The 54175-nt window shown below is 68.9% G+C and carries 54 protein-coding genes (2 of these 54 only partly in view); 17 read left to right on the top strand and 37 right to left on the bottom strand.

The annotated features are described in order from the left end of the window. The 6 genes in view from sctB to btc22 are tightly spaced (at most 19 nt apart) and all read right to left on the bottom strand, a layout consistent with a single transcriptional unit that may run on beyond the window. Positions 1 to 540: the 5' portion of a type III secretion system translocon subunit SctB gene (gene sctB / locus HUK68_RS16520; RefSeq protein WP_175505182.1), read on the bottom strand. It extends 504 nt beyond the left edge of the window; 540 of the gene's 1044 nt are visible here — the first part of the coding sequence; it begins with the start codon at positions 538 to 540; its stop codon lies beyond the left edge, outside the window. A 19-nt stretch (positions 541 to 559) separates the two neighbouring features. Then, entirely contained in the window at positions 560 to 1804 is a 1245-nt protein-coding gene (sctE, locus tag HUK68_RS16515) for a type III secretion system translocon subunit SseC family protein (RefSeq protein ID WP_175505181.1), read from the bottom strand. After that, positions 1801 to 2307, bottom strand: a complete 507-nt coding sequence (locus HUK68_RS16510) for a SycD/LcrH family type III secretion system chaperone (RefSeq protein WP_175505180.1) — start codon at positions 2305 to 2307, stop codon at positions 1801 to 1803. The genes sctE and HUK68_RS16510 overlap by 4 nt, the downstream gene beginning before the upstream one ends. A gap of 15 nt (positions 2308 to 2322) precedes the next feature. Beyond that, the gene (locus HUK68_RS16505; protein ID WP_175502334.1) at positions 2323 to 3015 is read right to left on the bottom strand and encodes a hypothetical protein; all 693 of its coding nucleotides are present in this window, start codon (positions 3013 to 3015) and stop codon (positions 2323 to 2325) included. Between the two features lie 17 nt (positions 3016 to 3032). Further along, on the bottom strand, positions 3033 to 3743 hold the full coding sequence (locus HUK68_RS23435; RefSeq protein ID WP_208458672.1) for a hypothetical protein: 711 nt from the start codon (positions 3741 to 3743) through the stop codon (positions 3033 to 3035). Positions 3744 to 3762: 19 nt separating this feature from the next. Then, the gene (btc22, locus tag HUK68_RS16495; RefSeq protein ID WP_491523265.1) at positions 3763 to 4062 is read right to left on the bottom strand and encodes a Btc22 family type III secretion system chaperone; all 300 of its coding nucleotides are present in this window, start codon (positions 4060 to 4062) and stop codon (positions 3763 to 3765) included. Positions 4063 to 4257: 195 nt separating this feature from the next. Here btc22 and sctW point away from each other — a divergent pair, with 195 nt between their 5' ends. The 5 genes from sctW to sctV all read left to right on the top strand — a co-directional run bounded on the left by sctW (position 4258) and on the right by sctV (position 8762). Further along, a complete protein-coding gene (gene sctW, locus HUK68_RS16490; RefSeq protein ID WP_175505178.1) occupies positions 4258 to 5361 on the top strand; it encodes a type III secretion system gatekeeper subunit SctW in 1104 nt (367 codons plus the stop codon). Position 5362: 1 nt separating this feature from the next. Further along, a complete protein-coding gene (locus tag HUK68_RS16485; RefSeq protein WP_175505177.1) occupies positions 5363 to 5737 on the top strand; it encodes a type III secretion system chaperone family protein in 375 nt (124 codons plus the stop codon). 104 nt (positions 5738 to 5841) lie between these two features. Further along, entirely contained in the window at positions 5842 to 6243 is a 402-nt protein-coding gene (sctX, locus tag HUK68_RS16480) for a type III secretion apparatus assembly protein SctX (RefSeq protein ID WP_175505176.1), read from the top strand. Positions 6244 to 6245: 2 nt separating this feature from the next. After that, positions 6246 to 6644, top strand: a complete 399-nt coding sequence (gene sctY / locus HUK68_RS16475) for a type III secretion apparatus assembly chaperone SctY (RefSeq protein ID WP_175505175.1) — start codon at positions 6246 to 6248, stop codon at positions 6642 to 6644. A 12-nt stretch (positions 6645 to 6656) separates the two neighbouring features. Then, positions 6657 to 8762 (top strand): type III secretion system export apparatus subunit SctV, encoded by a 2106-nt coding sequence (gene sctV / locus HUK68_RS16470; protein ID WP_175505174.1) that lies wholly within the window; start codon positions 6657 to 6659, stop codon positions 8760 to 8762. Positions 8763 to 8794: 32 nt separating this feature from the next. On the opposite strand, the gene HUK68_RS16465 is transcribed toward sctV, so the two are convergent. Beyond that, the gene (locus HUK68_RS16465) at positions 8795 to 9127 is read right to left on the bottom strand and encodes an STAS domain-containing protein (protein ID WP_175505173.1); all 333 of its coding nucleotides are present in this window, start codon (positions 9125 to 9127) and stop codon (positions 8795 to 8797) included. A gap of 140 nt (positions 9128 to 9267) precedes the next feature. Here HUK68_RS16465 and sctD point away from each other — a divergent pair, with 140 nt between their 5' ends. The 3 genes from sctD to HUK68_RS16450 are packed head-to-tail and all read left to right on the top strand — an operon-like array spanning position 9268 to position 11252. After that, positions 9268 to 10701, top strand: coding sequence for a type III secretion system inner membrane ring subunit SctD (sctD, locus tag HUK68_RS16460; protein WP_175505172.1), 1434 nt, complete (start codon positions 9268 to 9270; stop codon positions 10699 to 10701). After that, positions 10698 to 10967, top strand: coding sequence for a hypothetical protein (locus HUK68_RS16455; RefSeq protein ID WP_175505171.1), 270 nt, complete (start codon positions 10698 to 10700; stop codon positions 10965 to 10967). The genes sctD and HUK68_RS16455 overlap by 4 nt, the downstream gene beginning before the upstream one ends. A 45-nt stretch (positions 10968 to 11012) precedes the next feature. Continuing rightward, on the top strand, positions 11013 to 11252 hold the full coding sequence (locus HUK68_RS16450) for an EscF/YscF/HrpA family type III secretion system needle major subunit (RefSeq protein ID WP_175505170.1): 240 nt from the start codon (positions 11013 to 11015) through the stop codon (positions 11250 to 11252). A gap of 49 nt (positions 11253 to 11301) precedes the next feature. Here HUK68_RS16450 and HUK68_RS16445 read toward each other — a convergent pair whose 3' ends face one another. After that, on the bottom strand, positions 11302 to 12405 hold the full coding sequence (locus tag HUK68_RS16445) for an ABC transporter substrate-binding protein (protein WP_175505169.1): 1104 nt from the start codon (positions 12403 to 12405) through the stop codon (positions 11302 to 11304). Beyond that, a complete protein-coding gene (locus HUK68_RS16440) occupies positions 12402 to 14924 on the bottom strand; it encodes an MFS transporter (RefSeq protein WP_175505168.1) in 2523 nt (840 codons plus the stop codon). Before HUK68_RS16440 ends, HUK68_RS16445 begins: the two co-directional genes overlap by 4 nt. Before the next feature lie 80 nt (positions 14925 to 15004). Between HUK68_RS16440 and HUK68_RS16435 the strand changes: the two genes are divergently transcribed. Further along, a complete protein-coding gene (locus tag HUK68_RS16435) occupies positions 15005 to 15754 on the top strand; it encodes a GNAT family N-acetyltransferase (protein WP_175505167.1) in 750 nt (249 codons plus the stop codon). On the opposite strand, the gene HUK68_RS16430 is transcribed toward HUK68_RS16435, so the two are convergent. Genes HUK68_RS16430 through HUK68_RS16420 form a run of 3 tightly spaced genes read right to left on the bottom strand, consistent with a single transcriptional unit; the run spans position 15733 to position 20466 of the window. Beyond that, positions 15733 to 17793: a PP2C family protein-serine/threonine phosphatase gene (locus HUK68_RS16430; protein ID WP_175505166.1), complete on the bottom strand. Its 2061-nt coding sequence runs from the start codon at positions 17791 to 17793 to the stop codon at positions 15733 to 15735. The genes HUK68_RS16435 and HUK68_RS16430 overlap by 22 nt on opposite strands. After that, complete coding sequence (locus HUK68_RS16425; RefSeq protein WP_175505165.1) at positions 17783 to 19726, bottom strand: hypothetical protein; 1944 nt, start codon at positions 19724 to 19726, stop codon at positions 17783 to 17785. Before HUK68_RS16425 ends, HUK68_RS16430 begins: the two co-directional genes overlap by 11 nt. Further along, positions 19723 to 20466 carry a hypothetical protein gene (locus HUK68_RS16420; RefSeq protein WP_175505164.1) on the bottom strand — a complete coding sequence of 248 codons (744 nt, stop codon included), beginning with the start codon at positions 20464 to 20466 and terminating at the stop codon, positions 19723 to 19725. Before HUK68_RS16420 ends, HUK68_RS16425 begins: the two co-directional genes overlap by 4 nt. Positions 20467 to 20551: 85 nt before the next feature. Here HUK68_RS16420 and HUK68_RS16415 point away from each other — a divergent pair, with 85 nt between their 5' ends. Then, on the top strand, positions 20552 to 20989 hold the full coding sequence (locus tag HUK68_RS16415; protein ID WP_175505163.1) for an ATP-binding protein: 438 nt from the start codon (positions 20552 to 20554) through the stop codon (positions 20987 to 20989). Positions 20990 to 21044: 55 nt separating this feature from the next. Here HUK68_RS16415 and HUK68_RS16410 read toward each other — a convergent pair whose 3' ends face one another. Both HUK68_RS16410 and HUK68_RS16405 read right to left on the bottom strand, forming a co-directional pair. Further along, positions 21045 to 21923: a hypothetical protein gene (locus HUK68_RS16410; RefSeq protein ID WP_208458671.1), complete on the bottom strand. Its 879-nt coding sequence runs from the start codon at positions 21921 to 21923 to the stop codon at positions 21045 to 21047. A gap of 146 nt (positions 21924 to 22069) precedes the next feature. Continuing rightward, positions 22070 to 22219: a hypothetical protein gene (locus tag HUK68_RS16405; RefSeq protein WP_175502333.1), complete on the bottom strand. Its 150-nt coding sequence runs from the start codon at positions 22217 to 22219 to the stop codon at positions 22070 to 22072. Between the two features lie 305 nt (positions 22220 to 22524). On the opposite strand from HUK68_RS16405, the gene HUK68_RS16400 reads away from it, so the two are divergent. From HUK68_RS16400 to HUK68_RS16390, 3 genes are read left to right on the top strand one after another with little or no spacing between them, the layout of a single operon-like run. Continuing rightward, complete coding sequence (locus HUK68_RS16400; protein WP_175505162.1) at positions 22525 to 23127, top strand: DUF2760 domain-containing protein; 603 nt, start codon at positions 22525 to 22527, stop codon at positions 23125 to 23127. Then, a complete protein-coding gene (locus tag HUK68_RS16395; RefSeq protein ID WP_175505161.1) occupies positions 23124 to 24965 on the top strand; it encodes an Hsp70 family protein in 1842 nt (613 codons plus the stop codon). The genes HUK68_RS16400 and HUK68_RS16395 overlap by 4 nt, the downstream gene beginning before the upstream one ends. An 8-nt stretch (positions 24966 to 24973) precedes the next feature. Next, positions 24974 to 27739 carry an Hsp70 family protein gene (locus HUK68_RS16390; protein ID WP_175505160.1) on the top strand — a complete coding sequence of 922 codons (2766 nt, stop codon included), beginning with the start codon at positions 24974 to 24976 and terminating at the stop codon, positions 27737 to 27739. A gap of 191 nt (positions 27740 to 27930) precedes the next feature. On the opposite strand, the gene HUK68_RS16385 is transcribed toward HUK68_RS16390, so the two are convergent. From HUK68_RS16385 to HUK68_RS16370, 4 genes are all read right to left on the bottom strand, one after another. Continuing rightward, positions 27931 to 28218, bottom strand: coding sequence for a hypothetical protein (locus HUK68_RS16385; RefSeq protein WP_175505159.1), 288 nt, complete (start codon positions 28216 to 28218; stop codon positions 27931 to 27933). A gap of 85 nt (positions 28219 to 28303) precedes the next feature. Continuing rightward, positions 28304 to 28783, bottom strand: a complete 480-nt coding sequence (locus HUK68_RS16380; RefSeq protein WP_175505158.1) for a CreA family protein — start codon at positions 28781 to 28783, stop codon at positions 28304 to 28306. Between the two features lie 5 nt (positions 28784 to 28788). Beyond that, positions 28789 to 31374, bottom strand: coding sequence for a cyanophycin synthetase (gene cphA, locus HUK68_RS16375; RefSeq protein WP_175505157.1), 2586 nt, complete (start codon positions 31372 to 31374; stop codon positions 28789 to 28791). Between the two features lie 24 nt (positions 31375 to 31398). After that, positions 31399 to 33588: a cyanophycin synthetase gene (locus tag HUK68_RS16370; RefSeq protein WP_175505156.1), complete on the bottom strand. Its 2190-nt coding sequence runs from the start codon at positions 33586 to 33588 to the stop codon at positions 31399 to 31401. 204 nt (positions 33589 to 33792) lie between these two features. On the opposite strand from HUK68_RS16370, the gene HUK68_RS16365 reads away from it, so the two are divergent. From HUK68_RS16365 to HUK68_RS16355, 3 genes are all read left to right on the top strand, one after another. Then, positions 33793 to 36090 (top strand): cyanophycin metabolism-associated ABC transporter, encoded by a 2298-nt coding sequence (locus HUK68_RS16365; protein WP_175505155.1) that lies wholly within the window; start codon positions 33793 to 33795, stop codon positions 36088 to 36090. Positions 36091 to 36094: 4 nt separating this feature from the next. Then, positions 36095 to 36586, top strand: coding sequence for a cyanophycin metabolism-associated DUF1854 family protein (locus HUK68_RS16360; protein WP_175505154.1), 492 nt, complete (start codon positions 36095 to 36097; stop codon positions 36584 to 36586). A gap of 170 nt (positions 36587 to 36756) precedes the next feature. Next, positions 36757 to 37188, top strand: a complete 432-nt coding sequence (locus tag HUK68_RS16355) for a hypothetical protein (RefSeq protein WP_175505153.1) — start codon at positions 36757 to 36759, stop codon at positions 37186 to 37188. A 120-nt stretch (positions 37189 to 37308) separates the two neighbouring features. On the opposite strand, the gene HUK68_RS16350 is transcribed toward HUK68_RS16355, so the two are convergent. The 18 genes from HUK68_RS16350 to gspG form a co-directional block, all read right to left on the bottom strand. Further along, a complete protein-coding gene (locus HUK68_RS16350) occupies positions 37309 to 37722 on the bottom strand; it encodes an EF-hand domain-containing protein (protein ID WP_390887755.1) in 414 nt (137 codons plus the stop codon). A gap of 40 nt (positions 37723 to 37762) precedes the next feature. Beyond that, the gene (locus tag HUK68_RS16345; RefSeq protein ID WP_175505151.1) at positions 37763 to 38710 is read right to left on the bottom strand and encodes a 5'-nucleotidase; all 948 of its coding nucleotides are present in this window, start codon (positions 38708 to 38710) and stop codon (positions 37763 to 37765) included. Positions 38711 to 38728: 18 nt separating this feature from the next. After that, the gene (gene gspF / locus HUK68_RS16340) at positions 38729 to 39955 is read right to left on the bottom strand and encodes a type II secretion system inner membrane protein GspF (RefSeq protein ID WP_175505150.1); all 1227 of its coding nucleotides are present in this window, start codon (positions 39953 to 39955) and stop codon (positions 38729 to 38731) included. 76 nt (positions 39956 to 40031) lie between these two features. Next, positions 40032 to 41036 carry an LLM class flavin-dependent oxidoreductase gene (locus tag HUK68_RS16335; RefSeq protein ID WP_175505149.1) on the bottom strand — a complete coding sequence of 335 codons (1005 nt, stop codon included), beginning with the start codon at positions 41034 to 41036 and terminating at the stop codon, positions 40032 to 40034. A gap of 11 nt (positions 41037 to 41047) precedes the next feature. Continuing rightward, entirely contained in the window at positions 41048 to 41335 is a 288-nt protein-coding gene (locus HUK68_RS16330) for a hypothetical protein (RefSeq protein WP_175505148.1), read from the bottom strand. Between the two features lie 51 nt (positions 41336 to 41386). After that, a complete protein-coding gene (locus tag HUK68_RS16325; RefSeq protein WP_175505147.1) occupies positions 41387 to 42475 on the bottom strand; it encodes a hypothetical protein in 1089 nt (362 codons plus the stop codon). Positions 42476 to 42550: 75 nt separating this feature from the next. Next, positions 42551 to 42952, bottom strand: a complete 402-nt coding sequence (locus HUK68_RS16320) for a hypothetical protein (RefSeq protein WP_175505146.1) — start codon at positions 42950 to 42952, stop codon at positions 42551 to 42553. 231 nt (positions 42953 to 43183) lie between these two features. Beyond that, the gene (locus HUK68_RS16315) at positions 43184 to 43921 is read right to left on the bottom strand and encodes a hypothetical protein (protein WP_175505145.1); all 738 of its coding nucleotides are present in this window, start codon (positions 43919 to 43921) and stop codon (positions 43184 to 43186) included. Positions 43922 to 44119: 198 nt separating this feature from the next. Then, complete coding sequence (locus HUK68_RS16310; protein WP_175505144.1) at positions 44120 to 45481, bottom strand: GspE/PulE family protein; 1362 nt, start codon at positions 45479 to 45481, stop codon at positions 44120 to 44122. Positions 45482 to 45490: 9 nt separating this feature from the next. Then, a complete protein-coding gene (gspD, locus tag HUK68_RS16305) occupies positions 45491 to 47770 on the bottom strand; it encodes a type II secretion system secretin GspD (RefSeq protein WP_175505143.1) in 2280 nt (759 codons plus the stop codon). Positions 47771 to 47775: 5 nt separating this feature from the next. Continuing rightward, positions 47776 to 48591 (bottom strand): type II secretion system protein N, encoded by an 816-nt coding sequence (gene gspN / locus HUK68_RS16300; RefSeq protein ID WP_175505142.1) that lies wholly within the window; start codon positions 48589 to 48591, stop codon positions 47776 to 47778. Continuing rightward, positions 48588 to 49169, bottom strand: a complete 582-nt coding sequence (locus HUK68_RS16295) for a type II secretion system protein M (protein ID WP_175505141.1) — start codon at positions 49167 to 49169, stop codon at positions 48588 to 48590. The genes gspN and HUK68_RS16295 overlap by 4 nt, the downstream gene beginning before the upstream one ends. Beyond that, entirely contained in the window at positions 49166 to 50398 is a 1233-nt protein-coding gene (gene gspL / locus HUK68_RS16290; protein WP_175505140.1) for a type II secretion system protein GspL, read from the bottom strand. Before gspL ends, HUK68_RS16295 begins: the two co-directional genes overlap by 4 nt. After that, positions 50395 to 51411, bottom strand: a complete 1017-nt coding sequence (gene gspK, locus HUK68_RS16285) for a type II secretion system minor pseudopilin GspK (protein WP_175505139.1) — start codon at positions 51409 to 51411, stop codon at positions 50395 to 50397. Before gspK ends, gspL begins: the two co-directional genes overlap by 4 nt. After that, positions 51408 to 52199, bottom strand: coding sequence for a PulJ/GspJ family protein (locus HUK68_RS16280; RefSeq protein ID WP_279614305.1), 792 nt, complete (start codon positions 52197 to 52199; stop codon positions 51408 to 51410). Before HUK68_RS16280 ends, gspK begins: the two co-directional genes overlap by 4 nt. An 89-nt stretch (positions 52200 to 52288) precedes the next feature. Beyond that, the gene (gspI, locus tag HUK68_RS16275) at positions 52289 to 52657 is read right to left on the bottom strand and encodes a type II secretion system minor pseudopilin GspI (protein ID WP_175505137.1); all 369 of its coding nucleotides are present in this window, start codon (positions 52655 to 52657) and stop codon (positions 52289 to 52291) included. Then, positions 52654 to 53079, bottom strand: a complete 426-nt coding sequence (locus tag HUK68_RS16270; protein ID WP_175505136.1) for a prepilin-type N-terminal cleavage/methylation domain-containing protein — start codon at positions 53077 to 53079, stop codon at positions 52654 to 52656. Before HUK68_RS16270 ends, gspI begins: the two co-directional genes overlap by 4 nt. 56 nt (positions 53080 to 53135) lie before the next feature. Continuing rightward, positions 53136 to 53597, bottom strand: a complete 462-nt coding sequence (gene gspG, locus HUK68_RS16265; protein WP_175505135.1) for a type II secretion system major pseudopilin GspG — start codon at positions 53595 to 53597, stop codon at positions 53136 to 53138. A 66-nt stretch (positions 53598 to 53663) separates the two neighbouring features. Here gspG and HUK68_RS16260 point away from each other — a divergent pair, with 66 nt between their 5' ends. Continuing rightward, positions 53664 to 54077, top strand: a complete 414-nt coding sequence (locus tag HUK68_RS16260) for a type II secretion system protein N (RefSeq protein ID WP_434082445.1) — start codon at positions 53664 to 53666, stop codon at positions 54075 to 54077. Here HUK68_RS16260 and HUK68_RS16255 read toward each other — a convergent pair. Next, positions 54067 to 54175, bottom strand: the 3' portion of a protein-coding gene (locus HUK68_RS16255) for a histidine phosphatase family protein (RefSeq protein ID WP_175505133.1). 437 nt of this gene lie beyond the right edge of the window; only the last 109 of its 546 coding nucleotides appear in the window; its start codon lies off the right edge, out of view; its stop codon occupies positions 54067 to 54069. The two genes, HUK68_RS16260 and HUK68_RS16255, sit on opposite strands and share 11 nt — an antisense overlap.

Raw genomic sequence — 54175 nt, 5'->3', positions numbered from 1 at the left:
CGCGGCTTGGCTTTGCGGATTCATGGCCTGCGCCGATTTCTGCGCGGCGCGTATGCTGCCAACGGCCTGCGCACCCGCCGCGAGCATCTGCACCGAGCCCTGGACTATGCCTGCGGCGAGGCGGAAGGTGGCAGCTTCCTGCATGTCGTCGGCCGCACTCAGAAACTCGCCGACCTGGGCATCGAGTTCACCGGCGCGTATCTCTCGGTTGACATTGCGCATCTCCTGCGCCGACTTCTGTATCAGGCCCATGATGGCGTAGATGTCGACCGACTGATGGGCCTCGGCAGCCGCCAGATCGCTGCGCAACTGCCCCTGTGCGGCCACTGAGGCCGCACCGACCGTAGCCCGCTGCATGCCGGTGGTCTTGAAGGCGTCAACCGACGCCAGCGTGCGCGCTGCCTCGGCCTGGGAATGGGCCACGTTTGCCAGGCTCGTGCCAGCTTGCGCCGTCTTCTTGCCGCGGGCCGCCAGCGCGGCTTCCTCAGCCAATCCGGGCTGGTAGGCCGCCTGGCGAATGGACGAGTCGATGTTGGACATGGGTTGGGCTTTCGGTTGTTCAGGCTGTGACGCGGACAAGGTTGGCGGCAATCTGCAGGCGGCTTGCTCCCGCGGCCGCGACCATCTGGGAGACCACGTTGAATGCGTCCTGGATTTCCTGGACGACTTTCTTGATCAGCTCCTGGTCTTCTTCCATCTGCGCCTGCAGCTTGACCAGCAGCGCGGAAAACAGCTTTCTGTCGACCTGTGCCGATGCAGCGGCGTGTTCGTCGACGGCTATGCCGATGCCCACGCCGGCGGCCGCCATCGAACTCAGGCTCGATGTCGCGCCGGCCACGTGCTGGGCGACCTGGGCCAATTGGGGAATGCTCTTGGTGATGTCGGCAATGGATTTGCCCGCGCCCGCGCCGCCCGTGGCCAGGCTGGTGACGACCGACAACGCGACGCAGGCCAGCGTCGATAAGACCAGGCCGACGATGGCCGCCTTGTTCTGGTCGGTGATGGTCAACTGGGCGACGGAGGAGACCATGCCGCCCAGCAGTTGCGGATCGGCCAGCATCGCGCCGGTCATAAAGCCCAGCGCACCGGCCATGACGCGGCTCGCGGCCTCGAGCTTTTCCTCGGGCACGCCCACGGCCTTGAGGAATACCGAGCAGGCCTTGGTCATGAGGGTGCTGATCTCCAGCGGCGGCCCGCCTGCGGCCTGGCTGATCGACGAGGCCAGGCTCATGGTGGAGCCGACCAGGCCGACGATGGCCAGCGCCAGCAGCGGCGCGGTCGCGCCGGCGGTGAACGGCGTGGCAACGGCCAGCGCCACCGTGGCAATGGCCGTGGCGAGAAAGGAGGCAAGCTTGCCGATCCAGCTGAAAATGCCGCCCAGCTTGCCCTTGGCGGCCGCGCTTTCGCCTTTCTTGATCCACGTGTCGATCTTCTCCTGCGACTTCTTGTGGTTCTCCTCCATCTTCAGCCGCGTCACGCCCAGCCCCTCCTTGGCGGTGCGCAACTGGGCGTCCTGGGTCTCGCCCTGCAGCACCAGCAGTGCCGCCGACAGGTCTTCGGCCGAGAAATTGATGGCGATATTGCCGATGCTGGGCGCGCCATTGGCATTGGAGATCAGCGCCGCCGACGCTGCTGCTGCTGCTGCTGCTGCGCCGCCCTGGCCGGCCTTGGCCTGGTTGCCAAGCAATTCGGCGCTGTCGAGGGCGTGTACACCGGCGGCCAAGGGCTCTGCCGTGCCGGGGAGGGGCGACAGCGACGCTGCTCCCGGCGTGAAAGGCGAGCCGACGCTGGCAATCTGGTTCATTGCGGTCCCTCCTTCGCCTGCGATCGGGAGCTGTCGCTGACCGCATCAGCGAGCAATGCCAGCAGCGCTTCGCAGCGCTGGCGCAGCACGTGCCAATGCGGTTTGTCGCACTGCGCCAGCACCAGATCCAGGGCTTGGCGCGCTTCCTCGTGCATCTCCAGCGCCAAGAAGCATTCCGCGGTATGGAAGGTCGGCAACGGGTCTTCGAGGTCCATGACCGAGGCGACCGAGTGGTACTGGATGGCTTCGCGGTAGCGCTTGAGCATCTGCAGCGTGGATGCGTAGGCGCTCAGGTAGCGTCGCTCCATGGTGTTGTGCGCCACCAGAAAACCAAAGCACTTGGCCGCATCGAGGTAGCGCTCCTGGCTGTAGTGGTTGTGGCCCAGCGCGTACATAGCTTCGTATTCGGTGTCGCCGTAGCCCATGATGTCGCCCAGCCCGGTGCCATGGCTCAGCAGTTCCAGCGCCTGCTCGGAAAGGGACGGTGTCGAAGCGGTGGTCATGGCGCAGGGTTCCTTTCAGCGCATGTTGCCGATGATGCCGGAGCGGTTGTCTTGCATCTTCTTCATGAAGTTGGTCATCACGTCGAAGGCTTCGTTGCGCTTGTTGGACAGGCTTTGCAGGCGCAGCATGTCCATCTGCTGGGCGTTGCTCAAAGAGTCGATGCCGGTCTTGAGGTTTTCCATGTCGACCTTCAGGGTGGCGATATTCGCGGACCGGTCTTGGATGGCTTTGATCTGCGTCATCCAGTCCTTGATGGTGGCGCCGGTCGCGTCCATCGTTCCGTTCGCATCGATGTCCTTCGGTTCGACGAGATTGGAAAGTCCCAGGTCCTTGATGCGCGTCAGCAGTTCATTCGATGCAGCGCCGCCATCCTGGCCCCAGCCCTGGCCCAGTCCGATCCATTTGTCGTCCCCGCCGCTGAAATTGCTTACCGACTCCAGTTGCTGCATGAGCAGCTTGAGGTCGCTGGGGCTGGCCTCGCCGCCTGCATTGCTGGCCTCGAGCGCCGCCAGTTCGATGCGCTTGGCGGTGAGCTGTTCATTGGCCTGGCTGATGGCGTCGTTCTTGGCCGTCACCGTTTCCAGCTGGCCGCGCAGCTGGTTTTCCAGCAGCGAAGCGCGCTGGCTTTGTACCGCCAGCAGCGTGGTCTCGATGTCCATGCCTTGCACGGACATGCCTGCGACGCTGCTTGATCCCTGGATTTGCATGGAAAGTTCCTCGCGACTCAGCGCATGTTGCCGATGATGGAGGAGCGGCTGTCCTGCATCTTCTTGACGAAGTTGGTCATGGTGTCAAACGCCTCGTTGCGCTTGTTGGACAGGCTTTGCAGGCGCAGCATGTCCATCTGCTGGCTGTTGCTCTGCGTGTCGATCATCGATTTGAGGTTTTCAATGGCCTTCTCCAGCTCGCCTTTGTTATTGACGTCGAAGCTGATGCCAGCGGCGCTGGCGGCGTTCGCGAGCTTCTCGAGCCCCTGGCCGGTGACGGTCCGGTCGTCGGGGACGGTCAGCTTGGCAGCGAGCAGCTGTTTTCTCTCCAAGCCTTCTTTTCCGAAGGTGTCTTGCACCGCGAAATCTTTCGCGTTGTAGATCTCGAGTTCTTCCTTGCTGAAGCTGTCCTTGATGGACTTGGCCTCGGCTTTCCAGCTATCTGTCTTTTCGATGGCCTTGCTTTCGCTGTCGATCAGTTCCGAGAACTTTTTCGTCGAGCCATCCTTTTCGGAGAACCGTGCCGAAAGTTCGCGCGCGGCGCCCAGGGCTTCATTGAGCTTGCCGATCTGCGCGTTGCGCTCCTGCACTTCCTTCAACTGCCCCTCGAGCTGTGCCTCGAGCAGATTGGCGCGTTGGCTCTGCACGGACATCAGCGCGGTTTCCAGATCCAGTCCTTCCAGCTGGGCCGCGCTCGACACGAAGGAGACGGCACTGACGTCGCTCATGGGAGAGTCCTCCTGTGGTTCAGATCATGGAGCGCGGCCGGCGCGGGCCGCCACTGCTCCTGGCCGGCGTGGCAAACGAGGCGCGGGCACGTTCCTCGCCGACTTCCTGGTCGACGGCGGCCATGTCGGCTTCAAAGGCTGCGCGTGCTTCAGCGCTGGCCTGCGGCGTCAGCTGGTCCTGCAAAGTAGTGCGCACCTTCTGCGGATCCAGCCCCTGGTTGCGGATTTGCTGATCGCCTGATTCCAGGTCTCGTTGGACCTTTTCGATCAAAGCCTGGGCCTTGGCCATGAGGCTCTCGGTGGAATCTTGGGTGGCCATGCCAACGCTCCTGAAAAATCAACGGGTGAACGCAATGGCGCTTGCTGCGCCCTGTCTTGTCCCGTTGAGTAACTGCGTCTGAAGCCAAGTTCCCGGTAAATATGCCGCGGTGTCTTGCGCGCGCGGAACGAAGTGCGGCCCGGGGTTACAGACAAGACACGGCACGCGCTTGCCGGCCCTTCACTCGCCACTGACATGACCAGAGTCGAATCCTTCAATACCTCGTCGTTTGACGGCACCGGATTGCAAAGCCGTGCCGGCGGCAACAGCCAGGCCGCGGTCGGGCAGTTTGCGGGCCAGCAGGTGCAGGTCGACGAAGTCGACTCGATGCTGTCCGACGCCGCCGAGGAAATCAGCATGCACCACGCCGAGAAGGCGGAAAGCAAGCATTCCTCGGAGCGCAAGAAAGAGGCCGTACGGTCGCTGGAGATCATGGGCGCCGAGGCCATCATGGCCTATATGGACGCGGCCCAGGCCAGCGAGGACCCGGAGCAGCTGGTGCACCTGGCCAAGCGCATGCTGTCGGGCATGGGCGATCCGGCGCAGCATGCGCGCGAAGCGTTCAGCGGGCCGACCGAACAGTTCATGGCCTTGCAATACGCGCTGCAGCAGGGCGAGCGCGAGGGTGTGGCCGGAGACATTCTCGAAGCCCTGCGCGAGTCGCTGCAGGACCTGGAGATGTCGCACGGCCCGGCCATTCGCGCCGACATCAACACCGTGGGCACCGCCAGGCAGGCCGGCAGCCAGCGCATCGACATCGCCCATTTCCAGGCCGCCTACCGCGATGTGGTGCTGGGCGAATCGACGCTGGCGGCGACGCTGAAGATGGCGCTCGAACGCTTTGGCGACAAGGATTTCGGCGCCGGGCTGCAGCGCCTGACGCAGGCCCTGGGCCAGGACCTGTCGTCCGCGCGCCCGTCGTGCGAGCCGGCGCGCCTGCAAAGCCTGGTGCAGGACCTGTTCCATCTCAATGTGACCGTCACGGTGCTCGATGGCTGCAAGGAATTGCAGGCCCAGCTGGCGCAAAAGCATGGCGTCTCGAGCATGTCGCCGCTGGTACTGATGCGCGGACTGGTCGATGTCAGCGCCGAGAAGTGGGTGTCGGCGCAGCGCTTCACAAGCCTGAGCACGACCTGCGGCGCCGGCACGCCCGCGCCGCAGATCCACTTCCTGACCCGTGTCAAGGCGCTGCTGCGCGAGATGCCGGTGCAGGTGTTCATCGACGCCGACCAGCGCCAGGCGGTGTTTGCCGCCGCGCAGGAAGCGCTGGATCAGGCCATCGATCTTGAGGAGTATTGATATGCGACAGCTGGAGCAGGTGCTTGCGGAATTCGGCCGGGATATCGGCCTGCAGGGGCTGGAGCCCGGTGCCAGCGGAGATGTGCAGCTGCGGCTCGCATCAGGCGCGCTGCTGGGGGCCTCGATGCAGGGCGAGGAGGTGGTGCTGCATTACGCCGAGCCGGTGCAGTTCGACACGGCGCGTCTGGTCTTCAAGGGCATGCAGCGTGTGGCGCAGTCGGAGACGGCTGCCGATCCGGTGCAGATCGGCTGGCGCCAGACGGCCCAGGGTGAGTGGCTGGTGGCCGGCACGCGCCTGCCGCTGGAGCGGCTCAATGCGCGCGAAGTGCACCGCCTCGGCGGCCATCTGCAGACCTGGCTGGCGCAGTTGCGCTAGGCCCGCAACGCCGCCGCCATCAGGAACCTGTACCGGCATTTTGTTACCCATGCAGAGCATGGAGCGTCTGCCACAGTCTCCTACGCCACACAAAGGACATGCCCATGGCAGATATTCGCCTCCCCAGCCTGGTTCTTGATCGGGGCATAGAGACCATCACCTATGCGCGCCAGGAAAATGCCGCACCCATGCCGGAACGCAGCGAAGCGCCGCCGCCAGATACCGGCGTGCGCGCTCACCTCGACCAGCTGCTGCAAAAGCCGTCGATGGACAGCCGCCTGGACCAGGCCCTGCGCCCGCCGATCGCCAACCGCGACCTGCTGCTGCCGGGGCGTTTTCGCGAGGCCCTGGGCAATGCGCTGGTGCAGTTGCGCGCCGCGGCCGGCAGCGCTGGCGATGGCTCGGAGCAGTCGCGGGTATTGAACCGTGCCGTACGACTGCTGAACGAGGAGTCCAGCCTGCGCGAGCTGGAGCATATGTACCGAAGCGCGCTGTACCAGGGGTGATGATGGCAGCCAACGCACACGCCCCCGGGCCGGTATCCGAGGCCGGTCAAAACCTCGAGTTCATCGACCTGCTGGCCTACATTTACCTGCAGCATGGCCTGCCCGACAAGGCCGCCGTGCTGCTGTCGGCACGCGGCCTGTTGGCGCCCGACCATCCGCGCGCGCTGCTGACGCTGGCGCTGGCCTGGGTGCGCTCGGCCAAGCCGCGCAAGGCCCTCGAGGTGCTCGAGCGGCTGGCGATTCTCGGCGCCATGGACGCGCAGTTCCATCTGGTGCGGGCCCAGGCCCTGCAGGCGCTCGACCGCGCGGACGAGGCGGCAAGCGCCATGCGCGCCTATATCGGCCTGTTGCCGGTGGCTGTTGCCGCGGCAACAGCCGGCCCTTCTTCCGCGCGGTACTGATCGGTTTTCCCCATGTCGCAGTCCGTTGCCTTTGCCCGTTTGCAGCGCGTGGTCCAGCTGGCCACCAGCCGCAATGACCTGATCCTGGCGTTCTTCCTGGTGGCGGTCATCTTCATGATGATCCTGCCGCTGCCGACCTGGCTTGTCGACGCGCTGATCGGCATCAACATGACGATCTCGGCCATCTTGCTGATGGTCGCGATGTACCTGCCATCGCCGCTGGCGTTCTCGTCGTTTCCCTCGGTGCTGCTGGTGACCACGCTGTTCCGCCTGGGCATCTCCATCGCCACGACCCGGCTGATCCTGCTGCAAGGCGATGCGGGCCACATCATCGATACCTTCGGCAACTTCGTGGTGGGCGGCAACCTGGTGGTCGGCCTGGTGGTGTTCCTGATCCTGACCATCGTGCAGTTCGTGGTGATCACCAAGGGCGCCGAGCGCGTGGCCGAAGTGGCGGCGCGGTTCTCGCTCGATGCGATGCCGGGCAAGCAGATGGCGATCGACGGCGACATGCGCGCCGGCACCATCGACATGGAGGAGGCCAAGCGCCGGCGCGGCGTCGTCGAGAAGGAGAGCCAGCTGTATGGCGCGATGGACGGCGCGATGAAGTTCGTCAAGGGCGATGCGATTGCCGGGCTGATCATCGTGGCCGTGAACCTGCTGGGCGGGATCGTGATCGGCACCATGCAGCGCGGCATGACCGCCGCCGATGCCGCCAAGACCTACTCGGTGCTGACCATCGGCGACGGCCTGATCGCGCAGATTCCGGCGCTGTTCATCGCCATCTGCGCGGGCATGATCGTCACGCGCGTGCAGACCGGCGACGGCCCGTCGAACGTCGGCAAGGACATCGGCGCGCAGGTGCTGGCGCAGCCGCGCGCGTTGCTGATCGCGGCCGGCGTGGCGCTGGCCATGGGGCTGATCCCGGGCATGCCGCTGACGGTGTTCCTGGTGCTGGCGGTGATCATCGGCGGCATAGGCTTCGTCATCATCCGCGGCACGCGCCGCGTGGTGAACGAGAAAACCGGGGAAGTGACCGAGGTGCCGGCAATGCAGCCGGCCGGGGAGAAGCCCAAGCCCAAGGCCGACGGCAGCGAGGAGTTCGCCCCGACGGTGCCGCTGATGATGGATGTGGCCTCGGCGCTGCAGTCGAGCTTCGATGCCGAGGTGCTCAATGAGGAGCTGCTGAAGATCCGGCGCGCGCTGTATTTCGACCTGGGCGTGCCTTTCCCCGGCATCCAGCTGCGCTTCAATGACGCGTTGCCGGCGGAGAGCTACAACATCATGCTGTCGGAGGTGCCGGTGTCGCAGGGCCGGCTGCGCCCGGGCTATCTGCTGGCGCGCGAGACCCGGGCAAATCTCGATGCCATGCAGGTCAAGTACGAAAGCGACCGCAAGTTCCTGCCGCATATCGAGACCCTGTGGGTCGACGGCGCGCTGCGCGAGACGCTGGGCCGGGCCGGCATAAGCGTCATGGACACCAGCCAGGTGCTGACCTACCACCTGGCCTTCGTGCTGAAGAAATATTCGGCCGACTTCATCGGCATCCAGGAAACGCGCTTCCTGCTCAGCGCGATGGAAGGGCGGTTTCCCGATCTGGTCAAGGAATCGACGCGCGTGCTGCCGATCCAGAAGATCGCGGAAATCCTCCAGCGCCTGGTCTCGGAGGACATCTCGGTGCGCAACCTGCGCGCCATCCTCGAGTCGCTGATTGAGTGGGGCCAGAAGGAAAAGGATTCGGTGCTGCTGACCGAGTATGTGCGCTCCACGCTCAAGCGCCATATCAGCAACAAGTACTCCAGCGGCAACAACCTGTTGCCTGCCTACCTGCTGGCGCCAAGCGTCGAGGACACGGTGCGCGGCGCGATCCGGCAGACGTCGGCGGGCAGCTATCTGGCGCTCGATCCCGCGGTGAGCAAGGCGCTCGTGGAGAACATCAAGAAGACCGTCGGCGATATCGGTGCGAGCCAGCAGAAGCCGGTGCTGCTGACCTCGATGGACATCCGCCGCTACCTGCGCAAGATGATCGAGCAGGACCTGTACGAATTGCCGGTGCTGTCGTACCAGGAGCTCACGCAGGAGATCAACATCCAGCCGCTGGCAAGGGTGGACCTGTGAGTACGCGGCACGCGCTGCGAGCCCCCGCGGGTTCAGACCCGGGCGATGGCTTCGTCCAGGGTGCCGGTCACGGCAAACAGCGACAGGAAGCCGCTCATGTCGAAGACTTCGCGCACCATGTCCTGCAGCCCAGCCAGTGCCAGGCGACCCTGGCTGGCACGCAGCACCTTGCCGGCCAGCAGCACCACGCGCAGTCCGGCGGAACTGATGTATTCAAGCTGGGAAAAGTCCAGCACCAGGCGCTTGCAGCCGGCATTGAGCTGCTCGGTCAGCAGGCTTTCGAGTTCGGGCGAGCTGCTGCTGTCGAGGCGTCCGCGCGGACGAACGATGAGGATGTCGCCGCGGCGTTCTTGATCGAGATTCATGTACCGGACCCTTTGCAAAATGGTGGAAATGACGGGACAGGAAACGCTGTTCCATGGTGTGAGTCGCATTCCGGCGCCGGCAGGTTCCGCATTCTGCGTGCGCGGCGTTCGATGCGCGCGACACGGCCTGGGGAACGCGCATGACCGACGTGCCTGACAACGCAGCCACAGCCGCCCCCGCAGTGGTGCAATTGCGGATTCTTTCGGGCTGCCACCTGGGCGCGACCCTGGCCGTCGCACCTGCGCAGCAGCTGTCTGTGGGCAGCGACGGCGACTGCGATGTGCTGCTGCGCGACTGCGGCCTGGCGCCGGGCGATGCCGTGCTGATCGAATGGGAGGCGCAGCGCTGGTCGATGCAGGCTGCAGACGGCGCGGCCGCGCCGCTCGGCCGGCCGCTGGGCACGGTGGCGCTGCTGGGCGGCATCAGCATCACGCTCTGCGCCGCGCATGCGCCATGGCAGGCGGCACTGGCGCCGCCGCAGGAGGGCGCTGCGGCGGACACGGCCCAGCAAGCGCCGGTGGAGCGCGGCGAAGATCTGCTGGAGCCGATGTTGCCCGAAGCGGCTCCTGCGCCAGCGGCGCTGGCGCCGGCGCAGGGCGAAACGCGCATCTCGGGCGTGGACTATGGATTGCGGCGCATGGGCCGGAGCACGGCGGCCGTGCTGGCAGTGCTGGTGCTGGGCGTGGCATGGGTTGCATGGAGCCTGGCCCCGGCCTCGGCGCAAAGCGATCCCGGGGACATGGCTCCAGCCCCCGTGGCGCTGTCGCCGCAGGCGCAGGAGCAGGCCGTGAAGGCGGCCAGCCTGGCCATCGCGCTGGTCGACCCGGCATTGCGCCTGCGCGTCGAGCCCCGGCCCGAAGGCGGGGTCATGGTCAGCGGCTGGGTCGACAATGTGGAGCAGTTCGACCGTTTGGCGCAGGGCCTGTCGGGCCTGCGTCCGTTGCCGCGCCTGGCGGTGCGCACGGCCGGCGAAGTACTGGATTCGCTGGCCGATGCGGGATCGGCGCAGGGCGCGAAACTGCAGTTTGCGCTGCAGGGGGCGGGCAAGGTGCAGGTCCGGGGCGTGGTGGCCTCGCCCGAAGAGCGGCAATCGCTGCTCACGCAGCTGCGCGCGCGCGCGCCCGAAGGCATAGAGATCGCCGACAACCTGCGCGTCGCCGCCGAGCAGGGGCCGGCGGTGCGCAACTGGCTGCAGGCCCAGGGTTTCACGGTCACCAGGGCCGACTGGGACGGCGAGCAGCTGGTGCTGGGCGTGGATGTCCGGGGCGCACAGCGCGGGCCGCTCGAGCGCCTGCTGGCGGGGTCGTCGACGCCGCTGACCGATATCCCGTTTCTGCTGCAAAGCCGCGTGCTCAAGGCCGAGGCCGAAGCGGCCACCGAGCGGCTGCGCATTGGCGACGCCGGGCTGCCGCTGCGCATCCGCAGTGTGGTCAGCGGCGCTGCGCCCTATGTCGTGCTGGCCGATGGCGCCAAGCTGCAGCCCGGCGGTCAGCATGCGGGCTGGCGGCTGGTGGCGATTGCGCCCGATCACCTGGTGTTGGACGGCCCTAAGCGTCTGGAGATCAACCGATGAAACTGCTATTGCCCGACCCCGCGGTGCAGCAACCCGAAGCCCTGAGTCCGCTGGAGCAAGGCCTGCGTGGCGACGCCGCGCCGCAGGTGCGCGCCCAGGCCCAGGCGCGGCTTGCCGAGCTAGAGCAGCGCACGCGCGCGGCCATCGCGGCCGGCGTGCTGCCCGGCCGCTACCGCGAACTCACCGCCCTGCTCGATGCCTGCACGGCCGCGCAGGATGTGCTTGCCGAAAAACCTTCCATGGGCGCCAACGTGCGCCTCGCCTGATCCCGCGTAACGCGTCTTTCCGTTGTCTTTGAAAGGACCTCCACCATGGCAAATGCCGCCGGCCTCACCTTCGATTCCATCAACTCCTCCATCGCGCAGGTCACCACGCGCCGCGAAGCGTCGCTGAAGGAACTCATCGCCAATCTCGGCGACTCTCCCAGCACCACCGACATGCTGAGCATGCAGCAGCAGATCCAGCAATGGAGCATGTTCACGCAGATCCAGAGCACCATCGTCAAGGAGGTTTCGGACACCTTGAAGGGCATCATCCAGAAGGCCGCTTGACGCCCGGCGCTCGAGCCGCCTCGCGGCTCGGGGGCAGCTTTGGGCCGGCTCAGCGCAGCGCCGCCGGCACTGCGGGAATCACTTCGGCCACGTTCAGCAACAGCATCGGCGGATACAGCTCCAGCGCCTGCGCGGTGGGCAGGTTGACCAGCAGCGAGAAGCGCTGCAGCGTCGAGGCGGCAATGGCGCTGACCGGCTTCTTCTCGACCAGGATCTGGCGCGCCATCGACCCGGCGAAACGGCCGACATTGGTCTCGTTGGAAAACAGGCCGAACAGGCAGTCCGAGCGTCGCACGATGCTCTCCGTCGCGCAGAACGTCGGCAGGCGCTGGCGCAGCGCGGCCTGGGTCACGGCGTCGCGGTGGGTGAAGGCAAGAAAGGTCACGGGACCGATGTAGAGCAGATCGGCGCCGCGTGCCGCGATATCGGCCACCAGCGGGGCAATCTGCGCCGCATCGGGCGCCTGGTCGGCATTCAGGCCGAGGCGCGCTTCGATCACCTGCATTCCCTGGCGTTGCGCGAGCGCCTGCAGATTGCGCAGCGTGGTCTGCGAATTGGGCTCCGCCGGGTTGTGCAGATAGCCGATCCTTTGAAACGGCCGGTAGGCCTGGACGGCATTGAACTGGATGTCCAGCGGCGCGACATGGCCCACGCCGGTGATGTTGCGTTCGGGCTGCTGCAGGTTCCTGATCAGCCCGGCGTTGACTGGGTCGGTGACCTCGGTGAAAACGATGGGCGTGTTGCGCAGCGGATTCGCCGCGTTGCTTTGGTCGTGCCGGCCGGCCAGCGCCAGCGCCGTGGGCGTGCCCCACACGTACACCAGATCCGGGCGCAGCGCCGCGACCTGCTGGCGCAGCGCCTCGGCCTCCGTCGGGTTGCCGGAATAGCGCACCTCGAGATAGCGTGCCGCGACGTTCTCGCGCTCCAGATAGCTGCGGAAACCGGCTTCGATGCTTTGCGCCGCACGCGGCAGCACCATCGCGATGGTGAAGGACGGGGCCGGCGCAGGCGCGGCGGCGCTCTGCGCGGGGGCGCGGCTGGCTGAGGAGGCGCCCTCGGCTGAGGCGCCCCCGGCTAAGGCGCCCCCGGCCAGCGCCAGGCACAGGCAAAGGCCGGGTCGCAGCAGGCGAAGAAGCAGTGCGTGGGAGGTCATGGTGTTTGCAGCAGTGGAAAGTTGGAAGGAGCGGAAGCGGTGCGGCGCAGCGCGGGCAGCATGGCCAGCGTGGCCGCGGCAAGAAGCAGGCCGATGGCCCACATGGCGCCGGCGTAGCCCAGCGCCGCAACCGCCCAGGCGGTGGCAAACGGCGCGGCAATGCTGCCCAGCCGCTCCAGCAGGCGAAACGCCGCCAGCGCCTGCTCGGGCGTGGCGACTTGCGGGCGGCAGGGGTGGGGCTCGAAAAGTTCGGTGACCAGGGCCAGCTGCGGCGAGGACTGCATGGCCTGGCCCAGTCCCAGCAGCGCGCAGCCGGCGGCCATGCCGGCCACGCCGCCCAGGCCGGGCAGGGCCCAGCAAGCCAGCGCGCTGCACAGCCCGCCGGCGAGCAGGAACGGAGTGCGCCGGCCGCTGGCATCCGACCATTGCGCAAACGCGGAGACGCTGACTGCAAACACCAGGAAGTACAGCAGCAGTGCGCGACCGGTCACGGCTGCGGGCTGCTGCAGCGCGCTCATCTGCAATGGCACGACCACCGCCAGCAGCGTCACCGCCACCAGGCGCGCCGGCAACGCCGCACCCAGGATGACGGCCAGCGCGCGCGGGTTGCGCACCACGGCGGCATAGCCGCGCCAGCCGCCCGTGGTGGAGCCGTTGCCGGCCGCGGGTGGGCGCGGGCCGAGTTGCAGGCTCCGGCTGGCCAGTGCCGCCAGCAGCATGCACAGCGCGCAGGCGGCGAAACCCGCGGCCGGACCGGCCTGGGCCGCCAGCATGCCGCCAAATGGCGGGCCGACGATGCCTGCGGCAACGATGGCGCCCGCGATCTGCGTCATGCCGCGCGCGCGCCGCGCTGGCGGCGTGATGCGCACCAACGCCGTCTGCGCGAGGATCAGGGCCAGGCCATAAGCCAGGCCGGCGAACGCGCGCAGGCCCGCCAGCGCCCATGTCGAGCCGGCCGAACTGGTGGCCGCCATTGCGGTGGCCGCCATTGCGGTGGCCGCCAGGGCGGTGGCCGCCAGCGCCAGGCTGCCCGCGAGCGCGGCACCGATCAGCGCCCAGCGCAGATCGACGCGCCGCGCCAGCGCCGGGCCCGCGGGCTGCGCCAGGGCCAGCGTGACCATGAACGCGACCACGGGCAATCCGGCCAGCATGGTGGGGCTCAGCGCCAGGGCCGGCGGCGGCATGTCCATCGCAACCACCGTGAAGAACGGGCGCAGCAGTTCCTCGGACAGGGCCACCAGGAAAATGATCAGGCGCAGCCGGGTCATCTGCGCCGTGGCAGCGCCATCGTCCGGCGTGGGCAAGGGCGTGGCCGCACGGCCGGGCGCCCACGGGCGGCGCGTGAAGGCCGCGCGCAGGGCCGCCGCGCGCTGTGCAAGCCGCTGCGTTGCCAGCGCTGCGAGCGCCGAGCGCTGCCAGCGCCCGCGTGCGCATTCGAGCAGCAGCACCGCCGCCACCACCAGCGCCAGCGCCAGGTCGAGAAACATGCCGGCGAGCTGGCGGTCCACATAGTCACGCCCATAGCCCACCACCACGCGCGCGCCCTGCGGCAAGGCGGCGGACTGCTGCAGGTCCCGCGCGGCCGCGCCATCGCCCGCGCCGGGCTGGAAGGCCGCGTGCAGGTCGCCGCCGCTGCCGCCGCGCAAGCCCAGCGAGGACAGTTCGGGCGCGCGCTGCAGCGCATCCGCGAACATCTCGCGCACGCCCTGCAATTGCGCCAGCGCAATGCCGTAGTCCAGCGCGCGCGCCAGCTGCCGGCCGAGGGCGCGGGCCATGGCATCGGCATTCCCGGCGATCTGCTGCGCCACCAGCGGGCGCGCGGTTTCGCGCGCGCTCCAGACCATCGCCAGCGGTGTTGCGGCGCAGACCAGCGCGGCCGCCAGCACCAGCCAGCGCGTGGCGCGCGTGGGCGCGGCCCCCAGCCATTGCAGGCCCAGGCGCCAGAGTGCCGCCCAGACCAGGACCAGCGTGAGCAGCAGCAGCGGGGCCACCTGATGCAGGATCCGCAGCGCCGCGGCCCGGGCCTGGGCTTGGGTCGCGTGCAGGTCGAGCACGAGCCAGAGCTGGGCGCTGGCTTGCCCGGTGGCATCGGCCAGCGTCCGGCCAAGATGCAGCCTGGCATGCGCGCTGCGCGCCAGCGAGGGCGGTGCCGCGGCCAGCTGGCGCTGCCAGTGCGCGGCCATCGCGCCGGCGTACTGCGGGTCGCCGGCCTGGGCAATCAGCGTGCCGTCGCTGCCATGCAGCTGCAGCGCCAGCAATTGCGGCTCCTGCGAGCCCAGCTGCCGCAGGCGCGCAAGCCATTCGGTCTGCTCGGGCAACGCCACGCCAAAGCGCATGCCGCGCTCGGCTTCGAGACTGAGTTCCTGGCTCAGGCGCAGCAGGCGTTGCTGGGACAGGTCGGTCAACAGCTGCTGCACGCGCCAGGTGATGAGCACCAGCGACAGGCCGAACAGCAGCACGGCGCAGAGCGTGGAAAACAGCAGGGCCTCGCGGCCGACGGTGCGTGCCGTGGTCTTCATCGGGCGCGTCCTGCCTTATAGTCGGGACAAGCGCACGCAGAGCTGCGCCGCATGCCTTTTGCCGGAGACGCAGCTTGGCTTTGAGAACACCTCCCGTCTTTGCTCCTCCCCACAGCCTGCCGCAGTTGCCTGGCGCGGCATTGCGTGTTTTGACACCCGCGGATTTCCCGGCCTGGGTGCGACTGCGCGACGAGGTGCTGGCCGGGCTCGCGCATCCCGACATGTATGTGCGCGAAGCCGATGAAGCCGCTTTTTTTGCCCAGCATTCGCTGCCGCGTGGCCATGCCATCGGCGTGTTCCTCGGTGCCGAACTGGTCGCCTACGCGATGCTGGGAGCACCCGAGCCAGGCGAGGCGGGCCACCTGGGCGCCGTGGCCGGTCTGGCGCCGGATGCGCAGGCCCGGGTCGCGCACCTCGCCAGCTGCATGGTGCGCGCCGGCTGGCGCGGCCGCCAGCTGCAGGCGCTGCTGCTGAAGCTGCGCTGCGCGCTGGCGCAGGCCTATGGCCGGCCGCTGTGCCTGGCCATGGTGTCGCTGCACAACGCGGCGAGCTGCCACAACCTGCTGGCGCATGGCATGTGGATTGCGTGGACCGGGGAGATCGATGGCTTGCAGCGCCATGTGCTGCAGATCGATCTGCTGGGGCACGCGCGCTGGGACCTGGGCGGAAGCCGGCTGATTGCCGCCGGCGATTTCGCGCAGCTGCGCGCCGCGGTGGCAGACGGTTATTGCGGCATCGCGGATGCCGTCGACGGCCCGCGGCGCATGCTGCGCTACGCCCGGCGGCTGCCCGATGCCGCGGCGCCGGGTCATGCCGCGGTGCCCCGGTAGGTCAGCGCCACGACGGTGATGTCGTCGGCCTGGGCCGCGCCGGCTTCGAACCGGCGTACCTGCGCGACGACATGTTCCGCCAGCTGCCGCGCGTGGCCGCGCCGGTCGGGCCGGGCCTCGAACGACTGCACCGCCTGCAGCAGCCGCAGATCGCCGTACAGCGCACCCTGCGCATCGTTGGCTTCGGTGACGCCGTCGGTGAACAGCAGCAGGCCGTCGCCGGCGTCCAGTTGCAGCGTGCCCTCGTGGTATTGCTGGCCGTCGAGCACCGCCAGGCCCATGTTGCGGCCCTTGGGAAAGAATTCGGCGCCGCCCTGGCGCAGCAGCAGCGGCGGGTTGTGGCCCGCGTTCACATAGGTCAACCGTCCGGTGGACAGCTGCAGCACCGCATAGAACACCGTGACGAACATCATCTGGTCGTTCTCGTTGCACAGCTGGTCGTTGAGCGCGGCAATGGTGGCGCCCGGGGTGCGCAGGAACAGGCCGTTGCTCTTGAGCAGCGTGCGCGAAATCGCCATGAAGAATGCCGCCGGCACGCCCTTGCCCGACACGTCCGCAATCACGACGGCAAGGTGGTCGTCATCGATGGCGAAATAGTCGTAGAAGTCGCCACCGATCTCCTTGGCCGCAATCATGGTTGCGGCCACCTCGACTTCGCGCCGGTCGGGCGTCTGGCGCGGAAGGATGGACAGCTGCATCTCGCGCGCGATCTCGAGTTCCTGCTGCAGGCTGGCCAGCATGGCCTGGGTCTGCACCGAGGCCTGTACCTCGCGCAGCAGCTTCAGCAGCCGGCTCTGCTGGGTGCTGACCAGGCCCGACATCCGGCCCAGGATGCTGGCCAGGTCGGCCAGCACGTTGGGGGCCTCGGCGGGGAGGGAGGGAGTGCCGGGCGTCGTCACGCCCGGAGCTCCCAGCGCCTGCAGGATGTCCTCCCGCGATCCCGGATCGAGGTTTTCGGCCAGGCTGCGCAGCTGGTCGCGGATCAGCCGCTCCTGCTGGCGCCGGGTGCGCACGCGCTCCTGGCGCAGCGTCTCCAGGCTCAGCAGTTCGGAACGGATCTGCGTCACCCCGCGTGCCACGCTGCCGGACTCGTCTTCCGCATCCACTTCGCCCGCGACCAGCGCGGCTTCGGTGTGGCCTGCGGCCAGCCGCTCCAGCACCGCGATGTTGCGCGCCAGCGGGTCGAGCGCGTGGCGCAGGAAGACAAACAGGCCCGCAGTGAGAAGCGCCACCAGCGCCACTATCTGCGCCGCCGCGTATTGCATGAACTGCCGGTCCTGCTGCAATTCCTGCGCGACGGGGCGGCTCCAGGCCAGGCTGCCGATCACGCGGCCCTGCGCGCCGATGAGCGGCTGGCTGACGAGCTGCAGCGCCGGTCCGCCGGCCAGGCGCGGATCGCCCGCGTCCAGCGTCATCACCTGGGGCGTACGCGCCGGCACCACGGGCCGGGCGAACAGGCGTGCCTCGTCGGTGCTTGCCGCCACGCGCGTGCCGCGCAGGTTGAGCAGGTGGAACTGTCCCGGCAGTCGCTCGGCCAGCAGCGGCAGCAGCTGCGCCGCGTCCTGGCCCAGCAGCAGCAGATACGGCCCGGCGCGCAGCGGCTGGAGCCAGCCGTAGCGGCGTTGCGGCAGCTGCTGCAGGCCCTGGATGGACGCTGCATCATGGCGCCCGTGCGCCAGCGCCAGCGGGTCGAGAAAGGGTTCGGGAAAGGCGCCGGCCACGGTGGTCGCCAGCATTTCGGCGTGCTCGTCGAACAGGTCGATGCGCAGGCCGGCATGCGCCCGCGCCATGGCCTGCATGCGCTGCGCCAGCGCTTCCCGGGTCGCCGGGCCTGCGGCCAGCTGCGCCGCCAGGCTTTGCAACTGCTGCATCTGCTGCGCCTGCAGCCGCTGCCAGGTGGCGGCCTGGGCCTGCAGCAACCGGTCGGCCTGCTGCTGCCGGGCATGCGCCAGCGACTGCCAGACCAGGGCCGCGCCCAGCAGGCCCAGGCACAGCGTGGCCAGCACCATGGCGCAGAAAATTCGCGCTCTAAGCGACATGGGTGCCTTTCCTGCGCACTGCGGGCAGCGGCGCGGCCAGCAGGGCTGGCAACAGCGCCAATACCGGCGCCATGCCATGCAGGCCAAGCCAGGCGGCGGCCGCGCTCAGTGCCGCGCCGAACGCGCTGCCCAGCAGCAGTTGCTGACTGGCCGCAGGCTGGGGCAGCTGCGCTGCGTGGACCAGGCCTTCTCCCAGCAGCAACCCCAGCACCAGTCCCAGCAGCAGCGGCGCAAGCCATGCCATGCCGGCCAGCGCGGGCCATTGCGCCGCCACCAGCATGGCGGCTGCGGCCAGCGCGCCGACGCTCCAGCGCGATGCCATTGACAGGGGCGCGGCAGTCCCGGCCGGCCCGCGAAAAGCCCAGGCCCAGGCCAGCCCCATGCCCAGTGCGCATTGCTCCTGCAGCGCCACCGAGCGCAGGCTGCCGGACGTGGACAGGTCCAGCAGCAGGCCGCCGGACGCCAGCCCGGCCGCCATGCCCAGCGCGGTGCAACGCCATGCGGACGTTGCCCCCGCAACAGCCGCGATGGGGGCCGCCATGCGTACGCGCCAGGGGCTGTGCGCCACGTCCCATCGCGTGGCGAGAAGCACTCCGCACCCCAGGGGCAGCAGCAGCGCCAGCATTGCCCAGGGGGGGCGCAACGCGGCATGCGCGTAGTAGCCCAGCGCCGGGGCCAGCCAAAGCAGGCCGGCCCACCAGGCCAGCAGCGCGGCACCGGAAATGCCGGGCGCGGCATGCACGAAGCCCGGATGGGTGTCAGGGTGGGTCTGGGCACGGGTGCAGGCGGCCAGCGCGGCACCCGCAAACAGGCCGTTCCAGGCCGCGATCCAGGCCGGATGCAGGCCGGTTGCCAGCAGCATGGCCATGGGGGGCAGGGCCAGCGCCACCAGGCTCATCAACAGCACGCTCAGCGTGGCAAACCGCAGTCGCGCAGCCAGCTGCCAGCCCGCGCCCGCAGCCAGCACCAGGGCGCCCAGGCAGGCGCCCGGCAACGCGGCCTGCAGCAACCCGCCGGAGGAATACGCGCGCAGCGCATAGGCCAGCGGCCCGACCGCGCCCAGGCACAGCAGCAGCGCCATCCACAGCGACTGCGACTGCACTGCCACCAGCCGCACGATGTCCGGTTCGGGGTCGGCAAAACGGTCCCGGCCCTCGGTCTGCTGCAGCACCTGGTCGAGATAGTCGCGCCGCAGCTGCTGGGGCTCGGTGCGCCGCAGCGAGCCGATCAGCAGGCGCAGGCGCATGGCTCGCTCGTGGATGTTGCGCATCGACTGCGCGACGTCTTGCACGCGCAGATCGAAGGGCTGGCGCTGCGGCAGCACCAGCAGCCGGCGGTAGTCGCCGCGCAGCGCCCAGCGCGCCATCGTGCGCAGTCCGTGGTTGCGCAGCCAGGGCCCCTGGGCGCAGGCAAACAATGCACCGACATAAGCCAGCGCACTCACCAGCAGCACCGCCGGTGCCAGCTGGCCCAGGCGCTGGGCCGATCCTTGCCGGCTGCCGCTGTGCACCTGCAGGCGCACGCGCGCCTGCGCCACATCGGCGGCGATGACCGCGGCGCTGCCGGCGCTGACTTCGGGTGTGGCGGGCAGGGGCGGGCCATGGCCGGTCCACAGCTGCCGGCCATCGAGGCCATGGACCGCGATATGCGCGATTTCGGGATGGCTGGCGTGCCAGCGGTCGAGGAACTCGGGCACCCCGACCAGCTGCTCCAGGGGGATGCCGGCAGCGGTGGCATTGGCCAGGCGCTGGCCGATGGCTTGCGCGATCAGCTGCGCGCGCGCCTGCGCTGCCTGCGCGCGCAGCGCCTGCATCTCGCGGGCGTGGGCCTGCGACAGGAAAGCCGCGGCCAGCGCCAACAGCACGGCGGCCGCGGCGCCCAGCCACACGGCGGTCCAGTCGCGGGCTGCCTGGCGCGGAGGTCTGTGTTTCATTCGATGCGCTCCACGGCGTCAAGCCGTTCGGATCCCTCGTCGAGCCGCTGACCGGTGGCCGCGAGCCGGGCCTCGATCTGCGCCATCCGCCCGCTGCGCTGCGTGCGCTGCAGCCGGCGCTGCGCAAGCGTGGCAAGCCAGATGGCAGCCATGCCGCCCAGGGCCGTGGCCAGCAGCGCGAACAGCAGCGGCCGGGTCTGGATCCGGCTGGAAAGCGGGCCGGCCGCGCGCGAGGCATAGGTGGCGCTCGCATGGCCCGCGGTTTCGCCAAACGGGGTACGGATGTCGATGCCCATTGCCGGCGTCGCGCCTATGGATGCGTTCCAGGGCCGGCGCAGTGCCGCGCCCTGCCGCGCCGCGGCCAGCGCTTCGGGCGGCAGCAGTTCGCCGATGGTGCCGCGGTCCGTGCTGAAAAGCGCGCGGCCGTCCGGGTCCAGCACTTCAAGGCTGTAGAGCTGCGCATCGTTGTGCAGGCGCGACAGCAGCAGGCCCTGGATGCGCGGGTTGTACTCCAGTTCGCGCCCCAGCGACAGATCGGCTTCGAGTTCGCCCTGCACTTCCAGCAGCGTGAGCTCGAACTGCGCGCGCTCGAGGGCTTGCAGCTCCTGCTGGCGCCAGTGGTCCAGCAATCCTGCAATCAGCAGCACGCCGCTGAGCACGATCAGCAGCCACAGGCCTCCGGCTTCAAGCAGCGGCCGGACCAGGGAGCTTTCAGGGGTGTCGTGATTGCGGGTGCTCATGTCACAATGTCCCGACCATCGCGCAACGCTGCCATGCGGGCACTGCGCGCTTCGTATCAAGCCGTTCCTGATTCAACCCTTGCCCATGAAGAATCCAGTTTCCCTGCGTTGCGATCTGCACGGCACGGTCCAGGAATTGCCGGCTTTTTTCGCGCAGCTGGAGAACTGGGCCGAGGTTTGCCAACTGCCCATGGGCGGCACCGCCAAGCTGGGCCTGATGCTCGATGAGCTGCTGACCAACGTCGCCGTGCATGCCTATGCCAACCAGGGCGGGCCGGTATCGGTGCAGGTGGAGCTGCCGGCACCGGACCAGGTGCTGGTCGTGCTGCGCGACCAGGGCCCGGCGTTCGATCCCACCGGCATTCCGGCGCCGGATCTGGACATGGCGTTGGAGGACAGAAAAATGGGCGGCTTGGGAGTGCATTTCGTGCGCAGGCTGGCCCAGCGCTTCGACTATCGCCGCGACGGCGATTGCAACGAGGTGACGTTGGGCTATTCGTTGCTGAGTAACGCCTCTCGCTGAAACGTTGCATCGGCGGCGGTGCGATGCATGCCGCCGTCCGCGCTGCGCCGAACCCTCAGGCCACGGCCCTGGCCGTGTCAGGCGCCTGCCAGTGACCGCTGACCAGGCCTTCGGGCTTGCGCGCAGCGCGCACCGTGGCGCAGTCTTCCCACGCGCCCATCTGCACGCTCAAGCCCGCATACACGCCATAGCCCGGTCCGGCGCAGATCTCGGTTTCGGCCTGCAGGGTTTCACCGGCTTTGATCGCGCCGCCGGCCGTGATCGCGCCGCGCGCGCGGATGCCCCAGTCGGCCTGCAGGTGCCGGCCGCAGTGCACATCGCCGCCGGCATCGATGCCATGGCGCGCGTGGATGTCGCCCTGGCCCGTGAGCGCGGCGCCGCTGCGCAGGCTCTTGGCGCAATGGATATCGCCCCGTACCAGCAGCTCCTGGCCGATCTGGCCTTCGCCGGCCAGCGTCAGATCGCCCGCGCACTCCACGCCCCAGCCGCTGCGCAGCTTTTCGCAGTCGATGCCGCCCTGGGTTTCTATGCTCCAGGCGGCCTTGACGGTGCCGCCCGCGCGCAGCGCGCCGCCGATGAAGATCGCGCCGCCGCTGTGGACGTCGGCGCCGGCTTCGAGCCGTGCCGCGCGCACGCCCGCGCCGGCCTGCAACTGGCCGCCCACGCGCAGCACCCCGGCCACGCGCACATCGCCCGCAACGAAGACGCTGCCGGCAAAGACCAGCGCCTCGGCCTCGAGGTGCTCGAGATGCAGTTCGGCATCCGTGGGGCCGAACTGCGACAGCAGCCAGCACGCATCGTCGACGCGGCCGTCGCGCACCAGATTGTCGAGCAGCAGCTGGTAGTCCTGTCCTTCGTGCTGGTGGCGTATGAACCAGCGAAACCCTGACGCGCAGGGGCTTTTGGCCTTGAGAAAGTCCTTTGAGAATTCCATGGTGATCCGCTAACAGTGGCGCGCAGCGCGTGGTGCGCTGCGCCAGGCTGCAGCCAGGGAAAAGCCGGAACGTTCCGGGCGGGGGTCCTGGCCTGCTCCGTGCACAGGGGCTTCGCGTGGAAGTCCCTGTGGGGCCGTGCGGAAGGTCAGTCGACTTTCCGCACGGCGGCGGAAAGCAGGGCCGTGAAGCCGCAAAGGCTGATGAAGGCCGTGGGCACGCCGGTATGGCCTGCGCAGCACTGCAGCGCGGGCAGGGCCGGGCAGTGTTCAGCGGGAGACGGGAAGGGCGCGGGCATGGGGGAGGACGGTTGGATCGGCGGGATTATGGCATTGCGGGATCCACTCGTGCTGGCCTCTGCGGTTTGTCCTGAGCAATGTCGAAGGATGAACGCCCTGGCCCTCCCGTTCGTCCTGAGCCGCGTCGAAGGATGAAAGGCCGGCCCTAAAAACCCATGCAAGCCTCTGCCACGTTACACCTCAACCCTTGCTGCGCCCCCAGATTCGTTAACATGACCGTCCCTTTTCACGCCGCGGCCTGGACGGCCGCGTGCTCCTGCGGCCCGCGCGCATGCCGGCCGCGCAGTTGATGGCAGACCTGAACATGAACCCAACTCCTCCCTCCTTCCTGTCGCGCATTGCAATTGCCATGAGCAGCTTCTTTGCGATCCTGGGCGATGCGCGTTTCGCCGCCGGCGTGGTGCGCCTGCGCAATGGCGAAGGCTTTGCCGCCGATGCCCCGGTGGCGCAGGCCCCGGTGGCCGCGCCCGCTCCCGTGGCCGCACCCGCTCCGGTGGCGGCAGCGCCCGCGCCGGCACCGGCCGCACCTGCCGAAACCAGCGCCCTGCAGCTGCTGGGCCTGCTGCAGCGCGAAGCGCGCTTCGTTGACTTCGTGCAGGAAGACACCACCGGCTACAGCGACGCCGACATCGGCGCGGCGACGCGCGTGGTGCATGCCGGCTGCCGCAAGGTGCTGGCCGAGCATTTCACGCTGGAGCCGGTGCGCAGCGAAGCCGAAGGCAGCCGCGTGACGCTGCCCGCGGGCTTCGACGCCAGCGCCGTGCGCCTCACGGGCAATGTCGTCGGCCAGGCGCCGTTCACGGGCACGCTGGGCCACCGCGGCTGGCGTGTCAGCGCCACGCGCCTGCCCCAGCTGACCGACGCCAAGGCGGCCAGCGTGATCGCGCAGGCCGAGGTCGAACTGTGAGCGGCGCGCGCTACAGCATCGGCATCGACCTGGGCACCACGCATTGCGCGCTGTCGTGGGTCGATCATGCGGCCAGCGACGGCGACCAGGTCGTGCACGGTGTGCTCGACATCCCGCAGCTGACCGGGCCCGCGGCCGTCGAAGCCAAGCCGCTGCTGCCCTCGTTTCTCTACCTGCCGCATGAAAGCGAACTCACGCCTGGCGACCTGGCGCTGCCCTGGGGCGCGCAGCAGGACTTTGCCGTCGGCGAACTCGCGCGCACGCGCGGCGCGGCCACGCCGATCCGCCTCGTGAGCAGCGCCAAGAGCTGGCTGTGCCATCCCGGCGTCGACCGGCGCGCGCCGCTGCTGCCCGCCGATGCGCCCGAGGAAGTGCACCGCATCTCGCCGCTCACGGCCTCGATCCGCTACCTGTCGCACCTGCGCTGGGCCTGGGAGCAGGCGCATCCCGAGGCGCCGTTCGATGCGCAGGATGTCACGGTGACCATTCCCGCGTCGTTCGATCCGGCCGCGCGCGAACTCACGGCCGAAGCCGCGCGCGCCGCGGGCTTCCAGCAGCTGACGCTGCTCGAGGAGCCGCAGGCCGCGCTCTACAGCTGGATCCAGGGCAGCGCCGGCGACTGGCGCAAGCAGGTGCGTCCCGGCGATGTGATCCTGGTCGTCGACGTCGGCGGCGGCACCACCGACCTGTCGCTGATGGCCGTGCTCGAGAACGCGGGCGAGCTGAGCCTGCAGCGCGTGGCCGTGGGCGAACACATCCTGCTGGGCGGCGACAACATGGACCTGGCGCTGGCCTATGGCGTGGCGCGCAAGCTCGCGGCCGAAGGCCGCCAGCTCGATGCCTGGCAGACGCGCGCATTGGCCCATGCCTGCCGCGCGGCCAAGGAAGCGCTGCTCGGCGATGCCTCGCTGGACAGCGTGCCCGTGGTCGTGCCCAGCCGCGGCTCCAAGCTGATCGGCGGCTCGGTGCGCACCGAGGTCACGCGCGCCGAACTCACGCAGATCCTGGTCGACGGCTTCTTCCCGCAGGTCGCCGTGAGCGACAAGCCCGTGGTGCGCGCGCGCGCCGCGCTGACCCAGCTGGGCCTGCCCTACGCGCAGGACGCGGCCGTCACGCGCCACCTGGCGGCGTTCCTCTCGCGCCAGGCGGGCGCGACCGAAGCCATCGAAGGCCTGCAGGGTTCGCAGCCCGCGGGCGCGGGTTTCCTGCATCCCTCGGCGGTGCTGTTCAATGGCGGCGTGCTCAAGTCGGACCTGCTCGCCGAGCGCCTGCTGAACGTGATCAATGGCTGGCTCGCGGCCGAGGGCGCAGCACCCGCGCGTCTGCTCGGCGGTGCCGATCTCGATCTGGCGGTGGCGCGCGGCGCGGCCTATTTCGGCTACGTGCGGCACGGCCGCGGCGTGCGCATCCGCGGCGGCGCGGCGCAGTCGTATTACGTCGGCGTCGAGTCCAACATGCCCGCAATCCCGGGCATGGAGCCGCCGCTGTCGGCGCTGTGCCTGGCGCCGTTCGGCATGGAGGAGGGCACCGAAGTCACGCTCGATGCGCAGGAATTCGGCCTGGTCGTGGGCGAGCCCGTGCGGCTGCGCTTCTTCGGCTCGTCGACGCGCCGCAGCGACCAGGTCGGCAGCCTGCTTGAATTCTGGGGCCCCGAGGAACTGGTCGAACTGCAGGAAATCGAGATCTTCCTGCCGGCCCAGGGCCGCGCTCCCGGCGAGGTCGTGGCCGTGCGCCTGCACGCCAGCGTGACGGATATCGGCACGCTGGAATTGCATGCGGTTCCGCTGGGCAGCGACGAACGCTGGAAAGTGGAATTCGACGTCCGCACCACCAGCTGACGCCCGCCATGGCGCTGTATATCGTCGGCATCGACCTGGGCACCAGCCATACGCTGCTGGCCTATGCGCCTGCCGACGGCAGCGCGCCCGTGGCACTGCTGCCGATTGCGCAGCGCGTATCGGCCGCGGAGATCGGCGCCGGGCCGTTGCTGCCTTCGCTGCGCTACCAGGCGGGCGAGGGCGAACTCGCGCCCGACACCTGGCATCAGCCCTGGCCGCCCCTGGGTGCCAGCGCGGCGGCTCCCGCCTTGCTGGGACGCTATGCGCAGGACCTGGGCGCGCAGGTGCCGGGCCGGCTGGTGAGCAGCGCCAAGAGCTGGCTGTCGCATGCGGGCGTGGACCGCAGCGCGGCCATCCTGCCCTGGGGCGCGCCCGAGGGCGTGCACAGGATCTCGCCGCTGCAGGCCAGCGCCAGCTATCTCGCGCACCTGCGCGCGGCCTGGGATGCGCAGTTTCCCGCTGCGCCGCTGGCGCAGCAGGAACTGGTGCTCACGGTGCCCGCATCGTTCGACGAAGGCGCGCGCGCGCTGACGCTCGAAGCCGCGCAGCTCGCCGGCCTGCCGCCGCTGCGCCTACTCGAAGAACCCCAGGCCGCGCTGCATGACTGGCTGCTGATGCAGTCGGCGCAGGTGGGTGCGGCCTTGCAGGGCACGGAGTGGCTGCTGGTCGTCGATATCGGCGGCGGCACCACCGATCTGAGCCTGGTGCAGGTCACGCAGACCGATGGCCAGCCCGAACTCGCGCGCCGCGGCGTGGGCACGCACCTGATGCTCGGCGGCGACAACATGGATCTGGCGCTGGCGCATGGCCTCGAAGCCGAACTGGCTCCGCCGCAGCCGCGTTTGTCGGCCGCGCGCTTTGCCCAGTTGGTGCAGCGCTGCCGCGTGGCCAAGGAGCAGCTGCTCGCGCCCGACGCGCCCGAAGCCGTCACCGTCACGCTGCTGGGCAGTGGCACGCAGTTGCTGGGCGGCGCACGTTCGGCGCAGCTGCAGCGCGACACCGTGCGCCAGCAATTGCTCGAAGGATTCTTCCCGCTGCAGCCCCGCGACGCGCGGCCGCAGCAGCGCCAGTCGGGCCTGCTGTCCTGGGGCCTGCCCTATCCCGCCGATGCGGCCATCACGCGCCATCTCGCGGCGTTCCTGCAGGCCCATGCGGGCGTGCTGGGGGCGTCCGGCGTGCCCGACAGCGTGCTGTTCAATGGCGGCGTGTTCCATGGCACGGCGATTGCCGAACGCGTCGTGGATCAGCTCATGCAATGGCGCGGCGCGCCAGTGCGCGTGCTGGTCAATCCGCATCCCGACTGGGCCGTGGCGCGCGGCGCCGTGGCCCACGGCCTGGCGCGCGCCCAGCCGGTAGCGGGTGCAAAGGCGGGTGCGATGCCCGGCCTGCGCATCGGCGGCGGCTCGGCACGCAGCTACTTCTTGCGGCTCGACGACGGCGACGCGCTGCGCGCGATCTGCCTCCTGCCGCAAGGCAGCGAAGAGGGCGTGGCGGTGCGCCTCGAAGACCAGCGCTTTGCGCTGCGCCTGGGCCAGGCGGTGCGCTTTCATCTGCTGGCCGCGACGGCGCTGGGCCAGGTGCCCGCCGGTGCGGTGCGCGATCTGGCCGGAGAGGAACTGGTGCACCTGCCGCCGCTCACGGCCATGCTGCCCGCACCGCCCGGGCGCGAGCGCGCCCAGGTCGAGGTGCAACTGCAGGCAATGATGACCGACATCGGCACGCTCGAAGTGCGCTGCGTGTCGGTGCAGGATCCGCAGCAGAGCTGGCCGCTGGAATTCGCCGTGCGCGGCGAAGCTCCGGCCGCGGCCGCAGCCCCGGCAGCGGCACGCGATCCCGCGCTGGCGCAGGCCATCGCGCAGATCGACCGCATCTTCGGCGGCCACGACCAGGGCGTCGCGGCCAAGGAAGTGCGGCAACTGCGCAGCAGCCTGGAGAAGATACTGGGCGCGCGCGAAGCCTGGGACCTGGCGCTGCTGCGCACGCTGTTCGACGCGCTGCTGGCGCGCGCGCGCCGGCGCCGGCGCACGCCCGAGCATGAGCGCAGCTGGCTCAATCTCGCCGGCTACTGCCTGCGCCCGGGCGTGGGCGCGGAACTCGACGCCTGGCGCATCGACCAGGTCTGGGCGCTGCACGCCCAGGGCATTGCCCACGCGCAGGAAAGCGGCAACTGGGCCGAATGGTGGATCTTCTGGCGCCGCGCGGCAGCGGGCCTTTCCGAGGAACGCCAGATGCAGCTGCTCGAAGACGTTGCCGGCCACATGCAGCAGGCCGGGCAGCGCGCGCAGGGCAAGGGCTCGGCGCTGGGAAGTTACGACGACATGGTGCGCCTGTTCGCGGTCATGGAGAACGTGCCCTGGGCCTACCGGCTCGAGATGGGGCAGTGGATGCTCGACCGGCTGCGCAAGCCCCATGAGCCGGTGCAGACCTGGTGGGCGCTGGGGCGGCTGTGCAGCCGCGTGCCGCTGGGACCGGCGGGCGCGCACCAGATCATTCCACCCGAGCAACTCGACCCGTTCCTCGAAGCGGTGCTGGCCCAGGACTGGCGCCACAACGACAGCGCGATGTTTGCCGCAGTGCAGATGGCGCGCATGACCGGCGACCGCGCACGCGACCTGAGCGACACCCAGCGCGCGCCGGTGCTGGCGCGCCTGCAGCAGCAGCGTGCGCCGGCGAATTGGCAGGCGATGGTGGCCGGCGTGGTGGAACTCGATGCGGTCGAGCAGCGCCGGAGTTTCGGCGAGAGCCTGCCGCCAGGGTTGGTGTTGCTGGGTTGAGTCAGTAACGGCGGTTGACGGTTGCGTCCATCAAACGCCCTTCGATCCTTCGACAAGCTCAGGATCAGGGCGAACGGTAATGGAACCAGGACATGCCTCTGACAACCGTTCGTCCTGAGCCTGCCTGGCCGGCCGCGTCGAAGGATGAAGGGCCTGCCCGAGGATCAGGCGCACGGCGACCCCATGGGCAGTTAAGCCGCGTCCGGATTGTTCTTCGGATCCAGCCGGCGCGCCTCGGTGTTGCGCGCATCGGTGTCCTTCTGCCCGCTGACCACATCGTCATGCGCTTGGCGCATGCGTTCGTTGGGCGCGCGGTCGGTCATGTCGACCGATTCGTCGCGTTCGTGCGGCAGCTTGGGCGTCTCCACCGCGGTGTCGTCTTTTTCCTTGTCGGTGGTGTTCACCGTGCGCGGCGTATCGATGGTCGAGCCGGCACGGTCTTGGGGACGCGGGTCCTGGGTTTCGCGGGGCTGGGGCATGGTCTTGTCCTGAGAAAACAGTCGATGCCCCATGCTAGGCCCGCTGCCGGGCGCGCGCTGTAGGTCGCGAGCGCGCGCGGCAGCCCTATTTGCGCACCGGAATCGGCGTCGCCGCGGGCACCGTCACGGCCGTGACGCTGTTTTGCGGCGAGCCTTCGATCACGCGGTCGGTATAGGTCATGTAGACCAGCGTGTTGCGCTTGGCATCGATCATGCGCACCACGCGCAGGCGCTTGAACAGCAGCGAGGAGCGCTCGCTGAAGACTTCTTCCTGCTGCGGCAGCGGCGCGGCAATCGCGATCGCACCGGTCTGGTGGCAGCTGATCGAAGCTTCGGCGCGGTCTTCGGCCAGGCCCAGCTCGCCCTTGATGCCGCCGGTGCGCGCGCGCGAGACATAGCAGGTCACGCCCTGCACCTTGGGATCGTCATACGCATCGACGACGATCTTGTGGTCCGGGCCGATGAGCTTGAACACCGTGTCCACCGAGCCTATGGTCTCGGCGTGGCCCGCGCCGCAGCCGGCCAGCGCCAGCAGCAGCAGGGACTTGAGGGCAGCGTTGCGCATCGCGTTCAGGCCGCGGTGGCGGCCGAAGCCTCATCGACGTGCTTTTGCAGATGGGCCAGCGCCAGCTCGACCTGGTCGATCAGCACCAGGCACAGGTCGCCGGGCTGCAGGCGCGACAGTGCGTGGTCGATGGCCACGAACTCGCCCTGGATCTCGGTGACATAGCCGGTGCGCGTGGCGCCGGCCAGGCCCTGCTGCAGCAGCTGCAGCACTTCGCCGTCGGCACGGCCGCGCTGGCAGGCATCCTGGTAGAGGATCACATCGTCAAACGCCTGGCCCAGGATCTTGGTCTGCTCGCTGATGTCCTGGTCGCGGCGGTCGCCGGCGCCGCTGATCACCACGCTGCGCTTTTTCGCCGGCATGGCTTCGACGGCCTGGACCAGCGCGCGCATGGCGTCCGGGTTGTGGCCGTAGTCGGCAATGATGGTTGCACCGCGGTAGTCCATGACGTTGAAGCGGCCGGGCGCGTTGTCGCTGTCGTTGACGAAGCCCGACAGGCCGCGGCGGATGGTTTCCCAGGGCAGGTTGGCGCCCCAGGCCGCGGCCGTGGCGGCCATGACGTTCTCGACCTGGAAGCCGATGGTGCCGGCGCGCGTGATCGGCACGTCGCGCAGCGGAATGGTCTCGCGCCACGAGCCTTCGGCCGCGACGATGGAGTCGCCGTCGACATAGACCACGCGGTTGCCCTGCGCGCGGTGCGTGGCCATCACCGGGTGGTGGCGGTCGGCGGCGAAGTAGATGATCTTGCCCGGGCAGACGCTGGCCATGGCCGCGACGTGCGGGTCGATGGCATTGAGCACGCCATAGCCGGTGGGCGCGACGTTCTGCACGATCACGCGCTTGAGCACGGCCAGGTCTTCGACGGTGGTGATGAAGTTCAGGCCCAGGTGGTCGCCTTCGCCGACGTTGGTGACCACGGCGACCTGGCAGCGGTCGAAGCCCAGGCCTTCGCGCAGGATGCCGCCGCGCGCGCATTCGAGCACTGCGGCATCGACTTCGGGATGCGCCAGCACGTTGCGCGCGCTGCGCGGACCCGAGCAGTCGCCGCTGTCGATCTGGCGGCCGTTGACGTAGACACCGTCGGTGTTGGTCATGCCCACGCGCATGCCATGGGCCGCGAACAGGTGGCCGATGATGCGCGCGGTGGTGGTCTTGCCGTTGGTGCCGGTGACCGCGATCACCGGGATGCGGCCGTCCTGGCCATGGGCGAACAGCTGGTCGACCATGGGCACGCCGACATTGCGCGGCCGGCCGAACGAGGGGGCGAGGTGCATGCGCAGGCCGGGCGCGGCATTGACCTCGACCACGCCGCCGTTTTGCTCCTCGAGCGGACGCAGCATGGTTTCGCAGACCACGTCGACACCGCAGATGTGCAGGCCGATGGTCTGCGCGGCCTCGACCGCGCGCGCCGCGATCTCGGGGTGCACGTCGTCGGTGACGTCGGTGGCGCTGCCGCCGGTCGACAGGTTGGCGTTGTTGCGCAGCACCACGCGCTGGCCCTGGGCCGGCACCGATTCGGGGTTCAGGCCCTCGGCGGCAATGTGCGCCACGGCAATGTCGTCGAGGCGGATCTTGGTCAGCGCCGTGCCGTGGCCCGTGCCGCGGCGCGGGTCCTGGTTGACGATGTCGACCAGCTCGCGCACCGTGTGCTGGCCGTCGCCCAGCACCTGGGGCGGCTCGCGGCGCGCGGCCGCGACCAGCTGGTCGCCCACGACCAGCAGGCGGAAATCATGGCCGGGCAGGAAGCGCTCGACCATCACCGTGCCGTATTTGGACGCCGAGGCATAGGCCGCGGCCAGCTGGCTGCGCTCGGTGAGGTTGACCGTGACGCCCTTGCCCTGGTTGCCGTCCTGGGGCTTGACCACGACCGGCAGGCCGACTTCGAGCGCGACCTCCCAGGCTTCGTCGACCGACTCGACCGGCCGGCCCAGCGGCACGGGCACGCCCGCCGAGTGCAGCAGGCGCTTGGTCAGGTCCTTGTCCTGGGCAATCGATTCGGCGACGGCGCTGGTGCTGTCGATCTCGGCGGCCTGGATGCGGCGCGCCTTCGCGCCCCAGCCCAGCTGCACCAGCGAACCCGTGGTCAGGCGGCGGAACGGAATGCCGCGCGCGACGGCGGCGTCGACGATCGCGCCGGTCGAGGGGCCGATGCGCTCGTCCTCATCGAGTTCGCGCAGCTCGGCAATGGCTTTCTCGGCGTCGAACGCGGTTTCGTTCTGCGCTGCGTCGATCAGCGCCAGCGCCTTCTCCACGGCCAGCTTGCCCACGGCCTCCTCGGTGTACTCGACGATGACCTGGAAGGTCCGGTCCTCGATCGTGGCGTGGGTGCGGCTGAAGGTCACGGGGCAGCCGGCCTGGGCCTGCAGCGACAGCGCCGCGACTTCGAGCACATGCGCCAGCGACAGGCGCTGGTCGGCGCCATGCGGCTGCAGCGGCGCGATGGTGGGAAAGCGCGCGCGCAGCTTTTCCTCGAAACCCGAAATCTCGGTGTAGCACTGCTCGTTGGGCTCGCACTGCACGATGGCTTCGATGGCGGTGCTGCGGGTCCAGAGGTTGGGGCCACGCAAGGCGCGGATGCGGGTGATCTGCATAGTGGGTTCTTTCTGCGTGCGGGCTCAGGCCGTGGCGCCTGCGGCCGTGGAGTATTCGAAGGTCTTGATGCCGGCGCCGATCAGGTCGGGCGAGATATCGAGCGCCCAGGCGGTGGCAATGGCCGCCAGCAGGGCCGGCGTGTCGGGGCGTCGGCCGCCGGGCAGCGCCAGCGTGTCCAGCGTGCCGAGCACGCGCTCCTGCGCGCCCGTGGCCAGCACCACGTTATGGCCCTTGACCAGCACCGCGCGGCCGTTTTCCTGCGCCTGGCGGTGCGCGGCCACGGCGGCATTGTCCGCGTCCAGCGTGTAGAGGATGACTTCGCCGTCGCACAGCTCGGCCAGTTCGGCGACTTCGGGCAGGTCGGCATTGAGCACGCCCGCGCCATGCGACAGCACCACGTCGATCTGCGTGCGGATCACGCGGCGCATCTGGCCGGCTTCGTGCACGTCGTGGTCGGTCAGGGTTTCGTAGCCGTCCATGTCGGTGACCACGCCGATCAGGCAGCGGTCATAGGCCAGGCCTTCCTCGAGAATCGAGCGCGAGGTGGTCTGGATCACCGCGGCCTCGGCCAGGCGGTTGGTCAGCAGGCGGTGCGCTCCGGCCCAGTTGGCGGTATCGGTCTTCTGCGTCTGGCGGTTGGCCAGGAACATGCCTTCGCTGCTGGCCACGCCGGTGCGCTTGCCCGACAGCTGCAGCAGCCAGCCGACCAGGCGGGCGACAAACGCGTTCTCGCGCGTGCCGACCACGCCGACGATTGGAATGCGGCCCGCGTCGTTGTCTTCCTCGCTGCGCGGGAACAGGTGGTCGGCAATGGCCATGCCCACCGGGCGCGGCGCGCCGTTGGTCGGCTTGAGGTGCATCAGCAGGCCCGGGCCGGCGTTGACTTCGAGGATCGCACCCTGGCCCTGCATGGGCTGGGACACGTCCTTGAGGATCATGTCCATGCCGGCGATGTCGAGCCCGACGATCTTCGCCGCCAGCGCCGCGTAGTACGCGACATCGGGGTGCACTTCGTCGGTGCAGTCGATGGCCATGTTGCCGTTGCGCTGCAGCAGCACCGCCTGGCCCTTGGGAATGACCGAGCCGGCCGTGACGTTCTGGCGCTTGAGTTCGAGCTTCACGGCGCCGGCCTCGAGGTTGATCCAGTCGAGCGGGTATTCCTGCTCGGGGCCGCGGCGCGGGTCCTGGTTGAGCACGTCGACCAGCTCGCCCAGCGTCGCCGTGCCGTTGCCGTAGACGCTCACGGTCTCGCCCTTGGTCGCGGCAACGACCTTGCCGCCGACCACCAGGATGCGGTGCTCGACGCCATCGATGAACCTCTCGACGATCACCTCCGAGCCTTCGGGTTCGGCCAGTGCAAATGCGGCCTTGATGTCGGCCTCGTCATGCAGCTCCAGCGTCACGCCGCGCGCATGGTTGCCGTCGGACGGCTTGACGGTCACGGGCGTGCCGATCTCCTGCGCGACTTCCCAGGCTTCATCGGCGTTGGCCACGACCTGGCCTTCGGGCACGGGCACGCCGCACGCGGCCAGCAGGCGCTTGGTGAAGTCCTTGTCCTGGGCGATGCCTTCGGCGATGGCGCTGGTCTGGTCGGATTCGGCCGTCCAGATGCGGCGCTGGGCGGCGCCATAGCCGAGCTGCACCAGGTTGCCGTCGTTGAGCCGGATATGCGGAATGCGGCGCTCGGCCGCGGCGTCGACGATGCAGCCGGTCGAGGGGCCCAGGTAGCGGTCGTTGATCGCGGTCTTGATGGCGTGGATCGCCGGCTTGAGGTCGAACGGCTCGTCGTTGATGGCCGCCATCAGCAGCTTGTGGCCGTATTCCAGGGCCACGCGCGCCACGGCCTCCTCGGGGCAGCGGAACACCATGCGGTAGACGCCGCGCTGCGAGATCTCACGCGTCTGGCCGAACTCGGCGGGCAAGCCGGCCAGGTTCAGCAGCTCGATGATCACGTGCTCGAGCACATGGCCCATCCAGGTGCCGCCTTCGAGGCGCTGGATGAAACCCCCGCGCTCGCCGACGCCGCAGGTATGCTCGATCAGGTCGGGCAGCCAGCTCGTCAGGCGCTCGTTGAGGCCAGGGATCTTGTTGGACGGATAGTCTTCGAGTTCTCCCAGATCCAACCAGACCTCGAGCACCGGGCGATAGGTCCAGACACTGGGGCCTCGCAGGAAGTTGGTGCGCAGGAGTTGGATATCGTTGAGTTTCGCCATGGCATTCAGCGGGTAAGAATGTGGGGAGAACAGGATGTCCCATCCTGTCCGGGAATGAGAGGCATTGTGCCGCGTGTCAGCCTGGATTCAGGCTCGCGCGTTGAGCAATGGGTAACAAGCGTGCGGCGCTGCCCGGTTTACCATGCGGCTGCGGTGGCCCGTACGACTCTTGGCGCCGCCAGCGGCGGAGGAAAATAATTCAACATGCAACATCACCATACTGTGGACGCTTCGGCAGTCTTTGCCGGCCCTCTGGGGGACGAATTGCGAGCCAGGCTCGCTTCTGATGAGAACGTCCTCGCCATCGTCCCGGTTGACCTGAGTGCTGATTTGCAGTTTGGCAATGGTCTATTGGCCCTGACGCAAGAAAGGTTGCTGGCCTGCGATCCGCAGACCCGGGAGTGGCGCGAGTGGCCGCTGGCGGTGGACCAGAGCCTGCGCCTGCAGGACCACGGCGGGGTCGGCAACCTGGCGCTGCACAACCACGACGCACGCCTTGCGCACTGGTACATCACGCTGAGCCACCAGGCGGCCATGGTGCTGCTGCAGCAGCAGTTCGACCGCCAGCGCGAGCGCATCGCGCGCCAGCTGGCCTACAGCGCCGTCGTCGACGAGGAAGCCGCGCATTGCCCGGCCTGCAATGCACCGCTGCCGCCCGACACCGAAGAATGCCCGGCCTGCGCGCGCCAGCAGGCGCCGCAGACCTCGACCTGGGTGCTGCTGCGCCTGTGGCGCTTTGCCAAGCCCTACCAGGGCCAGCTGCTGCTGGGCTTCCTGCTGACGCTGGCCACCACCGGGGCGCAGCTGGTCGCGCCCTACCTGGCCATTCCGCTCATGGACAAGATCCTGATCCCGTTCCAGAACGGCGAGCAGATCGATCCGGCGCTGGTGCGCTTCTATCTGGGCGCGCTGCTGCTGTCGGCCCTGCTGGCCTGGGCGCTGGGCTGGGCGCGCACCTTCGTGCTGGCCAAGGTCTCCGAGCGCATTGGCGCCAACCTGCGCACCACGACCTACAACCACCTGCTGACCCTGTCGCTCGACTACTACGGCAGCAAGCGCACCGGCGATCTGATGGCGCGCATCGGTGCCGAAACCGACCGCATCAACCTGTTTCTGTCACTCAACGCGCTGGATTTCGTCACCGATGTGCTGATGATCGTGATGACCTCGGTGATCCTGTTCTCGATCAATCCCTGGCTGGCGCTGGTCACGCTGGTGCCGCTGCCGTTCATCGGATGGATGATCCACACCGTGCGCGACCGCCTGCGCACCGGCTTCGAGAAGATCGACCGCGTCTGGTCCGAAGTCACCAACGTGCTGGCCGACACCATTCCCGGCATCCGCGTCGTGAAGGCGTTCGCGCAGGAACGCCGCGAAGCCGCGCGCTTCGAGGAGGCCAATCAGGTCAACCTCGAAGCCAACGACAAGGTCAACAAGACCTGGTCGCTGTTCACGCCCACGGTGACGCTGCTGACCGAAATCGGCCTGTTGATCGTCTGGGCCTTCGGCATCTACCTGGTCGCGGGCGGCTCGATCACCGTCGGCGTGCTGACCGCATTCATCGCCTACATCGGCCGCTTCTACACGCGCCTTGATTCCATGAGCCGCATCGTTTCGGTCACGCAGAAGGCCGCGGCCGGCGCCAAGCGCATCTTCGACATCCTGGACCATGTGAGCAATGTGCCCCAGCCGGCCAACCCGGTGAAGATGAACCAGGTGCAGGGCGCGATCACCATGAAGGACGTGGGCTTTCGCTACGGCAGCCGCAGCGTCATCAAGCACCTGGACCTGCACATCCAGCCCGGCGAGATGATCGGCCTGGTCGGCCACAGCGGCTCGGGCAAGAGCACGCTGGTCAACCTGATCTGCCGTTTCTTCGATGTCTCGAGCGGCTCGATCCAGCTCGACGGCGTTGACGTGCGCCGCATCGCGGTGTCCGATTACCGGCGCAATATCGGCCTGGTGCTGCAGGAGCCGTTCCTGTTCTTCGGCACGATTGCCGAGAACATCGCCTATGGCAAGCCCGAGGCCACGCGCGCCGAGATCGTCGCCGCGGCGCGCGCCGCGCATGCGCACGAGTTCATCCTGCGCCTGCCGCAAGGCTACGACTCGCTGGTCGGCGAGCGCGGCCAGAGCCTTTCGGGCGGCGAGCGCCAGCGCATCAGCATTGCGCGCGCGCTGCTGATCGACCCGCGCATCCTGATCCTCGACGAAGCCACCTCGGCCGTCGATACCGAGACCGAAAAGGAAATCCAGAAGGCACTCGACAACCTGGTGCAGGGCCGGACCACGATTGCCATTGCCCACCGCCTCTCGACGCTGCGCAAGGCCGACCGCCTGGTGGTCATGGACCGCGGCGAGATCGTCGAGGTCGGTCCGCACGACGAACTGATCGCGCTGCGCGGCGCCTACTGGCGGCTCTACGAAGCCCAGGCCCGGCGCGCCGAAGAAGACGCGCAGGCCGCGGGCCTGGTGCTGCAAACCCCGCTGATCAAGGACTGAAACCATGGCCGACACACTGCAAACGACCCTGCTGGAGCTGAACCTGCAGCGCGACGCCCATGGCTGCCTGGTGCTGACCTTGCCTGACGGCACGCGCCATGCCGGCGTGGTGCCGGTGCGCGCATTTCCCATTGCCGCTCCCGACGAAGGCCTGTCGCTGATGGGAGGCGACGGCAAGGAAGCGCTGTGGATTGACCGCCTGGACCAGCTGGCACCCGCCGCGCGCGCGCTCGTCGAGCAGGAGCTGGCGGCGCGCGAGTTCGTGCCGACGATCGTGAAGATCCGCAGCGTCTCGAGCTACTCCACGCCCAGCACCTGGCAGGTCGACACCGACCGCGGCCCGACGCAGCTGGTGCTCAAGGGCGAGGAGGACATCCGCAAGCTCCAGGGCCGCACGCGGCTGCGCATCACGGGCAGCGACGCGCTGCAGTTCTCGATTCCCGACACCGGCGCGCTCGACCGCGCCTCGCAGCGCCTGCTGGAGCGATTTCTATAGCAGCCGGGCCCCTTGCGGCTTGGCTTTGCACGGGCGTGGTGAAAATTTCCGCGAAAAATCCGGTTTTTTTGCAGAAATTCCTTTATTTTTCGCGAACGCTGCCGATGACGGTACGAAGGCGGGAAATTTCCGCCCTCTGCCCCATTTTTTGAGCCACCCGAGGATGCACCATGCCAATCACACCCATCGAACGCTCGTCCGCCTGGCGACCTCAGGGCGCTGATTTGTATTCCACCGGCGCTTCCGGCGCCGTGCCGGTACGCCCGATCAACCCGGTCAACCCGGTCGAGTCCACCGACAAGATCGGCGAAGGCGCGATCGTGCGCGAGCCGAACGAACCTTCCGCACCGGACAAGTCCAACCGCGACTGGACCATGGTCGAGGAGAAGAAGCAGCTCGAGGAAGTCGAGGAGCCGCCCAAGGAGCCGATCCACAAGCAGCTGATCGAACACTTCCAGTCGCTGTGGCTGGCCAGCAGGCACGTGGTCGAACACGCCGAGCAGGTCAACAAGAGCGACGAGATCGAGCGCAACAAGCTGCTGGTCAAAGAAGAGCCGCTGACCTATTCCGAGCCCAAGATCAAGCGCACGCAAGGTCTCTGACGCTTCGGCCCATTCGGCTTGAGCGGCCCCCTTCAAGCCCTGGTCACTTCAGGAAACTGTTCGTCCTGAGCTGCCTGACCGGCCGCGTCGAAGGAGGAACGGCCCGCCCTCAAACCCGCATCACTTTTTCCCGGCTTCCTGCTCCGCCGCCTTGGCCGCGGCGCGCTCGGCCCGGTACTGCACCGCGAACACCTCGACCTCCTCGAACGACACGAAGCCGTCCTTGTCGGTATCGGCGGTGTCGAACGCCGCGGCCAGGCGCGGGAACAGCGCCACCTCGGCGCGGCTCAGCTTGCCGTCCTTGTTGAAATCCAGCATCTGGAAATCGCGCCGCGCCTTGATCTCGCCTTTGGTCAGCGGTGCGGCAGCGCCGTTGGGCGCGGCGGCATCGGCGGCCGCACCCGCAGCGGCGGCATCGGCTGGCGTCTGCGCCAGACCCAGCCCGCAGGCGGTCAACAGCACCAGCCCGCAAAGCAGCCCCGCCGCGCGTTGAGACAGCGAAAGAGGGAAATTGGTATCAGCCATACGGACCATGGTGCCACGACGGGAAGGGCCGTGGCAGGGGCCGCGCCAATTACCCTTGGTCCTGATGCTTGCGGATGGTTGCAGTTGTTTCCACCATGGCCGAAGCGAACCCGCTGCGCACATGGCCGGCGGGCACATGCTGCGCGGCGTTGTGCACATGGCCGGTCTGGTCGTCGAAGAAGAAGTCCGGCTCGAACTCCTTCAGGAACGGCCCCTTGCTGAGGCCGCCGAGAAACATCGCCTCATCCACCGCGATGTCCCAGCTCATCAGCGTCTGGATCGCGCGCTTGTGCGCGGGCGCGCTGCGCGCCGTGACCAGCGCGGTGCGGATGCGCATGCCCGGCACGGCGTCGGCGATCTGCTGCAGCCGGTGCAGCGCGGCCAGCAACGGTTTGAACGGGCCGTCGGGCAGCGGCTGGCCATGGCGGTCGGTTTCATGGCGCTGGAAGGCTTCGAGGCCCTCGGCCTGGTAGATGCGTTCGGCCTCGTCGGAAAACAGCACGGCGTCGCCGTCGAAGGCAATGCGCAGCTCGTTGGGATGCGCCAGGCTGGCCTGCACCGAATCGGTATAGACATGGGCCGCGGGATAGCCCAGGCCCAGCGCCTCGGTCACATCGTCGGCATTGGCCGAGAGAAACAGGTGCGCGCCCAGCGGCCGCAGATAGCCAAAGGGCGGACGGCCCTGCGTGAACACGCCGCGCTGCAGCGCAATGCCCGCTGCCTCGGCCGAATGGAACACGCGCAGGCCGCTGACCGGGTCGTTGCGCGACAGGATGACCACTTCGACGCGCTGCATCTGCGGCGTGTTGAAGGCCAGCAGCTTTTGCACCAGCGAGAACGCAATGCCGCGCTGCGCCGGCACTTCCAGCCGCTCGCGCTGCAACTGCAGGTAGGTGGCCGCATCGCTGCGCTCGAACAGCCGGTTTTCTTCCTCGAAATCAAACAGTGCGCGCGAGGAGATCGCGACGACCAGCTTGTCGGCCAGGGTGATGGGCATGTCGAAAGCCGCCGGCCGCTATTTGACGAACTGGTTGAGCTCGATGATGGGCATGAGCACCGCCAGCACGATCAGCATCACCACCAGGCCCATCACGACGATCAGCAGCGGCTCGAGAATCGTCGCCAGGTGCATCGCGCGGCGCTGGACTTCGGTCGACAGCTGGATGGCCGCGCGCTGCAGCATGACCGGCAGCTGGCCGGTCTGCTCACCCAGGCGCGCGAACATCGCCAGCAGGCCTGGAAAGCGCTTCTTCGCCAACGCCGAGGCCAGCGGCGCGCCTTCGCGCACCAGCACCAGCGCGTCGAGCGCGTCGGCGCGCAGCGCGCGGTTGCCCAGCGTCTCGGCCGCGGCCTGCAGCGCGCGCAGAATGGGAACGCCCGCGCCGGCCAGCATGGCCAGCGTGCTGGCAAAGCGCGCCGCGTTGTAGCTGCGCGCGAGCCGGCCGATCAGCGGCAGCCGCAGCCAGGCCGCGTCGAAGCGCTCGCGCGTGGCCGGAATGCGCAGCAGGTGGCGGCCGATCAATGCGCCGGCCACCAGCATGCCCAGCATCAGCCAGCCGTAGGCGCGCACGAAATCGCTGATCGCCAGCAGCGCCACCGTGAGCACGGGCAGCGCGCGCTTGGTGCCAACGAACACGCCGGCCACCTGCGGCACGACGTAGCTGACGAGAAACAGCACGATCACCACCGCCACCAGCGAGACGATGGCCGGGTACAGCGCGGCGCCGATCAGCTTGGATTGCAGCGCCTGGCGCGCCTCGAGGTCGTCGGCCAGGCTCGAAAGCACCAGTCCCAGGCTGCCGCTCGATTCGCCCGCGCCGATCACCGCGCAGTAGATCTCGGAGAACTCGCGCGGGTGCTGCTGCAGCGCGCGCGCAAAGGTCGAGCCGGCGTTGACTTCGGCGCGCAGCGTGGCCAGCAGATGGTGCTGGCGCGGCTCCTCGGCCTCGTCGGCGAGCGCGCTCAGGGCGCGTTCCAGCGGCAGCCCCGAGGTCACCAGCCCGGACAGCTGGCGCGTCCAGACCGCGAGCGCGCCGGCATTGAACACCGGCCGCGTGAACCAGCGCTCCTGCCAGCTCAGCTCGGCACCGGGCGCGCTGCCCGAGCCCAGCGGGGCCACCGACAGCGGCACCAGCGCCTGGGCGCGCAGCAGGTTGCGCGCGGATTTGGCGGTATCGGCCTCGAGCGTTCCCTTGCGGGAGGCGCCCTGGGCGTCGATGGCTTCATAGGAAAAAGCAGGCATGGAAAAGAGGCGCGAAGGAATTCAGCACATGTTAGCCGCTGGTGGTGACATTCCGGATACGCCGTGATCCGCTCTTTCAGCCGGCCATGGCCGCGGCGGCGATCTCCAGCGAGCGCAGGCGCAGCGCCGGATCGTAGACATCGCTGACCAGCATGAACTCATCGGCCTGCGTGGATTCGGCCACGGACTGGAAGTGCCGGCGCACGGTGTCGCGGCTGCCGACCACGCCCAGGCGCAGGAAGTCATGGATCGCGGCGCTCTCGGAAGGCGACAGCTGGGCCGCATAGTCGGCCACCGGCGGCTGCAGCCGCGTGCGGTTGCCGGTGAGGATGCCCAGGATGCGCTGGTACGTACTGCTGGCCAGGAACTCGGCTTCCTCGTCGGTCGGCGCGGCCACCACCGGCACGCCGACGATCACGTACGGCTTGTCGAGCGTCGCCGAGGGCCGGAACAGGTCGCGGTACAACTCCAGTGCCTGGTACAGCATGCGCGGCGCGAAGTGCGACGCAAACGCATAGGGCAGGCCCATGTGCGCGGCCAGCTGCGCCGAGAACAGGCTCGAGCCCAGCAGCCAGATCGGCACATTGGTGCCGGCGCCCGGCATGGCAATGATGCGCTGGCCGGGCGTGGCCGGGCCCAGCAGTTGCTGGAGCTCGGCGACGTCGCGCGGGAAGTCCTGTTCGGTTTCCACGCGGTCGCGGCGCAGCGCGCGCATGGTCGGGCCGTCGGTGCCGGGCGCGCGGCCCAGGCCCAGGTCGATGCGGCCTGGGTACAGCTCGGCCAGCGTGCCGAAAGCCTCGGCCACGACCAGCGGCGCATGGTTGGGCAGCATCACGCCGCCCGAACCCACGCGGATGCTTTTGGTGCCGCCGGCAATATGGCCGATCAGCACCGCGGTGGCCGAGCTGGCGATGCCCGGCATGTTGTGGTGCTCGGCCAGCCAGTAGCGCGCAAAGCCCAGTTCCTCGGCTTTTTGCGCGGTGCGCAGCGCGATCTCGAGGGACTCGCCCACGCCCATGCCTTCACGCACGGCGACCAGGTCAAGAAGGGAAAGGCGGATGTCTTGGAGATTCTTCAGCATGTGCAGGTCCTTCAGCGCAAGCGGCGGGTCATTTCGTTCTTGCACGTTATACCGACCACGATGCACCAGACGAAGGACAGCACGGCAATCCCCCAATTGTTGGCGCCCATTTCCATGGCGATGAAGGACAGCGGCAGCGCGATCAGCGCGGCCAGCCGGATGCAGCGGCGCAGCTGGCTTTCCGACAGTCGGGCCTTGTAGAAGATAAGCAGCCCGTAGCTGGCGATTGCCAGCAGGGTCAACAGCAAAAAGGTCTCGCCGCCGTAGGGCGCGCTCCAGGTGCGAAGGTTTTCGATCATCCGGCCATTGTCACCGCTCGGGCACCGCGCGCAAGGGCGGCCCCCGCGGCTTCAGGGGATGTTGAGCGCACTCTTCATCGCGTTCCAGGCCGTGGCATTGATCGAATGCCGCACGCGCACCGGCTGCATGAAGGCGCCGAGCGTGTCGCGCGGCTTGTCCAGGTCGTTCTCGCTCTTGCAGTCGAACGTCCCTTGGAATCCGGCCATGGTTTGCGCGCCACCCGCCTTGGCGAAATGCGTCTGCCAGTGAACGTAGAAGCGCGAGCCGGGGGGGAAGGTGGACGCGCCCAGCGCCTTGGGATTGAGCGTGAACAGGCTGTGCACCACGCTGCCGAATTCGTGCTCGTTGGCCTGCAGTTCCCTGACGAAATCCGCCATCGACCGGTTGGAAATATCCTGCTCCTTGAACGTGAATTCAAACAGCGCCACCTTGGGTGTGGGCTCCACCGCCACGCCGCGCCCCTGCAGCAAGGAGGACAGCTTGTTGCTGCCGGAGATCTCGATCCTTGCCGGGTTGCCGCGGGTGCGCAGATAGTCCTCGCGCCCGGTGTAGTTGAAGCCGTTGACGCTTTCATGGCAGATCCGCGCATTGTCGAGCGTCCGGGGATTGCCCTTGATCAGGCCGCCATAGACCGGGTCCCAGCGCAGCTGTCCGGCCGCGTTGACCGTGCCGTCGGTGCTGTCCAGATAGAACTCGTAATTGGTGGCATTCTTGAAGTTCAGCGACACCAGCCGCGGCGATTCGTCCGCCACATCGCTGCCCACGCGCAGCAGCGACTGCCCGCTCTGCACCAGGCCCTTGTCCAGCAGCGCCGCCGCGGTGCGCGCATTGTCGCCAATGCCCTGGGTGCCCACCAGCGTGACTTCGGGTTGATTCTGGTAGTTGCGCAGGTCGGCCACCGGGATACCCAGCTGCCTTGCCGCCGCCTGGCGGGCCTCGCCCACCGATATGCCCGCGCGCTTGGCGTGGCTTTGGGCCAGGGTTTCCAGCGGGTTGCCGGACGTGGCGGCGCCATCGGGCGCCGCGCCCGCGCCGCGGTCCCTTGCAGTGTCCTCGCCCACGCTGCAAGCCGCCAGCAGCAGCGGCAGCAGCAGGGTCCCCGTGAGGCGGCTGGGCCATGCGATGAAGTTATTGATCATGGCTGCCATTCTCGCAATTAATAGCATTTATTTATAAAAAATGTTTTATTGATAGTTAAAAACAACGGTTGCCTGTCAATTGACGTGGCTTTCCTCGGTCGGCTTTTCCGCCAGCTTCAGCTGCGCACGCAGGCCTTCCCAGGCGGGACCGTTGATGGACTGCTGCAGGCGCACCGGCTGCTCGAAGCCGCCCAGTACCGCCGCGGGGTCGGGCAAGTCATTGGGGTACCTGGCATAGCTTGTGGACTCGATGCTGCTGCCCGGCGTGGCAGCCGGCGCCGGGGTCGGGGCGAAACGGGTGCGCAGTGTCCGGTAGAGACGCGATCCCGCCGGGAATGCGCCCTGGTCCAATGCCGTTGCATCCAGCGTGAACAGGCTGTACTGGATGGGAAGCGGCGAGGCCTTTTCATAATCCTGCATCTCGCGCACGACCTCGCCCATGGGCCGGTTGGAAATGTCGATCTCCTCGATCACCATTTCAAACAGCGCTGCGTCACTCTTGAGGCCTGCCGCCAGTGCAGCCCATTTTCCTTGGGTGAACTGGTTGTGCAGCGGAATCTGAACCCGGGCCGGGTTGCCGCGGCTGCGCAGGTATTCGGCGCGGCCGCTATATCCGGCCGTGCTGCGGATTTCATAGGCCAGACCGGCATTGTCGACGCTGCGGTCAACGCCCGAGATCCTTCCACCGTAGGTGGCATTCCATTTCCACTAGCTCGCGCTGTCGGCCGCGCCATCGGTGCCATACAGGTAGAAGTCGAAGTTGCCTTCGTCCAGGAAATTGAGCGATGTCAGCCGCGCGCCGCTGTCTTCCACGTCGCCCGGGGCGTGGGTGCGCAGGGGGGCGCCAAGATGCAGCCCCAACCGCGTCAAGTTCGCTGCGGTACGCGCGTTGTCGGAGGGCGCGGAGGCCTGTTGCTGGTATTGGTAGATCTGGCCGCGTTCGATGCCCAGCTGCTGCGCGACGGCCTGCTCGGCATCCGCCAGTTCGGCCCCGGTGCGCTGCATATGGCGTTGCACCAAGGTGGTCAATGGATTGATCTGTGGCGCCACGCCAGGCGCGGTCAGCGTCAACCTGCCATAGCCATCGTCGACTTCGGCGACCAGCGGTGCCGCGAGAAACTGTTGGGCCGCGGCCTCGTCGGCTGCCTGGACACTGATCTGGAAGCTGCCGTCGGCGCCGGTGCGGATGGCGGTGGCGGCATTGGCGGAACAGGCGCCGGCGCCCTGCACGTCCACGCAAACCAGCGCATGGCTCTCCAGCTGGTGGGTATAGACCTGGCCGGAGCGCGCGACCGACCGGGTGACGCCCCCGCCTGCATCGCCGCCACCGCCGTTGTCACTGCTGGCACTGCTGCCGACGTTGCCGCTGCCGCAGGCGGTCAGGGTCAATGCCAGCACGGTGGCGAGGGCGATCGGCTGAAAGTCGCAGAGGGAGGCGTGTTTCATTGCGGATGGGTCCAGTGGCGAGCGGTTGATCCATTGCCGGACATGCTTGCCCGCAGGAAGCATGACCCAGCCCGTGCGTGATGGGTAACCGCGAACCGCGCCACGGTTCCTTGTGCGACCGCCGTCGCCTGCTTCAGGCCGGCGCGGCAAAAAAAAGGCACGCCCAGGGCGTGCCGTCCGGCGGGCAACGGACCGGAATCAGTCGCGCGTGACGCGCAGCACTTCTTCCGGCGTGGTGATGCCCGAGCGCACCAGGCGTTCGCCGTCGTCGCGCATCAGCGTCATGCCGCTGGCCAGCGCCGCGGCGCGGATGTCGGCCTCGCTGGCCTGGGCATGGATCTGGCTGCGGATCGCGTCGTCAACCACCAGCAGCTCGAACACGCCGGTGCGGCCCTTGTAGCCGCTGGGTTCGGACGCGTCCAGCTTGCGCACCAGCCGCTGCGCCAGCACGCCCAGCAGCGAGCTGCTCAGCAGGAAGGGCTCGACACCCATGTCGATCAGCCGCGTGACGGCGCTGGGCGCGTCGTTGGTGTGCAGCGTGGCCAGCACCAGGTGGCCCGTCAGCGAGGCCTGGATGGCGATCTGCGCGGTCTCGAAGTCGCGGATTTCGCCGATCATGATCACGTCTGGATCCTGGCGCAGGATGGCGCGCAGCGCCTTGGCGAACGTCAGGTCGATCTTGGAATTGACCTGCGTCTGGCCGATGCCGGGCAGCTCGTACTCGATCGGGTCCTCGACGGTCATGATGTTGCCGCTGGTCGCATCGAGCCGCTGCAGCGCCGCGTAGAGCGTCGTGGTCTTGCCCGAACCAGTCGGCCCGGTGACCAGGATGATGCCGTGCGGCTGGCGGATCAGCGATTCGATGCGCTCCAGCGTCTCGCCCTGCATGCCCACGGCTTCAAGCGTGAGCTTGGAGCCGCTCTTGTCGAGCAGACGCAGCACGGCGCGCTCGCCATGGGCGCTGGGCAGCGTCGAGACGCGCACGTCGATGGCGCGCGTGCCCAGGCGCAGGCTGATGCGCCCGTCCTGCGGCAGGCGCTTTTCCGAGATGTCGAGATCGGCCATGATCTTCAGCCGCGAGATCAGCGCCGCGTGCAGCGCACGGTTCGGCTGCACCACTTCGCGCAGGTCGCCGTCGACGCGAAAGCGCACGCTCGAGTGGCGCTCGTAGGGCTCGATGTGGATGTCGCTGGCGCCGTCGCGCGCGGCCTGGGTCAGCAGCGCGTTGAGCATGCGGATGATGGGCGCGTCGTCGGCGGTCTCCAGCAGATCCTCGACCGCGGGCAGGTCCTGCATCATGCGCGACAGGTCGGCATCGGACTCGACCTCGCTCACGATGCGCGCCGCGTTCGATTCGCCCTGGGCATAGGCGGCGCTGATGCGCTGCGCCAGCAGCGTCGCATCGGTGGACTGCCACTGCTGCACGGCGAACTTGCGCTGCACTTCGGACAGGGCCTGGAAGTCGGGCGCGGGCCCGTGCCACAGCACGGGCTGGTGGCCGTCGTCTTCGATCAGCAGCTGCGCGCTGCGGGCATAGGCATAGGGCAGGGGATAGCGCATGGCGGGAACTCAGGGCGCGCTGTAGGCGCTGTCGGTCGCGGAGATCGGCTGGATGCGCGGGCGCGGCGCCACCTCGGGTGCGAACGGCACGGTGGCCAGCGGCTGGGCCGGGCCGCCGGGCTGCAGGGTGGGCAGCACCGGCGCGCCGGTGACGCTGTCGAGCACCACGCTGGGGCGCGGCTGCAGGCCCTGCTGCGCCGCGCGGATGACCTCGTAGCGGTCGGCCATCAGCGCATCGGCCGCGGCCGCATCGCGCACCACCACCGGGCGCAGGAACACCATCAGATTGGTCTTGCGGCGCGAGCGGTTCTCGCTGCGAAACAGGTTGCCCACGCCGGGGATGTCGCCCAGAAAGGGCACCTTGTCCTCGGCCTGCGAGTAATCGTCTTGCAGCAGGCCGCCGAGCACGATGATGCTGCCGTCCTCGACCAGCACGTTCGATTCGATGGAGCGCTTGCTGGTGGTCGGGCCGTTGGTGTCCTTGAGCGTCGAGGCGTCGATCTTCGAGACTTCCTGGTAGACCGACATCTTCACGGTGCCGTTCTCGTTGATCTGCGGGCGCACGCGCAGCATCAGGCCCACGTCCTGGCGCTGCACGGTGGTGAACGGGTTCACCGTCGAGGTGCCGGTGGTGCTGGCGTAGGAGCCGGTCACGAAGGGCACGTTGTTGCCGATGATGATCTTCGCTTCCTCGTTGTCGAGCGTCATCAGGTTGGGAGTGGACAGCACGTTGGCATCGCCGCTGTTTTCCAGGAAGTTCGCGAGCGCGCCCAGGTAGTAGCGGCCGTTGATGCGCGGCGCGATGCCGACGTTCAGGCCCGCGCCCAGGTTGCCCAGCGCCGCCGCCGCCGCGGTCGTGCCGCTGGCAAGCCCTGCGGCCACGCCTAGGATGTTGGCGCCGCTGGTGCCGGAGTTGGTGCCGATCACGCCCATGGTGCCGCCGGTGTTGCCGACCAGCGATTGCCATTGGATGCCGAACTGCGCCAGCTTGTTGGCCGTGACCTCGACGATCAGGCTCTCGACCAGAACCTGCGCGCGGCGGCCGTCGAGCTGGTCGATGACCGCGCGCAGCTGGCGGTAGACCGGCGGCGAGGCGCTGATGATCAGCGAGTTGGTCGACGGGTCGGCCTGGATCTGGCCGCCGGTCGAGGGCTGGTTGCTGCTGCCCAGGCTGCCGCTGTCGCTGCTGCTGCCCAGCCCGCCGCTGCTGCCCAGGCCGGTGCTGCTGCCCGACAGGCCGCTGCTGCTGTTTTGCGTGCTGTTGCTGGTGCTGCTGGTGGTGCGCATGCCGCCCGTGGCCGTGCTGCCCGTGGCGGCGTTGCCGCCGACGCCGCCGTCGCTGGCCAGCGCGGCGCGCAGCGTGGTGGCCAGCGTCACCGCATCGGCATTCTTCAGGTAGACCACATGGATGTTGCCGGTGGCCGCATCGGAAGTCGCATAGGCCGGTTGGTCGAGGCGCGCGATCAGCGAGCGCACCTGGGCCAGCCGCGACGGGTTGGCGGCGCGCACCACCAGCGCGTTGCTGCGCGGCTCGGCCATCAGCGTGGTCTTGTAGGCGGTGTCGGTCTGGCCCTGGGCCACGGTGCCGGGCGCCGCGCCCGCGCTGCCGCCTTCGATCAGCCGGCCGATCAGCACCGCCATCTCGGAAGCCACGGCATGCTGCAGCGGAATCACTTCGACGTCGGTGGCGTTCGACACGTCCATCGCGGCAATGATGCGCGACAGGCGCTGCACGTTGTCGGCGTAGTCGGTGATGACCAGCGAGTTGTTGCCCGGGTTCACGTTGATGGTGTTGTTCGGGCTGATCAGCGGCCGCAGCACCGGCACCAGGTTGGCCGCGCTCTCGAAATTCATCTTGAAGATCTGCGTCACGATCTGGCCGCCGCCCGGCGCGCCGCCGCGCCCGCCCTGGGACACGGCGACGCTGCCGGTCTGCAGCTTGGCATCGGCTTCGGGAATCACCTTGTACAGGCCCGCGGCCTCGACCACGGTGAAACCCTGCAGGCGCAGCGCGGCCAGGAATTGCTGGAAGGCCTGGGCCGGGGCCAGCGGCTTCTCGCTGATCAGCGTCATGGTGCCCTTGACGCGCGGGTCGACCACGACGTTGCGGCCGGTGATGGTGGCCATGGAACGCGCCACGGCCTCGATCTCGGCCGCCGAGAAGTTCAGCGTCACCGGTTCATTGCTGCGCGGCGCGGTCTGGGCATGGGCGCCGGCACAGGCCAGCAAGGCGGCAGCGGCAACGGAGTGGAGGGCGACGCGCAGGCCGCGTGCAGTGAGGAAGGTCATGGAATTCAGCCCAGGGAAATGATAGAGCGCGCGCCGCTGCGCCGCCCGATGATGTTGAGGAAGTTGGCCAGCGCCGCCTCGCGCTCGGGCGAGGCGCTGGCCTCGCCGCGAAAGCGCAGGCGCTGGCCGACCCATTGGCCCGACCCGCTCAGCTGCAGGTGGCCTTCGAGGGTGCTCAGCGTGAGTTGCGGCGTATCGCCGCCGGCGAAGACCAGGCGGTAGCTGCCCATGGGGCGCAGCGTCGAAAGCCGCGAGGACACGCCCAGCGCGTCCAGCTGCAGCTGGCCTTCGCTGCGCGCCCGGCCCGCAATCCATTCGAGGCGCAGCCCCTGCGTGCGCAGCAGCAGCTGGCCCTGGATCTGCGCCGTGTTCCAGGGCGTGCCCAGGCCCGTGAGCAGGCCGGCAGGCCATTCGCTCTGCTGGTCCTGGATGCGCGCCTCGACGCCCTGCCAGTGCAGCAGGATGCGCGCCTGCAGCGGCTGCGGCGTGCAGCAGTCGGCGGTCAGCTGCAGCCGCACGCCACGCCAGTCGGGGCGCAACTGCCACTGCACGCGCGAGGGCAGGGCCAGCGGATCGCGGCTGCCCGCGCCGCCGCTGAGCACCAGGCGTGCCGAGCCGGTCCAGACCGTGCCGCGTGCGTCGCGCAGCTGCAGCTGGCCCGCGGTGGCGCGCTCGATGCCCGCGGCCAGCCAGTGCGCGGGCAGCGCCAGCACCAGCGTCAACAGCGCACCTGAAAGCGCACCGGCGAGGGCCCAGGGGCTGGTCGACAGCGAGGAGGCCGCTGCCGCGCGGCCGCGCACGGGACGGCGCAGGCTCCTCATGGCGCGGCTTCCGTGGGCGGCAGGCTCAGCACCAGATTGCCATCCCAGTGCTGATCGCCGGCCGCGGCCGCGGCGGGGGCCGCGCCGGTGGCCGCGGTGAGCTTCATCTCCACCGTGGCGACCTTGAAGTTCTGCCGTGCCTGGCCCAGCCAGGCGGCCAGCGCCGGCGCCGGCACCCGGGTCAGCGTGAGCTGCGCGCGTTCGCCCTGCAGCACCAGCCGCGCCGCCGCGCCCAGCTGGTTGGCCACCGATTCCTGCAGCGCGCGCTGCAGGTCCGGCCGCGCTGCCGGCAGCGCCTCGCCGCCCTCGGCCGCCGGCGGCGGCAGATCGGCCTGCAGGCGCAGGGCTTCGGCTTCGAGACGTTGCATGCGCTGCAGCTGCTGGTCCAGCAGCGCGTGCTGGGCCGGGGCCGCGCGCAGCGTCTGCAGCGCCGGCGCCAGCAGCACCCACCAGACCAGGGCCAGGCCGATGGTGCCGAGTGCCAGGGCCAGTGCCTGGCGTTCGCGCGGCGCGAGGGCGGCCCAGCGCGCGCGCCAGGCCTTGAGCTGCGCCGCGGAGTTATTGCGCGCGGTATTCATGGTTGTTCCTTTGCATGCAGTACCAGGCCCTGAGCGTCGAAGCGCGCGGCATAGCCCAGCGTGCCCAGTTGCGACTGCACCTGCGGCTGCGCCGCGGCGTCGATGCGGACGCCGAGCAGGCGCAGTTCCTGGTTGCCGTATTCGATGCCCTGCGGACGCAGGCCCTTGGGCAATGCCTGGCCTGCGGCCGACAGCATGGGTTCGAGCGCCTGCGCCGACAGGCTGCCGGTGCGCTGGCGCAACTGGGCGACTTCACGCTCCATCTGCACGGGCGCATCGACCACCAGCTGGATGCGCGGAAAGGCTTCAAGCAGGCTGGAGCGGACCGCGGCCTGCTTGGCGGCAAGCGCCTGGCGCTCCTTCCAGGCCCAGGCATTGAGCCCGACCAGCTGCGCCACCGCCAGCACGACGACCGCCCAGCGCGCCGCGCGCCACTGCGGCGCGCGCAGCAGCGACTGGGTGGCGCCGGCCAGGCGCCGCAGCGCATGGCTGCGGCCGCCGACCGCCAGGTCGAACTGCGCCAGGTCCCAGGCGCCGCGGCTGGCCTCCAGCAGGTGCTCGGCCAGGCCCGACAGCCGCACCGGCCGCTGCAGGCGCTGTTCGGCCAGCGCCGACACCGCCGGGGAGGCATCGACGGCAAGCTCGGCGGGCACGCTCAGCAGCGCCAGGCCTTCGCTGTCCAGCGGCGCGCACGCCACGCCCTGGTCGGGATGCACGCCGGTGGCCAGCAGCCAGGGCGATTCGGGCGTGCCCACGGCCCACAGCTGCGCCGCCGCGCCTTCGCCTGCGGGCGCGAACTGCGGCACGATGCGGTCCACGCGCCGTTCGGCGGCCTCGAGCGCCTGCAGGTGCGAGCGCAGCCAGGCCCGGTCGCAGGCCGCAACCCATGCCTGCTGCCCCGCGCGCGCGCCCGGCTGCAACGCGAAGTGCATGGTTTCGGGTTCGTCCAGCAGATGCTCCTCGACCAGGCCCTCGACGACCGAGCGCAGCCGCGTGGTGGCATTGCGGGCGCCCACGGCAATGCCTGCGGGCAGCGTGATGCTGTGCCAGGACAGCGCGTGGTGCGGCACGACGGCCACGACTTCGACCGCGCGCCCGGCGGGCGGCAGTTCGCCGGCCACGGCCGAGGCATGGCGCGCGACGCTCTGCCGGTCGAGGCTCAGCGCATAGGCGTATTGCCCTTCGGGGTCCGCGGACGCCAGCGGCAGTTGGATGATCAAAAGGCTCATAAAGGGTTGTTGCGTGCCGCGGGCCGTTCGGCCAGGGGCAGGTTCGAAGAGGTCCAGTTGCCGCGCTCGCGCCACAGCGTGACGACGTTCATGCCGGTGCGCTGCACCAGCGAGCGCTCGCTGACCAGCGTTTCACCGAGCCGCAGCCGGCCGCGGATCTCGAAGAAGGTCGATGAGATGCCGAGATTGTTCAGCGGCGCGTCGGAGGCGAGCCCGAGGCGGGCGCGGGCTTCGATGGTGTTGCGCAGCGGGCTGGCCTCGCGCGCCTGGATGAACTGGCTGGCCTTGGCCCAGTCGAGGCCCTCGAGGCTGGCCCAGATCACTTCGGCGCTGGCGGTGTTGAGGTTGACGGGCGTGACCACGGGCAGCATCGTCACATGCGGCTCCAGCCGGGCGATGATTTCGCGCGGGATACCCATCCAGCCGAGCTGGGCCAGCGTGCGCGGCATGAGCGGTGCCGTGGTTTCGGGGTTGCTGCCCGCGGCCTGGGCCGTGCGCAGGTTGACCGTGATCTGCTGCAGGTAGCTCGCGGGCACGCCCAGGCGGTCGAACAGCCGCGCGAAGGCCTGGTCGTTGGCCTCGTTGTCCTGCAGCAGGTTGCGCAGGTTCATGCGCGACTGCAGGTCGATGATCTCGCCGGAGAGGAAGGCATTGGTGGTTTCGCTCGAGCCGTCATCGACCTGGCTCACATTGCCTTCGGCGGCCAGGAAGGTCGAGAGCTTGGCTTCCTGCAGCGGCACCGCCCAGGGTTCGGCCAGATGGTCGGGACCGCCCGCGCGCCCGTCTTCGCGCAGCACCACGCGCGACCAGTCGAGCGCGCCCAGCAGGATCCAGCCGGCCTGGCTGCGCGCGCGCTCGGCGGTTTCGATCTCCACCGCGCGCCATTGCTGCCACAGCGCGGTGGCGGCAAACGTCGCCACCAGCGTCACGGTCAGCATGGCCGTGAGCAGCGCGGCACCGCGCGCCGGGCGGCGCGGGATGGGGGTGCGATGGCGCAGGTGAAACAGCTTCATGAGCGCATGTTCTGGCGCAGCGGATTGACCCAGTCGCGGATCAGCCGCCCGGACAGGCCGCTGCCGGGCGCCAGTTCGAGCACGATGCGCACGCCATCGGGGATCGCATTCGCCGCCGTGCCGCTGGCGGCGGTGGTGCCGGCCATGGTGCCGGTGTTGGTGGTCGTGGCGTCGGTCGTGGTGCCGGTGGTCGAGGCGGCGGCGGCCGCCGCCGCAGCCGCTGCCGCACTGGCCGCATCCGAAGCCGCGCTGGTCGAGGCATCGCTGGATTGCGGATTGCTCCAGGCGCCATCGCGGAAGAAGTAGATCGACCAGTTGGCCAGCGGGAACAGCGCGGTTTCGCGGGTGCGCTGCTCCGCGCTGGGATTGCGCGCCCAGAGCCCGGCCTGGTTCCAGGCATCGTTCCACTCGTTGCGGGTGCGCACCGGCGGCGACTGCCAGCGCAGCCATTGGTCGCTGCCCTGGCTGGTGCGCCGCGTCCACGCCACCACCAGGGCCCCGGCTTCGGGCGCCACGGCGTTGCGCCGCGTCATGCGCAGTGCCTGGCCGTCCCAGGCGATGGCCTGGGTGTTGTCCAGCGCCATCAGGCCGTCGAGGTCAGCGCTCCATTGCGCCAGCGCGGTCTGCATCACCGCATGCGCATCGGTATGGGCCTGGGTGTACTGCTGCGAGCGCATCATGCTGTCCAGCCCGCGCCAGCCCATCAATGCCATCAGCGCCATGGCCACCAGGGCGACCAGCAGTTCCACGAGCGTGAAACCGCGGGCATGGGCATGGGGGCGAGGGATGCGGCACCGGTGCTTGGTGCGCTGCGATGCTCCCGTGGTTCCACCGCCTTTGAAAACGCAACGGTCCGAGACGCGCAGGGAGTACTCCATCAGAACCGTCCCACGATGGAGGTGATGCTCAGCACCGGATACTGGCCGTCGCTGACCTTGACGTCGGCGCGGCGGAAACTCGGGTTGGGCGTGGGCCGCACGACCAGCGTGACATTGAACAGCTTGCCCGCCTGCTCGCAGGTGCCGCTGCTGTCGCCCACTGGCGGCATCTGCTGCGACAGGCGCATGCGCACCAGTTCATTTTCGGCGCACAGCTGGCCCAGCAGCATGTCGGTCTGGCGCTGGGCGTTGCGCGTCAACGCCGAGGTCGCCTGGGTGCCCGCGAGCAGCGCGATCGCGACGATGCCCAGCGCGACCAGAACTTCGATCAGCGTGAAGCCGCGGGCGCGGCGCGGCAGCGGCCTCATTGGCTGCCTTCGGGCCCGAACGGCCGCAGGCCGTCGGTGCCGATGGCCAGGCGCAGTTCGGGGGTGTCCACATGCGTCAAAAGCGTGCGCTGCGGTGGCAGCAGCGGATCGGGGCCGAGAACCAGCACGGTACCGTCGGCGACGCGCGTGCCCGCATCGAGCCACTGCGTGGGCAGGGTGCTGCCGGGTGGCAAGCCGACGAAACGAAAACCGTTGCCCTGGACCTGCCAGCGCACCAGCGTGCCGCTGGCGCGCGCCTGCGCCCGGCCGGCTTCGAGCAGGGCGGCCAGCCGCTGGCCTTCGCGCTCGAGACGGCTTTGCCCGGTGTCGCGCAGCGACAGCGCGACCCCGGCCGTGGCCAGTGCCATGATGCTGATTACCACCAGCAACTCCAACAGGGAAAAACCGCGTGCGCGTGTCATCACCGGATCCGGTCAAGCAGGGGGAGGGCGCCAGGAGCGCTACCCCGCAGGGCGCTTTACTGCCAGCTGCCGATGTCGGCGTCGTTGCCTTCGCCGCCGGGCTGGCCGTTGGCGCCCAGTGACATTACGTCGACTTCACCCTTGATGCCAGGGTTCAGGTACTGATAGGGATTGCCCCAAGGGTCGTTGGGCAGTTTCTCGATGTACGGCTTCCAGTTGTTGGGCTGGGGGCCGGATGTGGGGCGGGCGACCAGCGACTGCAGTCCCTGCTCCGTCGTTGGATAGCGCTGGTTGTCCAGTCGGTAGAGCTTGAGCGCCTGCATGATGTTGGTGATGTCGGTGCGTGCCGCCGTGCGGCGCGCATCGTCGGCGCGGCTCAGCAGGTTGGGCACGATCAGCGCGCCCAGCACGCCGATGATGACAAGCACGACCATCAACTCGATCAGGGTGAAGCCGCGTTGCGCGGATTGGCGCAGGGAGCGCGCGGCTGGGCGACTGGGCGCGGTAATGAAATTCATTTGCTGTAATGTCATATGAGTTCATGATAATAGGTCATGGTGACAAATTCGCTTCAAATCTGGCGCGTGCGTACGGGCACACTGATTCTGTGGGCCTCCGCGGGCGCCTGCGTGGTGTTCTGGGCGCTGCGTCTGGCCACGCCGGCAGGCGCGGCCATGGTGCCGGTTGCCGCGCCCGCGCCCGTCTCGGTGGACCTGCAGGCCATGGCGCAGGTGCTTGGTGCCGGCCCGGCGCTGCCGGTGGCCCAGGCGCCCGCCGCGCCAAGCCGCTATACGCTGCACGGGCTGTTGGCGGGGCGCGACAGTGGACGCGGCGCGGCGGTCATTGGCGTCAACGGCCAACCGGCCAGGGCCTTCCCCGTGGGCGCGCAGGTGGACGAAGGCCTGGTGCTTCAGTCCGTCGGGGTGCAGCAAGCCCGGCTGGGTCCGTCGCAGCAGGGTTCGGCCACGGTGACGCTTGAATTGCCGATCAAGAAATAAACCACTCACCCGGTGCGGGTGCTGCCTGGGTCCATTGCGCGGCGGTAGGCACCTGCGCGGGATGCGCGCGCAGCCAGTGCACGCAGCGCGCCACGCCC

The sequence above is a fragment of the Comamonas antarctica genome (assembly GCF_013363755.1).
GTDB lineage: Bacteria > Pseudomonadota > Gammaproteobacteria > Burkholderiales > Burkholderiaceae_C > Comamonas > Comamonas antarctica.
This window is presented reverse-complemented; position numbering and strand designations above follow the sequence as displayed.

Bases quoted from the DNA above. Each gene is read 5' to 3' on its own strand.
- sctE (WP_175505181.1), bottom strand. From the start codon at position 1,804: ATGAACCAGATTGCCAGCGTCGGCTCGCCTTTCACGCCGGGAGCAGCG.
- HUK68_RS16510 (WP_175505180.1), bottom strand. From the start codon at position 2,307: ATGACCACCGCTTCGACACCGTCCCTTTCCGAGCAGGCGCTGGAACTG.
- HUK68_RS16505 (WP_175502334.1), bottom strand. From the start codon at position 3,015: ATGCAAATCCAGGGATCAAGCAGCGTCGCAGGCATGTCCGTGCAAGGC.
- HUK68_RS23435 (WP_208458672.1), bottom strand. From the start codon at position 3,743: ATGAGCGACGTCAGTGCCGTCTCCTTCGTGTCGAGCGCGGCCCAGCTG.
- btc22 (WP_491523265.1), bottom strand. From the start codon at position 4,062: ATGGCCACCCAAGATTCCACCGAGAGCCTCATGGCCAAGGCCCAGGCT.
- sctW (WP_175505178.1), top strand. From the start codon at position 4,258: ATGACCAGAGTCGAATCCTTCAATACCTCGTCGTTTGACGGCACCGGA.
- HUK68_RS16485 (WP_175505177.1), top strand. From the start codon at position 5,363: ATGCGACAGCTGGAGCAGGTGCTTGCGGAATTCGGCCGGGATATCGGC.
- sctX (WP_175505176.1), top strand. From the start codon at position 5,842: ATGGCAGATATTCGCCTCCCCAGCCTGGTTCTTGATCGGGGCATAGAG.
- sctY (WP_175505175.1), top strand. From the start codon at position 6,246: ATGGCAGCCAACGCACACGCCCCCGGGCCGGTATCCGAGGCCGGTCAA.
- sctV (WP_175505174.1), top strand. From the start codon at position 6,657: ATGTCGCAGTCCGTTGCCTTTGCCCGTTTGCAGCGCGTGGTCCAGCTG.
- HUK68_RS16465 (WP_175505173.1), bottom strand. From the start codon at position 9,127: ATGAATCTCGATCAAGAACGCCGCGGCGACATCCTCATCGTTCGTCCG.
- sctD (WP_175505172.1), top strand. From the start codon at position 9,268: ATGACCGACGTGCCTGACAACGCAGCCACAGCCGCCCCCGCAGTGGTG.
- HUK68_RS16455 (WP_175505171.1), top strand. From the start codon at position 10,698: ATGAAACTGCTATTGCCCGACCCCGCGGTGCAGCAACCCGAAGCCCTG.
- HUK68_RS16450 (WP_175505170.1), top strand. From the start codon at position 11,013: ATGGCAAATGCCGCCGGCCTCACCTTCGATTCCATCAACTCCTCCATC.
- HUK68_RS16445 (WP_175505169.1), bottom strand. From the start codon at position 12,405: ATGACCTCCCACGCACTGCTTCTTCGCCTGCTGCGACCCGGCCTTTGC.
- HUK68_RS16440 (WP_175505168.1), bottom strand. From the start codon at position 14,924: ATGAAGACCACGGCACGCACCGTCGGCCGCGAGGCCCTGCTGTTTTCC.
- HUK68_RS16430 (WP_175505166.1), bottom strand. From the start codon at position 17,793: ATGTCGCTTAGAGCGCGAATTTTCTGCGCCATGGTGCTGGCCACGCTG.
- HUK68_RS16425 (WP_175505165.1), bottom strand. From the start codon at position 19,726: ATGAAACACAGACCTCCGCGCCAGGCAGCCCGCGACTGGACCGCCGTG.
- HUK68_RS16420 (WP_175505164.1), bottom strand. From the start codon at position 20,466: ATGAGCACCCGCAATCACGACACCCCTGAAAGCTCCCTGGTCCGGCCG.
- HUK68_RS16415 (WP_175505163.1), top strand. From the start codon at position 20,552: ATGAAGAATCCAGTTTCCCTGCGTTGCGATCTGCACGGCACGGTCCAG.
- HUK68_RS16410 (WP_208458671.1), bottom strand. From the start codon at position 21,923: ATGGAATTCTCAAAGGACTTTCTCAAGGCCAAAAGCCCCTGCGCGTCA.
- HUK68_RS16405 (WP_175502333.1), bottom strand. From the start codon at position 22,219: ATGCCCGCGCCCTTCCCGTCTCCCGCTGAACACTGCCCGGCCCTGCCC.
- HUK68_RS16400 (WP_175505162.1), top strand. From the start codon at position 22,525: ATGAACCCAACTCCTCCCTCCTTCCTGTCGCGCATTGCAATTGCCATG.
- HUK68_RS16390 (WP_175505160.1), top strand. From the start codon at position 24,974: ATGGCGCTGTATATCGTCGGCATCGACCTGGGCACCAGCCATACGCTG.
- HUK68_RS16385 (WP_175505159.1), bottom strand. From the start codon at position 28,218: ATGCCCCAGCCCCGCGAAACCCAGGACCCGCGTCCCCAAGACCGTGCC.
- HUK68_RS16380 (WP_175505158.1), bottom strand. From the start codon at position 28,783: ATGCGCAACGCTGCCCTCAAGTCCCTGCTGCTGCTGGCGCTGGCCGGC.
- cphA (WP_175505157.1), bottom strand. From the start codon at position 31,374: ATGCAGATCACCCGCATCCGCGCCTTGCGTGGCCCCAACCTCTGGACC.
- HUK68_RS16370 (WP_175505156.1), bottom strand. From the start codon at position 33,588: ATGGCGAAACTCAACGATATCCAACTCCTGCGCACCAACTTCCTGCGA.
- HUK68_RS16365 (WP_175505155.1), top strand. From the start codon at position 33,793: ATGCAACATCACCATACTGTGGACGCTTCGGCAGTCTTTGCCGGCCCT.
- HUK68_RS16360 (WP_175505154.1), top strand. From the start codon at position 36,095: ATGGCCGACACACTGCAAACGACCCTGCTGGAGCTGAACCTGCAGCGC.
- HUK68_RS16355 (WP_175505153.1), top strand. From the start codon at position 36,757: ATGCCAATCACACCCATCGAACGCTCGTCCGCCTGGCGACCTCAGGGC.
- HUK68_RS16350 (WP_390887755.1), bottom strand. From the start codon at position 37,722: ATGGTCCGTATGGCTGATACCAATTTCCCTCTTTCGCTGTCTCAACGC.
- HUK68_RS16345 (WP_175505151.1), bottom strand. From the start codon at position 38,710: ATGCCCATCACCCTGGCCGACAAGCTGGTCGTCGCGATCTCCTCGCGC.
- gspF (WP_175505150.1), bottom strand. From the start codon at position 39,955: ATGCCTGCTTTTTCCTATGAAGCCATCGACGCCCAGGGCGCCTCCCGC.
- HUK68_RS16335 (WP_175505149.1), bottom strand. From the start codon at position 41,036: ATGCTGAAGAATCTCCAAGACATCCGCCTTTCCCTTCTTGACCTGGTC.
- HUK68_RS16330 (WP_175505148.1), bottom strand. From the start codon at position 41,335: ATGATCGAAAACCTTCGCACCTGGAGCGCGCCCTACGGCGGCGAGACC.
- HUK68_RS16325 (WP_175505147.1), bottom strand. From the start codon at position 42,475: ATGATCAATAACTTCATCGCATGGCCCAGCCGCCTCACGGGGACCCTG.
- HUK68_RS16320 (WP_175505146.1), bottom strand. From the start codon at position 42,952: ATGGTGATCGAGGAGATCGACATTTCCAACCGGCCCATGGGCGAGGTC.
- HUK68_RS16315 (WP_175505145.1), bottom strand. From the start codon at position 43,921: ATGAAACACGCCTCCCTCTGCGACTTTCAGCCGATCGCCCTCGCCACC.
- HUK68_RS16310 (WP_175505144.1), bottom strand. From the start codon at position 45,481: ATGCGCTATCCCCTGCCCTATGCCTATGCCCGCAGCGCGCAGCTGCTG.
- gspD (WP_175505143.1), bottom strand. From the start codon at position 47,770: ATGACCTTCCTCACTGCACGCGGCCTGCGCGTCGCCCTCCACTCCGTT.
- gspN (WP_175505142.1), bottom strand. From the start codon at position 48,591: ATGAGGAGCCTGCGCCGTCCCGTGCGCGGCCGCGCGGCAGCGGCCTCC.
- HUK68_RS16295 (WP_175505141.1), bottom strand. From the start codon at position 49,169: ATGAATACCGCGCGCAATAACTCCGCGGCGCAGCTCAAGGCCTGGCGC.
- gspL (WP_175505140.1), bottom strand. From the start codon at position 50,398: ATGAGCCTTTTGATCATCCAACTGCCGCTGGCGTCCGCGGACCCCGAA.
- gspK (WP_175505139.1), bottom strand. From the start codon at position 51,411: ATGAAGCTGTTTCACCTGCGCCATCGCACCCCCATCCCGCGCCGCCCG.
- gspI (WP_175505137.1), bottom strand. From the start codon at position 52,657: ATGAGGCCGCTGCCGCGCCGCGCCCGCGGCTTCACGCTGATCGAAGTT.
- HUK68_RS16270 (WP_175505136.1), bottom strand. From the start codon at position 53,079: ATGACACGCGCACGCGGTTTTTCCCTGTTGGAGTTGCTGGTGGTAATC.
- gspG (WP_175505135.1), bottom strand. From the start codon at position 53,597: ATGAATTTCATTACCGCGCCCAGTCGCCCAGCCGCGCGCTCCCTGCGC.